We start from the raw sequence: 52878 nt of genomic DNA, 5'->3' as shown, positions 1-52878 counted from the left end.
CCGCCACCCCGGCCCGGACCTGATCCCAAAATCTCACCCGCACCGACCGCGGCAACCACCGATGAACCCGCACCACCACAACCCCGCCCTCCATCACACGGTGTTGCAACAACCCCATGACCCCGAGCCTCCTTGAGGGACTTCCGGGCGCGCGCCCCCACGTCAGGTGATGATCGTGACGACCGGCTCCTCGGCTTTCGCGGCCGCCGCGAAGAAGGTCACCAGCTCGTCGTAGTAGCCGCGCACGTAGTCCAGCGCGTCGGGCTCGTCCCAGATCGACGGGTAGATCCCCTCGGCCTCGAGGTCCGAGAGCTCGACGCCCTGCGAGAGCTGATCGAACCCGGTCCGCGCCATCTCCGCCGAGATCGTCCGCACCTCGTCCGTGGTGAACCGCCGCGGCGGCCCGTCACTGTCGGCTTCCCCCAGCAGTGTCCCGCCCAGCACGAAGTCGACCTCGAACCCGGCACGCCCCACCAGGAACCACAGCGCGTGCCACGCTTTGTCGATGTCCACCGCCCGTTCGGTGCCGACGGCCTTCTCGGCGTACTCCCAGTACCGCTCGGGTTTCTCGCTCAGTTCACGCAATTCCCCGGGCGTGACCCGCAGATACGCGCCGCACATGCCCATCGGTCAGAGACCGGCCATGAGGTCGGTCTCCGTGATGCCAGGACCCTGCCCGGCGCGGATGAACCACTCGACGCCGAACGCCCCCGCGAAAGCCTCGTCCGGCATCGCGAGGAAGAAGGAGTCCTCACTGATCTGACTGGCGTGCGCGCGCATCGCCGCCCGCTTGTAGGGCAGGTACGCGGTGACGTCGACCCTCGCGGTCAGGATCGCTTCCGGCTTGCCGAACTCGGAACCGTCTTCGAAATCGGGCAGGTCCTCGGCCTTCAGCTGCCCTGTCCGCACCGCCTCCTCCATGCCGCGGCGCATCTCGTCACTGTTGCTCGTCGCCTCGTAGACCCGCGGCGTGCCCGCCAGCTCGGCCGCGCGCATGCCGACGCGATGCACCTGGATGTGGTCCGGATGCCCGTAGCCGCCGTTGTCGTCATAGATGGTCAGGACGTCGGCCTGCTCTTCGCGCAGGATCTCGGCCAGCCGCTGCGCGGCCTCCTCGACGTCGGCCTGCCAGAACGTGCCGGGCACGTCGTTGCGCGGCTCGCCCATCATGCCGGAATCGGTGTACCCCAGGAACTCCACCCGCTTGGCCCCCAGGACCTCGGCGGAAGCGTGCGTCTCCTGCACGCGGCGCTGCCACAACTCCTCTCCGTCGTCGAGGAACCCGTCCGGCACCTCGCCGACCTCCCCCCTGGTCGCGACGACGAGCACGACACGGTGACCTTCCTCGAAGGCCTTGCGCATGACGCCCCCCGCGACGATGCACTCGTCGTCGGGGTGGGCGTGAAAACTCACCAATGTGGCCATGGTGGGGAAACTACCGGGAGGCACCGACATATTCCGTCGTGAGTGGCGATTCGGGTTCTAACCCGAATCGCCACTCACGACCCCCACCGCTCACTCACGCCGGAAAGACCCGCCCGAGGAACTCCAGCGTCAGCGCCCAAGCCGCCGCGGCGGGCTCCGGCTGGTGGAACATCGGCGCCACATGGTTGTGGAACGCGTGTCCCGCGCCTTCGTGGATGTGGATCTCCGCGCCGTCATGGGAAGCCACCGCGTCGGCGAGCTTCCCCACGCCTTCGATGGGGATGTACGGATCCGCGCCGCCGAACTGGAACTGGATCGGGCAGGTGATCTTGTCCAGCAACGGAAGCTGCTCGGGCACCCGGGAGCCGTAGTACGAGACCGCGACGTCCGGGTCGCCTTCGGCGGCGGCCGCGTAGGCCATCGAGCCGCCGAGGCAGAAGCCGAAGACGCCGGCGCGGCCGTCGGTTTCGGGCAGCGCGCGCAGGGTCGCCAGGGTCGCGAGGACGTCGGTGACGGCGCGTGCCGGGTCGAGTTTGCCGGAGACCTCCATCGACGCCGAGACCCCGGCTTCGTCGTGCGTGGCCGACCAGCCGGGGGCGATCCGCCAGAACAGTTCGGGCACGGCGACGACGTAGCCGAGGGTGGCCAGGTCGGCGGCGACCGATTTGAGGTAGTCGTCGAGGCCGAAGATCTCCTGGATCAGCACCAAGCCCGGGCCGGAGCCGGATTCGGGCAGCCAGAGCGGGGCGTCGAACGAGCCGTCGGCGACGGTCACCTCGGTCATCGGGTTCCTTCCAGCGCGCGCACGAGACAGTCCGCCACGAGGGCGGCCTGCGTGCCGTCGGGGTCGAGGTCGGGATCGAAGATGGTCAGCTCCAGTCCGGCGGCGCCGGGGATCGCGAGCAGCCCCCGCAGCAGCTCGACGAGCTTGTCCGGGTTGAGCCCGCCGGGATCGGGACTGTCCACAGCGGACACGAATTCCGGGTCGAGGGTGTCGATGTCGATGTGGATCCAGAAACCGTCCAGCGGCGCGAAGATCTCGCGGGCGGCGGCGAGCGCGCCGTCGGTGCCGGACGCCATGATCTCCTGGCTGGTCACGACGCGAAGCCCGGCCTCCCGCGCCTCGGCGGACGCCTCCGCGCGAACACCGAGCACGAGGACGTCTTCGTCGCGGACGTATGGGCGCAGACCGTCCACATCGGCCAGTTCCGGCTGACCGCGACCGGTCACGACGGCGAGCGTTTCGCCGCCGACGTTGGCGACGTGATCGGAGTTGCCCAGGTGCCGGAAGTCGTCATGTCCGTCGAAGTAGACGATGCCGAAGCGTCCTTCGCGACGCAGGGTCAGCATCGCGGCGAGCGCGATCGAGCAGTCGCCGCCGAGCACGACCGGAAAGCCGCCGTCGGCGCGGATCTTCGCGAGCCGTCCGGCGAGTGTCTCCGTGTAAGCCGCGATCCCGGCCGCGTTGCGCACGCCGCCATCGGGCGACCGGGCGGGCAGATACCGCGGCGGGGTGACGACACCGCCGTCCCTGGCATCCAGACGGGTGAGCAGGCCGTGGTCACGCAGCGCGCCCGGTGCCTTGTAGCAACCCGGGACCACACCTTCGGCGGGCGGGCGCAGCCCGAGATTGGACGGCGCGTCGAGTAGTACGAAATTCCCCATGCCCACACCGTAGTAGTGACGCCTGGTGTCACGCCGTCCGTCCCTTTAGGTTGAAGGGACGGACAGAGGAGGCTCAATGGCGGAGCGGACGAAATACATCCTCGACGAACAGGACATGCCGACGAGGTGGTACAACGTCATCCCGGATCTGCCGGAGCCGCCACCTCCGCCACTGCATCCTGGCACCCGCGAGCCGATCGGCCCCGACGACCTCGCGCCGCTGTTCCCGCAGGCGCTCATCGCCCAAGAGGTCACCACGGAACGGTACGTCGACATCCCGGAAGAGGTCCTGGACGTCTACCGGCTCTGGCGGCCGTCGCCGCTGTTCCGCGCGAGGCGGCTGGAGAAGGCGCTCGGCACTCCCGCCCGCATCTACTACAAGTACGAGGGCGTCAGCCCGGTCGGCTCGCACAAGCCCAACACCGCCGTGCCGCAGGCTTTCTACAACGCCGCGGAGGGTGTCAGCAGGCTGACCACGGAAACCGGCGCCGGACAGTGGGGAAGCGCGCTCGCGTTCGCCTGCGCCACCTTCGGGCTCGAATGCGAGGTGTGGCAGGTCCGCGCCTCCTACGACCAGAAGCCGTATCGCAAGCTGATGATGGAGACCTTCGGCGCCACGGTGCACCCGAGCCCGTCCGAGCTGACCGAATCCGGCCGCGCGATCCTGGCCGCCGACCCGAACTCGACCGGGAGCCTCGGCATCGCGATCAGCGAGGCGGTCGAGCAGGCGGCGCAGGCGGAGAACACCCGTTACGCGCTCGGCAGCGTGCTCAACCATGTGCTGCTGCACCAGACGATCATCGGTGAAGAGGCGCTCAAGCAGTTCGAACTGGCCGGGGACACCCCGGACGTGCTCGTCGGCTGCACCGGCGGCGGCTCCAACTTCGGCGGGCTCGCCTTCCCGTTCCTGCGCGAGAAACTCGCCGGGCGGATGGACCCGGTGATCCGCGCGGTCGAACCGGCCGCCTGCCCGACCCTCACCCGCGGGAAGTACGCGTACGACTTCGGGGACACCGCCGGGTTGACGCCGTTGCTGAAGATGCACACGCTCGGTCACGACTTCATCCCCGACCCGATCCACGCCGGCGGCCTGCGCTACCACGGGATGTCGCCGCTGATCTCGCATATCTACGAACTCGGGCTGATCGACGCGATCGCCGTCGGGCAGGAGGACTGCTTCGCCGCGGGCGTGCGATTCGCCCGAACGGAGGGCATCATCCCGGCACCCGAGCCGACCCACGCGCTCGCCGCGTGCATCGAGGAAGCGTTGCGGTGCAAGGAAACCGGGGAGGAGAAGGTGATACTGACCGCGCTGTGCGGGCACGCGCACCTCGACCTTCCCGCGTACGGCGCGTACCTGGCGGGCGACATCTCCGACCACGCGCTGTCCGACGAGGTCCTCGCGAAGTCCCTCGCCGGCCTTCCCTGATCGCATTTCGTCACCTACTTGCGGTCACTACCGCAAGTAGGTGACGAATTGCGGGGGTCACTGACCGCAAGTAGGTGACGAATTGCGGGGGTCAGCCGGTCACCTGGTAGCCCGAAGTCCGGTTCCGCCCGGTGTTCTTGGCCTCGTACAGCGCCCGGTCCGCGGCGGCGAGCACGGCGTCCAGGTCGGCGACGCCCGGCCGGTCGGCGAGCCCGATCGACACGGTGACGTGCTCGGGCAGGTCACCGGCGCGGGAGGCCACGCTCGACCGGATCCGTTCCGCGATCGCGTGGGCGTACACGGCGGACGTACCGGGCAGCAGGACGACGAACTCCTCCCCGCCGAACCGCCCGACCAGATCCGTGCCGCGCACCTCGGTGCGCAGGGTTTCCGCGATCGCCGCCAGGTACTGGTCGCCGACCAGGTGCCCGTGGCGGTCGTTGATCAGTTTGAACCGGTCGACGTCGACCATCAGCAGGCTGGTGTGCCGCCCCGCGCGCCGCGCGCGGTCGAGTTCGTCGGCCGCGGCCTCGCGCCACGCCTTGGCGTTGAGCAGCCCGGTCTTGGCGTCACTGCGTGCCTGCCGTTTCAGCTGCCGCAGCAGCACGCCGCGGTGCAGCACCAGGGTGATCCCGACGACGAGCAGCAGCACCACCGGCCAGTCCCGCAGCGCCCACGCCACGATGATCCCGAGTGCGATCGTCGCCGCTTCGAGCGCGTACTCGAACGGCTGCGCCAGCGCGTCGCGCAGCCGCTCGTGCGGGGTGCCGTAGTGCACCGCGACCGTCATCAACGCGGTGTTGACCAGCAGGAACACCCCGCCCGCCGCGACCACCGACCCGAAGGAGGACTCGTCGCGGGGGAGGACGTCGAACGGGGCCGCGTACCGGGAGAGGAACGCGGCGGCCGCGAAGCCCGCGAGCACGGTCGCCGAGGCGGAGAACGTGCGCCGGAACAACGGGTTCGGCTGCCCGCGGAACCAGCGGTAGAAGAACGACACGGCGATGACCAGCGCGGCGAGTGCCGGGTGCACCAGCAGTACGGCGGCGAAGGTCCAGACGCTGTCGAGCGAGATGTGCGGCGTGCCCGCGAACCGTTCCCGCACCCGCTCCACCGGACGTGACAACTCCGTGTACAACACGGCGCTGGTGATCAGGATCGCGAAGGGGATCGCGTCGCCATGGGTGAACGGGACGCGGACAAGAGACCAGGCGGATCCGGCGATCGCCGCGACGTCCACCAGGAGGACGAAGCCGATCAAACCGCGGTGGGGTAGCCGCCACAGCGCCCAATTCGTTAGCGCCACGGAGTCGAACGTAATCGGTTGGATACTAGGTGTCACTACGCTGTATGGGTAGGCGTGGGTGCACCACGCGTGACCGGCATCGGGGAAGTGGAGGGGGTGAGCTCCATGCGCGGGCAGAACTGGTGAACACCCGGTTCCGGTCAAAGGGGGTGAAGCGGGGCCACGTGGCGCCAAGCCCGGGTGGCCGGAACAGCCACTACGACACCGGCGAGTGCGATGACCGAGACCGTCGTCGCGGGTGAACCGAGTACGCCGACGAGCAGGCCGCCGGCGATCAGCCCGATTCCCTGCACGGCGATGAGTCCCGACCCGGCGAGGCCGAAAGCCTGGCCTCGTTCGGTGTCGGGCACCAACCGCATGAACGTGGTGCTCGCGGTGACCTGGTAGGCCGCGCACATCCCGGACAGCACGAGCAGTCCGGCGGCGTAGGGGAGCGAGGGCCGGAACCAGAACGCCGCGAGCGGCACGATCGCGCCGAGCGCCAGCCGTCCGACCATGCGCAAGCGGACTTCGGGCCGCACCAGGCGGCCCAGTACGAACACCCCGAGCACGATCCCCGCGGGATGCGCCGCGAGCAGCAGTCCCGCCGTCACCGCCCCGCCGCCGATCTCCGCGGCGTACGGCACGGCCAGCCCTTCCGGCACGATCACGAATCCGGCCAGCCACGCGAGACCGACCAGCGCGCGCAACCGGCGGTCGTGCCAGATCGTGCGGGCGCCCGCACGAAGCCGCCGCAGGGTCGACGTCGCGGGGCCGCGCGCACCCGTCGCGGGGCGGGTGCGGACACCGAGGCGCAGGACGATCGCCGAAACCCCGAACGTGACCGCGTCGAGGGCGAGGCCCTTTCCGGTCCCGACCGTGGCGATCACCGCGCCGCCGAGGGCGAACCCGGCGAGCTGGCCGATCTGGTTGGTGATCTTCAGCAGCGACTGGCCGAGGACGTACTGATCCCCGCTGAGCACCGACGGCAGCACCGCGGCCTGTGCGGCGGTGAACGGCGCGTTGGCCAGTTGCACCACCACCAGCACGACGGCGAGCACGGGCAACGGGATCCCGGGGATCGCGAGCACCGCGACCAGGAGGGCCCGGACGACGTCGGAACAGACCATCACCGCGCGGCGCGGGAACCGGTCGGCCAGTCCGCCGAGCAATGGCCCGCCGGCCAGGTCGGGCAGGTACGTGAGTGCGTAGGTCAGCGCGGGCCACGTCGCCGAACCGGTCCGCTCGAACACCAGCACCGACAGGGCGACCCTGGCCACCTGGTCCCCGAGGATCGACTGGAGTTCCGCGAACCAGATCGCCCGCAATTCACCGACCGCGAGGATCTGCCGGAAGGTCGCCTGGGAACTCACGAGGTGACCACCCCCACTCGGTCGGGTGAGTCACTCAGCGTACCGCCCTGGACGCACGTGGTGAAGCATCGCAGTACATGAAGGGGGTCTTCAAAGTCGCATAACCGCAGGTCGGCGGCGCTCATGCGTGATGTGAACCGGGCCATCGTCGACTGTCCGCAGGGGGCGTGAGTGGTTAGAAGGGTTCTGGCCAGGTACCTGCTGGGGGTGGGCCGGGTAGCGGCCAGTCCGTGAAGGACTCCTTGAGGGACCCAGGGTCCCTCAAGGAGTCCTTCACGGACCCCGGAAGGCCATCACGGGCCTCAGCGGCATCGCCAGCCACAAACGGCGGCGCGAAGGACCCCTTACCTCGGCTCAGCCGAGGTAACCCGACCTTCACACCTTCCCCAGTACATGAAGGCCCCCATCCTTGCGCCAGGCGCAAGGATGGGGGCCTTCATGTACCTCACGCGAGCAAAGCCGCAAGCCACGCGCAGGTACCTAAGAGACGGTTCGCTCCAACCCTCCGAAACACTCACGACCCCTCCGCGAAACGCCCGAACCGGACACTGCCGCCCCGAAGCCGTCCCCTGTGGACAGTCGAGAAGGTGGCCGGCCACTGTGACGAGCCGCCTCCACCCCCGCCGCCCACTTGACCAGCGGTTATGCGACTTTGCCGGGTCCCTGCGCTAAGACGCGATGCAGGGACCTTCACGCGCTAGGGACTACTGCTCCGTGCCGCAGGTGATCTTCGGCTGCGGGTTGTAGTGCACGTTCCGGGTGTGGCGCCGCACCTCGCGGCCGCTCGCGGCGTCCTTGATGACCCGGGTGTCCGACGTGGTGAAGCCGGGCGCGCCGTTGCTGGGCTTGCAGTTCTCGGCGGGGCCGGGCTTCGTCGGCGGCTCGGACGGGTTGGTGCGGCCGCCGGGGATCGACTCGACGGTGTACTTCTTGGTGCCCCACAGCCGGATCGTGATGTCCGACGGCGACCAGATGGTCTGGATCGCGACGCCGGTGTCACCGTCGTTGGTGAACTTGAGGTCGATCACGCTGCCGCCGTTGTGGTTCTGGAACACGGTCGCCTCACGCGCGGCGGGGTAACGGCTGATGTAGTAGCTGTGTTCCTTGTGTTCGGTGTCCTTCATGCCGGCGAAGTACGAGGCGTTGTACAGCGTGGTCGCGAACTGCGAGATCCCGCCGCCGACCTCGCGGCCGGGCGCGCCGTCCTTGATGACGCCGGCCTCGACGTAACCCTGCGCCGCGCCGCGCGGCCCGGTGAACCCGTTGAGGCTGAACGTCTCGCCCGGCTTCACGATGGCGCCGTTGACCTTCTGCGCCACGACCCGGATGTTCGTCCCCGAGTCCGGCGCGAACCCGCCGGTCTTGAACTCGCTGACGACCTCCGTGATGCCGAGCTGGTTCGCCTGCTCGGTGGTCACCTTGGCCGGGGTCTTCTTGTAGGTCACCGGTAGCTCACGGGGCGCCGCACGCTTGAGCACGTCGAGTACCGGCTTGAGGCTGGGCTCCCAGTCGACGACGTTGGCGTCCTCGGAGGGCTGGACGGTCGGCTTGCCGCCTTCGAAGACGATCTGCGCGTCCTTGCCCTCCTTCTCGGTGGACTTCAGCTGCGGCCCCGCGGCCTCGATGATCTTGTTGTTGTCTACCTTCGGGTTCAGCACGCCGCCGTCGGCGGGTTCGAAGGTCAGCGCGCCCGCGATGTCCGCGGGTTTGACGACCGCGTCCTTGCCCTCGCCCTTGATGACCATCGGCGACGCCACGGCGGGCTTGGCGATCTGTTCGAGGGCGGCGTGGACGGCTTCCGGCGACACCTTGACCGGGGTCTGGGTGACCGCGAGCGTCAGCGGCTCACCGCCTGCCCAGCGGTCGAGGATCGTCCGCTTGGCGGCCTCGACGTCGAGTTTCTGCCCGGTCTTGGGCTCGACGGCGACCGGCTTGGCGTCCTCGAAGCGGACGGTGCCCTCGATGGGGTCACGGTCGACGTTGCCGCGCAGGTTCTCCAGCGCGGCGGTGAGCTTGGCGTCGTCGGTCTGCGTGACGACGCCGACCTCGGTGGTCGAGAAGAACGACGCGATCCGCGTGAACGGGTTCAGCGACTGATCGCCCGCCTGGTCCAGGGTGGCGGGCCAGTCGAGGCGCAGGCCCGCGTTGTTCGGCGCCAGCGACTCCTCGGCGTCGCCCGCGACGATCTTCACCGGCCGGGTCAGCCGGGGCTCGATGCCACCCCGGAGCTCCTTCTCGGCCGCCGCGCGGTCCATCCCGCCGACGTCGACCCCGGCGACGGTGACGCCGCGGGGGACGCTGCCCTGGGAGACCAGTACGTCGAGGGCGTACGCGACGACCAGCAGGCCGAACACACCGCCGCCGATGAAGGCGGCCTTGCGGTAGCTCCGACGGCGTTTCGGTGGCGCGGGCTCCTCCGGCGTGGCAGACTCCGCGAACCCGGGCGCGACGACCGGGAGAATGTCCGTCTGCTCGGCATGGGACTCGGGCCAGCGCGGTTCCTGCGGCAACTCTCCACCCTCCACGGTCCGGCGAGGCCGGGCGTCGTGATCGAACATCCGGGCTTTCCCTACGTTCCGGACGTAGGTTCAAGATACGGGGCACGTTTTGTGGTCGTGCAACTCGCCCGGTTGGGTGAGCGGGTCACTCCGTCGGGTGGTCACTGGGCGTCAGGTTCCGGATTTTCGCCCACTCTGGCGAGAAAGTCGAAGTCACAGCCCTCGTCGGCTTGCGTGATGTGTTCGGAGTACAACGCGCCGTAACCCCGTTCGAAGCGTGGGGGCGGCGGGGACCACCGTTCCCGGCGGTGTTGCAATTCCGCATCATCGACGTCGATGCTCAGTCGTCGCGACGGGACGTCCAAGGTGATCGGATCCCCGTCGCGGACCAGCGCGAGCGGTCCGCCCACATGGGACTCCGGCGCGACGTGCAGCACGCACGCGCCGTAACTGGTGCCGCTCATCCGGGCGTCGGATACGCGGACCATGTCCCGGACCCCCTTGGCCAGCAGGTGATCGGGCAGCGGCAGCATCCCGTACTCGGGCATGCCGGGCCCGCCGAGCGGACCGGATCCGCGCAGCACCAGAACCGACTCCTCGGTGATGCCGAGAGCGGGATCGTTGATGCGGTTCTTCAAGTCCCGGTAGTCGTCGAAGACCACCGCGGGTCCAGTGTGGACGAGCAGCCGGGGATCGGCGGCGAGGTGCTTGATCACCGCGCCCGACGGCGCGAGATTGCCGCGCAGCACCGCGACTCCGCCTTCGGTGGCGACCGGGTTTTCGCGGGTGCGGATGACGTCGTCGTCGTGCACCTGCGCCGTTTCCAGGTTCTCGCCGAGGGTCCGGCCGGTGACGGTGACGCGATCGGTGTGCAGCAGATCGGTCAGCCGCGAGAGCAGGCCGGGAAGCCCGCCCGCGTAGTAGAAGTCCTCCATCAGCCAGTCGCCGCCAGGGCGGATGTTCGCCAGCACGGGGACCCGGCGCGCGATCGCGTCGAAATCGTCGACGGACAACGGGATCCGCCCGCGACCGGCCATCGCGATCAGGTGGATGACGGCGTTGGTGGAGCCGCCCAGCGCCAGCACGGTGGTGATCGCGTCGGCGTACGCGCGTTCGTCGAGGATCTTCGTGATGGTGAGGTCCTCCCACACCATGTCCACCACGCGCGCGCCGCTCGCCGCGGCCATCCGGTGGTGCGCCGAGTCGACGGCGGGGATCGACGCCGCGCCGGGCAAGGTCAGCCCGAGCACTTCGGCGACCGACATCATCGTGGACGCGGTCCCCATCGTCATACAGGTTCCGGGGGAACGCGCGAGCCCACGCTCCAATTCGGACAGTTCCTCGTCGCCGATCAGCCCGGCCCGCTTGTCGTCCCAGTACTTCCACATGTCGGTGCCGCTGCCGAGTACCTCGTTCCGCCAGTGCCCGCGCAACATCGGCCCCGCGGGGACGAAGATGGCAGGCAGGCCCGCGCTCGCCGCACCCATCAGCAACGCCGGTGTCGTCTTGTCGCAGCCGCCCATGAGGACCGCGCCGTCGATGGGGTAGGACCGCAGGATTTCCTCGGTCTCCAGCGAAAGCAGGTTGCGGTAGAGCATCGGTGTCGGCTTCTGGAAGGTCTCCGACAGGGTCGCGACCGGGAACTCCAGTGGGAAACCGCCCGCCTGCCACACCCCGCGTTTGACCTGTTCCGCGCGTTCGCGCAGATGCAGGTGGCAGGGATTGATGTCGCTCCAGGTGTTGAGGATCGCGATGACGGGTTTCCCGAGGTGCTCCTCCGGGTTGTAGCCCAGTTGCCTGCTCCGGGCCCGGTGGCTGAAGCCGCGTAGTTCGTCGCCGCCGAACCAGCGGTGGCTGCGGAGTTCCTCGGGGTTCCTCATGACACCGAGTATGACATCTCATATATGATCTGCTCATGCCATCGACCTTCAGCCTGCCCGCCTCCCGCACCGAAGTGGTGCTCGAGGAGATCCGCCGCGGCATCCTCACCCGGGAGTTGAAGCCCGGCCAGCCGTTGGTCGAAGCCGAACTCGCGGCCCGGCTCGGCGTGTCGAAGACGCCGGTCCGCGAGGCGCTCAAGGTGCTGTCGAACACGGGACTCGTGATGTTCAGCCCGTACAAGGGTGCTTCGGTGTGCGTGGTGGACGCGGAGCTGGCGAAGTCCGTTTACGACGTCCGCATGGTGCTGGAGCCCGAAGCCGTGCGGCGGTCGGTGGAACGCCGCTCGCCGGACTTGCTCGAAGACGCGGCGGAAGCTTTGAAGGAGGCGTCGGCGGCGATCTCGGACAAGGATCAGGCCGCGCTCAGCCTGCTCAACCGCCGGTTCCACCGCGCGCTCTACAGTGGCTGCGGCAATCCGCTGATGGTCTCGATGCTGGACGACCTCAGGGATCGCGCCGCGCTGATCTCCGTGGTCGGCTGGGAGACGAATCCCAGCTGGCGCAAGGAATGGAACGAGCACAAAGCGGTACTGGCGGCGGCGAAGAAGGGTGATGCCGAGGGCGCGGCGGGGCTGCTGCGCGCGCACATCGGAGACTTCCTGGACCGGATACTCGGGGCGATCGGAGAAGAATGACGCGCCTGCTGCTCATCGCCGACACACATCTGCCATTGCGTGCGAAGGCGCTGCCGGATCAGGTCTGGCGCGAGGCCGAAGCGGCGGACGTCGTCGTCCACGCCGGAGACTGGGTCGAGGTCGCCCTGCTGGACGAACTCGAGGCCCGGAGCAAGCGGCTCATCGGGGTCTACGGCAACAACGACGGCGCGGATCTGCGGGCGCGGCTTCCTGAGATCGCGCGGGCGGACCTCGGCGGCGTCCGTCTCGCGGTCATCCACGAAACCGGCGGCAAACAGGGGCGCGAGCGTCGCTGCGACGAACAGTTCCCCGGCACCGACGTCCTCGTGTTCGGGCACAGCCACATCCCCTGGGACACGGTCACGCCGAACGGGCTGCGGCTGCTGAACCCCGGTTCGCCGACCGACCGGCGGCGGCAGCCGTTCTGCACGTATCAGACCGCCGAGATCCGCGACGGCGAGTTGCGCGACGTCGTTCTGCATGAGCTGCCTCTTCGCCGCTGACGGGGTAGACAGGTAGCCATGGAACCGGCGCAGGCGTTGAGGGAGATCGCGTTCCGGCTGGAGCGCGCGGGCGAGCCGACCTACCGGGTGCGTGCCTTCCGGCAGGCGGCCTCGGTGATCGCCAAGGTCAAGCCGGATGACCTGCGCAAACGTGCCGAGGCAGGCACGCTGACCGCGTTGCCGAACATCGGCAAGGCGACTGCGGCCGTCGTCGAAGACGTCCTCGCCGGACGCCGGCCCGCGTACTTCGAGAAGATCGGTGAGCCGAAGCTGCCCGACGGCGGTCCGATGCGGGCGGCGTTGCGCGGCGACTGCCACACCCATTCGGATTGGTCCGACGGCGGGAGCCCGATCGAGGAGATGGCCGAGGCCGCCCGCGCGCTCGGCCACGAATGGATGGTGCTGACCGACCACTCACCGCGTCTCACCGTCGCCAACGGCCTCTCGCCCGAGCGGCTGCGGCGGCAGATGGACGTCGTCGCGGAACTGAACGAGACGATGGCGCCGTTCCGGATCCTGCACGGCATCGAGGTCGACATCCACCTCGACGGCACGCTCGACCAGGAGGAAGACCTGCTGGAGCAGCTGGACTTCGTCGTCGCGAGCGTGCATTCGAAACTGCGGATGCCCGCGCGGGAGATGACGCCGCGGATGATCGCCGCCGTCCAGCATCCGCGGGTCCGGGTGCTGGGGCACTGCACCGGGCGGCTGGTGATGGGCGGCCGCGGGAAGCGGCCCGAATCGGAGTTCGACGCGGAGGCGGTGTTCACCGCTTGCCGGGACAACGGGGTCGCCGTCGAGATCAACTCGCGTCCCGAACGCCGGGACCCGCCGACGCGATTGCTGAACCTGGCCGTGGACCTGGGCTGCGACTTCGCCATCGACAGCGACGCGCACGCGCCGGGCCAGCTGGACTGGCTCGTCTACGGCTGCGCGAGGGCCAACGAACTGGGGATCGAGCCGGACCGGGTGATCAACACGCGGACCGCCGAGGACCTGCTGGCGTCGTGAGTGGCGATTCGGGTTCTGGCCAAGGGCGTTTCAGGACCTACTGGAGGTGAGCCGGGTAGTGGCCGGTCCGTGAAGGACTCCTTGCTCGGCTCAGCCGAAGAAACTCGACCTTCACACCTTCCCCAGTACATGAAGGCCCCCTTGCTTGCGCCTGGCGCAAGGATGGGGCCCTCATGTACTTCACGCGAGCAAAGCCGCAGGCCACGGGTCGTGAGTGGCGATTCGGGTTCTAACCCGAATCGCCACTCACGACCCCCGGCCGGGCAGCGACGCGCTAGTTGATCTCGTACGGGTCCCCGTACACCGCCCACTTCAGCGGGGTGTGCAGGTCGAGGTTGCCGTCGTTGAGCCACACGAGCTGCGCCGTGTCGATCCGCGACGTGTCCGCGTGCGCCTCCTCCTGCTTCATGACGATGCGCCGCGCGTCGAGGAACGCCTTGAGGTACGCCGTCTCGTCACCGTCCTGTGCGGGCGGCTTCGCCTGCTGGAGTGCGGCCGAGCGGATGCCGCCGAAGCTCGCCTGGCTGGTGCCCGGGCCGTGCATCACGATGGCGTCGTAATAGATGAATTGTCCCAGTGCGCCCAGACCGTCCGATTTCGCCTGGTTCACCGCCGGGTCGAAATAGACGCGGTCGCGTTCGCTGTTCTGTGCCGCTTTGAAGTCCTCGCGACCGGCGGCCTCCCGCCACGCGTTTTCGAAACCGCTGCCGAGGCCTTCGTGGGAATCGCTTCCGTCGACCTTGCGCAGCGCCGGGAGGTATTCCGCGAGCGGGTTGTCCGGGGCCGAGTTCGTATAGCGTTCGACGAGTTCGAGCATGTCCCCGGTGCCCGAGCAGAACCCGATGATGCCGGCGGTGTACCCGCGTCCGTCGCCGATGTCCTCGATGTACGAGTACTGTGCTTTCCAGTCCAGGGAAGAGTTTTCCGCGCTGGAGACGATCTGCATCGCGATCTCCTTCTTCTCCGGCGAGGCGAGGTCGCCACCGGAGGCGAAGATCGACGCCGACGCCGGGGCGGGCTCGGCGGACGCCAGTGAAGAGAGCGCGAGAGGACCGGAAACGGCGAGGGCGAGAACGGAGACCGCGCCGAGAGCACGGCGCATCGCGGGCCGCAGGGTGTCACTCATGAAAGGTGTCCCTTTCCACAGAGAATTGTCATCTTCTGTCAGGTGTAACTGCGGCGTGCGAACACGATAACCACGGGTGACAGTTTCCGGCAAGGGGGCAGGACGGTTAAAGATTTTTGCGCAGCAAGGCCGACCCCAGCGGCGTGAGGTGATGGCGCACGGTGTTGCCCTCACGCACGCTGAGCACGAGACCCGCTTCACGCAGCACTGTGGCGTGCTGGCTCGCCGAGGACATGGAGATCCCGGCGCGCCGCGCGACATCGCAGGTCCGCCCGCCGTCTTCGATCGTCTCCAGTACGGCGGCACGGGTGTGCCCCAGCAGTGCGGACAGGGCGGAGCCGTGGTCGTGGGGCACGACGTCGGGGAGATGCTCTTCGATGGGGTAGACGAGCACCGGCACGCGGTCGTTCTCGACCAGGGGCACCCCGGTTCGCCAGCAGAAGAACGACAGGATGAGCAGTAGCCCTCGCCCGTCGAGACGCAGGTCGTGGTGCACCGGGTAGTCGACTTCGAGCACCGGTGCCTTCCACCGCATCGCGGAGGAGAGGCCGCACAACAGTCCTTCGACGCCGTCCGCGAGCAGGACCCGCGCCTGTCTCACGCGCTGACGGTCGAAGCACGCGAGGATGTCGTTCCAGACCGGCTCGATCGCCGCCTGGTGATACGACCGGACCGCTCGTGTCAGCGCGCCGAGCGCCGCCGGGTTCGCGTCACCCAGATCCCGTGCCCACGGCGTCGGCCGGCGGGATCGGGCCAAGATCGCCAGATCCCGGCGCAGGGCGCAGCGCTTGGTGCCGCTCACCAGTTCCAGTTGCTCGTCGAGATCTTCGCCGGACGGCGTGAGGAAATCGGGGAAGTACCCGCTGGGCGGGACCAGCGTCAGCAACGGCCCGGCGGCCTTCGGGAGACGGCTGCGGACAGCGCCGCGCCACTTCCGTACCGGCAGGCCGCCGTCCCCACGCTGCAGCCGGTGCAGGCTCAGCGTCGTCTCCCACAACGGATCCGGCCTCGTCGCGACCCTGACCCGACCAAGATCCTCTCCGGAAAAATGCACGCGCAGCACAGCTTCCCCCTCCCCAGGTCCCCGGAGGAATTAACGCACGAAACGCGCGGCTTGGCGATGTTTCAGCCAGAACTAAAACTGCGCCGGACGACTCGGGGCGCCTGAGACGGTTCGTGGAGCAGGGTCCACTACTGAGGGGATGAACATGAACATCAGGAAATTCGGTCTCGCCGCCACGGGTGCGTTGATGGCGTTCGGGTCGCTGTTCGCGGCCACTCCCGCCACCGCGGCGGCCGGCGGGGAGGTTTCCGCGGCGGCGACCAAGAGCTGGCAGCTGAAGTGCCGGGACTTCCAGTTCAACGAGGCCATTCCCGGCGGGTGGACCGAGTTCTGGGTGAGCTGCAGCGGGAACACCGTCACGATCAAGGGCAAGGTCTACGACAGTGCGTCCGACAACCGCTGCATCGTGCTCAAGGTGTACTGGCCGAGCGAGAACCGCTGGGACAGCAGCCGGAAGGCCTGCCCCAAGGGCACGAATCAGAAGTTCACCTTCACCGGCCTCAAGGCCGCGAACCCGTGGGCGCACCTGTCTTCGGTCGCGGCGGGCTAGTCCTCAGCCGGCGTGGTGGGGCAGTGTCGCGAACCGCAGGCCCGCTTCACTCAGCCTGTCGATCAGAGCCTGCCCCATCGCGGTCGCCGTGGTGACCTGCCCGGCCGTCGCGGGCAGGTCGTCCAGCGCCAGGCACAGGGCGGACTCGCCGAGCATCTTCGCCGTCTCGCCGTAACCTGGGTCACCGCCGGACACCTCGGTCACGACGCGTTCACCGCCGCTTTCGGCGTGGAACCGCACGGAGAACCACGACCGCGCGCGCCGCTGCTCGTCCGGGCCGCCGCCGGGCTTCACCAGTTTCGACAGTGCCCGCCGCGCGGGCGGGATCTGGGCGGCGGCGAAGACGAGACCCATCCCGGCGGCACCGGCGGCCACCACCGGAAGCCGTTTGACCGCCGCGAAATGCCGGTACGTGAAGTCGGGGCCGTACGCGGGGAGTGCCGCGGCGGACCGCTCGACGATCATCGGGTCGATGGTCGGCAGCGGCACCGCCCAGAAACCGTCGGGGTTGCGGTGCGGGGTGCCGAGCGTGGCTCGCCCCCGGCGGCCGTCGGGTCGTGGTTCGGCCGCCGCGCGGTCCCGCGCGGCACGGAAACTCGACGGCAGCCGCGAAAACGCCGTCAGCGCCGAAAGGAAGGTGCCACCCGACGGCATCGCGCCGGCGCGCACGTAACCGTCGATCCGGATCGGTTTCCCTTGCGGCAATTGAGAAACGGTGAAGAGGGCGCCGAGGTCGTGCGGGATCGAATCGAATCCGCACGCGTGCACCAGCCGGGCGCCGGTTTCGACGGCGCGGGCATGGTGGGCGACATACATCTTGTCGACGAACTCGGGCTCGCCGCACAGATCGGCGTAGTCGGTCCCGGCTTCGGCGCACGCGGCGACCAGCGGCTCTCCGTAGTGGACGTACGGGCCGACAGTGGTAGCGACGACCTTCGCGGACTCCGCGACCTTCCGCAGCGAGTCCGCGTCGGAGACATCGGCTCGCAACAACGACAACCCGGAGAGCCCCGGGTTGATCGAGAAAAGCCTTTCCCGCAACGCTTCCAGCTTGACCGGATCACGTCCGGCCACCGCGAGGCGCAGACCGGGCGGGGCGGCGCGGGCGAGATATTCCGCCGTCAGGCCACCGGTGAACCCGGTGGCGCCGAACAGGACGACGTCGTGGTCACGGTCGGTGGGCATGGCGTGAGGCTACCGCCGATCAACGCCTGTCGCCGGTGTAGACGACGGCGGCGCTCACCGCGTCCACCCCCGTGATCAGCTCGGCGAGCGCCCTCGGGAGGTCCCGGTGCGTGGACTCGGCCCAGGTCCGCAGGCCGGCGCGGTCGAGTTCCGGTTCGCAGAAGTCGTCGAGACCGATGGTCCAGGCCAGCAGGGCCAGGCAGACCGAATGCGGATCCGGCTGTTCGGTGCCGAGGACGGCCGCCCTCGACTTGCTGCGCGCGGCCGTCGACATCAGCAGATCCCGCGGCGGGTACCGGTGATTCTTCCGCATGAGCATCCGGTCGGTCTCACGGTCGATCACGCCCGCGGCGAGCAGATTCTCCGCGACCGTTTCACCCAGTTCGTGACGCAGGTGGGTGACCCATTCCCGGACGGTCTGCGGCTCGCGTTCGCGGAGGATTTCCGAAAACACCCGATCCAGCGGTGGATGCGCGAGACCGCGCCGGGTCAGCGGGCGGATTCGCTTGCGTTCCACGGTGATCCGCTCGGCGAGGAGGAGATCGCAGAGCGCGGAACCGGCCATTCCGATGCCGAGCCCCGTGCGGCGCAGCGCGGGTTTTCCGGTGAACTCGTCGTGGGCGAGGAAGAACAGGGAATCGACCAAGGTCAGCCGACGCATGAATGGCACGCCCTCCGGCGTTGTGGTGCGGGACGGCCAAGGTAGCGGTACCGGGTGTACCACTGCGAGCCGAGGTCCGTTTTTAGCCTGAACGGACGTACCTCGCCGGGGTGCCCGGCCCTAGGGTGGGATGGCTCTCGCAAGATCAAGAGCCTTCAGCGCCAAACCGACGTCCGGGGGGACGGTTCATGGGTACGCAAAGACCGCGGCGCGGTCTCGGCCATCGACGGCTCGGAGCCGCGCAGATCGTCTTCTTCGTGGTGGCCGCGGTGGGTCCGCTCTTCGCCATCGCGGGCGGGGTCCCGACGAACTACGCGGTCACCGGCAGTGTCGGGGTGCCGCTGTCGTTCCTCCTGCTCGCCCCGATCCTGGGGTTGTTCGCGGTCGGCTACTCCACGATGAGCCGCTACATCACCAACGCGGGCGCGTTCTATCCCTACGTCGCCAACGGCGTCGGCAAATCCACCGGCGCCGGGATCGCGTTCGTCACGCTGTTCTCCTACAACGCCATCCAGATCAGCATCTACGGCCTGTTCGGCTGGTCGGTGTCGACGTGGCTGGGCACCCTCACCGGATCCCCGCCGCCGTGGTGGCTGTGCGCGCTGGTGATGGTGCTGATCGTCGGCGCGCTCGGTGTCCTCCGGATCGACCTGAACGCCAAGGTGCTCGGGGTGGCGCTGTGCCTCGAGGTCGCCGTCGTCGCGATCGTCGACATCGCGTTGTTCGCGAATCCGGCGGGCGGCAGTGTCTCCTGGGTCCCGCTGGAACCGTCGAGCCTGTTCACGACCGGTGTGGGCGCGGTGTTCGCGTTCTCCGCCGCCGCGTTCATCGGCTTCGAGGGCGCGGCGACCTACGGCGAGGAGACGCGGGAACCCAGCCGCACGGTCGGCCGGGCGACGTTCGCGGCGATCGGTCTCACCGCGGTGCTCTACGTCGTCTCGTCGCTCGCGCTCGCCGTGGGCACCGGGCCGGACGTCATCGTCACCGCCGCGGCCGCCCAGGGCCCGGACCTGCTGTTCAACCTGGCGGGCGAGCATCTCGGTGGCACGTTCTCCGACGTCGCGTACACACTGTTCGTGACCGGGCAGTGCGCGGCGCTGCTGAGCTTCCACAACGCGGTCGCCCGGTACTTCTTCGCGCTGGGCAGGGAAGGGCTGCTGCCGCGCTCGCTGGCCAAGACCAGCAAACGCACCGGCGCGCCGGTGGCCGGTTCGCTCACGCAGACCGCGCTCGCGCTGGCGGTCGTGTCGCTGTTCGCGATCGCGGACCGCGACCCGGTGACCGAACTGTTCACCTGGCTCGGCACGACGGCGTCCACCGGCGTCGTGGTGATCATGATCGCCGTCTCGCTTTCGGTGATCGGCTTTTTCAAACGGCGCCGTCACGCCGAAAACGCCTGGCGCCGGTGGATCGCGCCGGGGCTGGCGATCCTCGCGTTGTCGGCCGTCCTCGCGCTGATCCTGGTCAACTTCGACCTGCTGCTCGGGCCTGCCGGGACGTTCCTGTTGCGCTGGGGCCTGCCCGGTCTCGTGCTCGTCGCGGCACTGGTCGGTTTCCTGCGCGCGGAAGTGTTGCGGACCAAGGATCCCGGCACGTACGCCGCCATCGGCGGTCCACCCGAAGACGAGGACGCCGAACCCGTCCGGCTCAGGGCGGTCCGATGATCGTCCGCGCCGCCGAACCGTCCGAAATGGACACCGTGGTCGACGTGCTGTCCGAGGCCTTCCACGACGACCCCGTGAGCGCCTGGGTCTTTCCCGGTGACGAGCGCCGCGCGGTGGCGCTGCCGATCTTCCACCGGGCGGTCCTGCTCGGGACACTGGACGCGGGCGGCCACGTCGACGTCGCCGGAGACCTGTCCGCCGCCGTCCTCTGGTCGCCCGGCGGTGAGGAGGACATGGACGGTGACGCGTTCGCCGGGCTCACCGAGGAAGAACTCGGCAGGCTCGCGGCGTTGTTCGAGTTGATGACCGAGCGCGCCCCCGGCGGCGAATACCACCACGCGCAGTTCGTCGGCGTCCGCAAGAGCGCGCAGCGGCAGGGGATCGGCGCGCGGCTGCTGAAGCACGGGCTCGACAGGTATGGCACGGTGCCCGCGTACCTGGAGGCCAGTAGTTCGGAGAGCGCGAAACTGTACCGGCGGCTGGGTTTCCGCGATCACGGCCCGGCGTTCGCGGCCGAGGGCGGGCCGCCGATGCTGCCCATGTGGCGGGAGCCGTGACGGATCCCTCGTCGATTTGTCTATAAAGGACTGGTAAAGTAGCGGCCAGATGACGACGAACCGTGCCCCCACACCACGGCACCGTTCCGTCTTCTTTCTTCTGATCTTGCTCGTCTTCGCCTTCGTCACGCCGACCGTTCCCCACGGGCACGGCCGGGCGGCGACGGAAGATCCGGTCGCCGTCTTCGCGACCCATCCGCTGCCCGCCTTCCACGGCGGGCAAGCCGTTCCCCTCGCCGACGTACCCGCCGAAACGGCGACCGTCGACCTCCCCGACGCCGGCGACGCCCCTGAGCAGGGCGAACCCGTCGTCGTCACCCGTGCGGTGCCCCAGGCGCCCGCACGGGCACCTCCGCGCTGATCGGTTCCCACATCGCCGCATCAGCCATCCATCGGAGGTCTCCATGAGTTCCGGTCATGCCCTGCTGGCCGTCGGCGGGGCGTTCCTCGCCGCCGGTGTCATCGCCAGAGCGGGCGCCCGCATCGGGCTGCCGACCATCCCCCTGTTCATGCTGGCCGGTTTCGTCTTCGGCCCCAACACCCCCGGACTGTCCCTTGTGGACGATCCGGCTGAGCTCGGTGTGCTCGCCGGGCTGGGTCTCGTCTTCCTCCTGTTCTACCTCGGCCTCGAATTCTCCCTCGACGACCTGGCCAAGGGCGGGCGCAAACTAGTCTGGTCCGGGCTGATCTACCTGATCCTCAACATCGGCGGCGGGCTCGGCTTCGGCTTCCTGCTGGGCTGGGGGACCAGGGAAGCGCTGGTCATCGCCGGGGCCATCGGTATCTCGTCGTCGGCGATCGTCACGAAACTCCTGCTCGAATCCCGCCGGATGAACAATCCCGAATCCCGGCTGATCATGGGCATCATCGTGATCGAGGACCTGTTCCTCGCGCTGTACCTGGCGTTGCTGCAGCCGGTGTTGTCCGGCGCCGGGAGCTTCGGTTCGGCGATGGCCGACTTCGGCAAGGCCTTCGGGTTCCTGCTCGTGATGGCCGCGCTCGCCCGCTGGGGCGGCCGCGTGGTGTCGAAGCTGTTCGGTTCGGCCGACGACGAACTGCTGACGGTCTGCTTCGTCGGTGTCGCGGTCATGGGCGCCGCCGTCGCCGAAGAGGTCGGGGTGTCCGACGCCATCGGCGCGTTCATGGTCGGCATGATGCTCGGCGGGTCGAAGGTCGCGCCGCGGATCCACAAACTGGTACTCCCGCTGCGGGACGCGTTCGGCGCGCTGTTCTTCTTCATCTTCGGACTCAGCATCGACCCGAACGCGGTCGGTTCGGTGGTCGTGCCGGTACTGATCGCGGTGGCGCTGACGATCGTGCTGAACCTTGGCGCGGGCGCGCTCGCCGCGCGGCTGAACGGGTTCGATCGCCAGTCCGGGGTGAACATCGGACTGACCGTGCTCACCCGCGGCGAGTTCTCGCTGGTGCTCGCCGCGATGGCGACCGCCGCCGGGCTGGACTCGCGGGTCGCGCCGTTCGTCGCGGGTTACGTCCTGCTGCTGGCCGTGATCGGCCCGATCGCGGTCATCCGCTCGGAGAAACTCACCTGGTTGCTACCGGCGGGTATCGTCCGAGACTCGACCCGCCGCGAAGAGCCGGCCAGGGCGACGTGACGAGGAGGCCTGGGTGACGGAACGGTTCGGCGGCTACCAGAACGAGATCTACCTGCAGGGGCTCGGCGGGACCCTCCCGCCCTGCTCCACCGACGCCACGAAGCTGGAGGAGTCGGCGCGGGAGATCCTCGAGCCGGGGCCGTTCTGGTACGTCGCGGGCTCGGCCGGTTCCGGCGCAACGGCCCGCGCCAACCGGGAGGCGTTCGACCGCTGGCGCCTGGTGCCCCGGATGCTCACCGGCGCCACCGAACGCGATCTGTCGACGACGGTGCTGGGGACGCCGGTGCCGGCGCCGGTGCTGATGGCGCCGGTCGGTGTCCAGTCGATCGTGCACGAGGGCGCCGAACCGGCGGCCGCTCGCGCGGCGGCGTCGGTCGGCCTGCCGTACGTCATGTCGACGGCGTCGTCCACGAGCATCGAGGACGTCGCCGAGGCCAGTGGCGAGGGGCCGCGCTGGTTCCAGCTGTACTGGCCGACGGACAACGAGGTCTGCGCGAGCATCCTGGCGCGAGCGAAGGCCGCGGGCTTCACCACGCTCGTGGTCACGCTCGACACCTGGACGCTCGCGTGGCGCCCGAACGACCTCGACCACGCGTACCTGCCGTTCATCAAGGGCATCGGGCTCGGCGTCCCGCTGAGCGACCCGGTGTTCCGCGGTCTGCTGGAGAAGACGCCCGAAGAAGATCCGCCCACCGCGATCCTGCGCTGGATCTCGATGATCACCGGCACGGACAGCACCTGGGACCGGCTGCCGTTCCTGCGTGAGCACTGGGACGGGCCGATCGTGCTCAAGGGCATCCAGCACCCTGACGACGCGCGCCGCGCCGTCGAGGCCGGGATGGACGGGATCGTCGTGTCCAACCACGGCGGCCGCCAGGTCGACGGCGCGATCGCCTCGCTCGACGCGCTCCCGGAGATCGTGGCCGCGGTCGGCGACCGGCTCGAGATCCTGTTCGACTCCGGCATCCGCACCGGCGCCGACATCGCCAAGGCGCTCGCGCTCGGGGCGAAGGCCGTGCTGGTGGGGCGGCCGTGGGTGTACGGCCTGGCGCACGCGGGGGAGGACGGCGTCCGGCATGTGCTGCGGAGCCTGCTCGCCGACCTCGACCTGACCATGGGCCTGTCCGGGCACCGGACCCTGGCCGACCTCACCCCCGGCTCCCTCACGCGCTCCTGACCTCCCCGCAATTCGTCACCTGCTTGCGGTAGTTCGCAGGGCGAACCACCGCAAGCAGGTGACGAATTGCGGCGGTAGTGGTGACGTGCGGGATATTCGGAGGCCGGGATCGTGACGCACGGCTATCCTGGTGCCGGTCATGGCTTCTCAACCTTCCCCGCTCGGCGCCCTGCGCGCTCGACTGCCCGAACTCATGTCGCGCGACGAGCATCGCCTCCGGCGCAGGCTCGACGGTGCCCGGAAAGCGCGTAACGCCGAGTCGCTCGCCGCGCAGATCGAGGCCGACATCGAGGCCGCCGAACTGCGGGTCACCCGCCGGCGCGACAACGTCCCGAAGATCTCGTTCCCCGAAGAGCTGCCCGTCAGCCAGCGCAAGGACGAGATCGCCGACGCCATCCGCGACCACCAGGTGGTGATCGTCGCGGGGGAGACAGGCTCCGGGAAGACGACCCAGCTGCCGAAGATCTGCCTCGAACTCGGCCGCGGCGTCCGCGGCCAGATCGGGCACACGCAGCCGAGGCGGCTGGCCGCGCGCACGGTCGCCGACCGCATCGCCTCCGAGCTGAACACCGAACTCGGCGAGGCCGTCGGCTACAAGGTCCGGTTCACCGACCACTCCGGCCAGGACACGCTGGTCAAGCTGATGACGGACGGCATCCTGCTCGCCGAGATCCAGACCGACCGGATGCTGCGCCAGTACGACACGCTGATCATCGACGAGGCGCACGAGCGCAGCCTCAACATCGACTTCATCCTCGGCTACGTCAAACAGCTCCTGCCGCGCCGCCCCGACCTCAAGGTGATCATCACCTCGGCGACGATCGATCCGGAGCGCTTCTCCAAGCATTTCGATGACGCGCCGATCGTGGAGGTCTCCGGCCGGACGTATCCGGTCGAGGTCCGCTACCGGCCGATCATCGACCCCGACGACCCGGACGCCGACTCCGATCGCGACCAGACGCAGGCCATCTGCGACGCCGTCGACGAACTCCAGCACGAGGGACCGGGCGACATCCTGGTGTTCCTCTCCGGCGAGCGGGAGATCCGCGACGCCGCGGACGCCCTGTCCAAACAGGACCTCAGGAACACCGAGATCCTGCCGCTGTACGCCCGGCTTTCGTCGTCGGACCAGCATCGGGTGTTCCAGCGGCACACCGGGCGCCGCGTCGTACTCGCCACGAACGTCGCCGAGACGTCGCTGACCGTGCCGGGTATCAAGTACGTCGTCGACCCCGGCACCGCGCGCATCTCGCGCTACAGCCACCGCACCAAGGTGCAGCGGCTGCCGATCGAGCCGGTGTCGCAGGCGTCGGCGAACCAGCGCAAGGGCCGCTGCGGCCGGACGTCCGACGGTATCTGTATCCGGCTGTACTCCGAAGACGACTTCGACGCCCGGCCCGAGTTCACCGATCCGGAGATCCTGCGGACGAACCTCGCGTCGGTCATCCTGCAGATGACCTCGCTCGGCCTCGGCGACATCGCGGCGTTCCCCTTCGTGGAGCCGCCGGATCGCCGTCAGGTCGCCGACGGTGTCCAGTTGCTGCAGGAGCTCGGCGCGTTCGAGATGTCCGACGGCAAGAAGCTCACCGAGACCGGCCGCAAGCTCGCGCTGCTCCCGGTCGACCCGCGGATGGCGCGGATGGTGCTGGAAGCCTCCCGCAACGGCTGCGTCCGCGAAGTGATGATCATCGCCGCCGCACTGTCCATTCAGGACCCGCGTGAGCGGCCGGCGGAGAAGCAGCAGGCGGCGGACGAGCAGCACGCGCGGTTCGTGGACAAGACGTCGGACTTCCTGGCGTACCTGAACCTGTGGGAGTACGTCACCGAACAGCAGAAGGCGTTGTCCACCAGCCAGTTCCGCCGGATGTGCCGCAACGAGTACCTGAACTACCTGCGCATCCGCGAGTGGCAGGACATCTTCAGCCAGCTGCGTCAGCTGGCCAAACCGCTCGGCATCACCCTCAGCACGGACGGCCCGGCCGATCCGCAACGGGTGCACACCTCGCTGATCGCCGGGCTGCTGTCGCACGTCGGCCTCAAGGATCCGGCCAAGGGCGATTATCTCGGCGCGCGTGGGGCGCGCTTCTCGGTGTTCCCGGGTTCGGCGCTGTTCAAGAAGCAGCCGCGGTTCGTGATGTCGGCCGAACTGGTCGAAACCTCACGCCTGTGGGGCCGGGTCAACGCGCGGATCGAGCCGGAATGGGTCGAGCCGCTCGCCGGCCACGTGGTGAAGCGGAACTACTCCGAGCCGCACTGGGAACGCAAACAGGGCGCGGTGATGGCGCTCGAGAAGGTGACCCTGTACGGCGTTCCGCTCGTCGCCGACCGCCGCGTCAACTACGGCCGCATCGATCCCGAGGTGAGCCGCGAGCTGTTCATCCGGCACGCGCTCGTCGAAGGCGACTGGGAGACCAGGCACCACTTCTTCCGCGAGAACCGCGCGCTGCTCGACGAGGTCGAAGACCTGGAGAACAGGGCTCGCCGCCGTGACATCCTGGTCGACGACGAGACGCTGTTCGAGTTCTACGACCAGCGTGTCCCGGCCGACGTCGTCTCCGCACGGCATTTCGACAGCTGGTGGAAGAAGGCGCGGCACACCGAGCCCGACCTGCTGAGCTTCGAGAAGACGATGCTCATCAACGAGACCGCGGGCAGCATCCGCGAGGCCGACTACCCCGACTTCTGGACACAGGGCAGCCAGACCTTCAAGCTCACGTACCAGTTCGAGCCGGGCGCGGACGCGGACGGTGTCACCGTGCACATCCCGCTGCCGGTGCTGAACCAGGTCACCCCGGAGGGCTTCGACTGGCAGGTCCCGGGCCTGCGCGAAGAGCTGGTGACGCAGCTGATCAAGTCGCTGCCCAAGGCGATCCGGCGTAACTTCGTGCCGGCGCCCGACCACGCGAAACTGGTGCTGTCGCGGGTCGGCCCGGGCGACGGTCCGCTGCTGCACGCGGTGGCCGACGAACTGGAGGCGTTGCGTGGGGTGGTGATCCCCGACGACGCCTGGCAGCTCTCCGCCGTCCCCGAACATCTGAAGACGACCTTCCGCGTGGTCGACGTCCGCGGCAAGAAGGTGTCCGAGGGCAAGGACGTCGAGGCACTCAAACGGGACTTGAGCGGCCAGGTACGCGCGACGATCTCGAAGGCCGCCGACAGCATCGAGCGCCAAGGTCTGACGACACCCGCGTTCGGCGAGCTGCCGAAGGTGTTCGCGAGCAAGCAGCGCGGGCACGACGTCAAGGCGTATCCGGCGCTGGTGGACGAAGGCGGCACCGTCGCGGTGCGGCTGCTGGACACGCCGGGGCAGCAGGAACTGTCGATGTGGGCGGGTACGCGGCGGATGCTGCGGCTGAATCTGCCGTCACCGATGAAGTTCATCACCCGCAACCTCGGCAACTCGTCGAAACTCGTGCTGAACCGGAACCCGCACGGCTCCGTGGCGGCGCTGCTCGAAGACTGCGTCGACTGCGCCGTCGACAAGCTCGTGACCGACAACGGCGGCCCTCGCTGGGACGAGGCCGGCTTCGCCGTCCTGCTGGAAAAGGTGCGCGCCGGGCTGAACCCCGGAGTGCTCGACGTGCTGGCCAACGTCGAGAAGATCCTGCGCGCGGCCAACGACGTCGAAACGCGGCTGGCCGACACCCGCGGCCCGGCGGATTCGCTCGCCGACATCCGCACGCAGCTGGACGGCTTGGTGCACAAGGGTTTCGTCACCGAAACCGGGCAGGACAGGCTGAAGCACGTCGTCCGGTACCTGCGGGGGATCGAACGGCGGCTGGAGAAACTCCCGACCGAGCCCACTCGCGACATCCAGCGCACCGGCGACATCGCCTGGCTCCGCAACGAGTACCAGTCGGCGCTCGACACCCTGCCGCCCGGCACCTCCTCACCCGCATTGCGGGAGATCCGGTGGATGATCGAGGAACTGCGGGTCAGCTTCTTCGCCCAGACACTCGGTACCGCCCACCCCGTCTCCCTGAAACGGGTCATCAAGGCCCTCGACGACGCCGCCGCCCCCCGCAATTAGTCACCTACTTGCGGTGCTCACGCGAGTCCCGCGCCCCATCACGCGAGTTACGCCTTCAATCACGCGAGTCGCGCGCTCAATCACGCGAGTTACGCCTTCAATCACGCGAGTCGCGCGCTCAATCACGCGAGTTACGCCTTCAATCACGCGAGTCGCGCGCTCAATCACGCGAGTTACGCCTTCAATCCCGCGAGTCGCGCGCTCAATCACGCGAGTTACGCCTTCAATCACGCGAGTCGCGCGCTCAATCACGCGAGTTACGCCTTCAATCACGCGAGTCGCGCGCTCAATCACGCGTGTTGTTGCCCCTCCGTCCTGTGGCCACCGTGACGGAGGCCGGAACTCACGTGACTGGGCGGCGATCACGCGTGATCGAAGGCGTAACTCACGTGATTGAAGGCGTAACTCGCGCCATCGGCCGGACGACACCACCCTCCCGCAATTAGTCACCTACTTGCGGCTCGAATCAGGCGCGCGAGGGCTCGACCGGCGCAAGTAGGTGACTAATTGCGGGAGGGGGTCACTTCGCGTCGGCGTAGGTGTCCACGGCGGCGATGTGCAGCGGGAACCGGACCGGGCAAGCGGGGCCGAACATCATCCGCGCCGCCTCGGTCATGCTGTCCACAATGGACTGCGAGACCTCGTCGGCGAACTCGGCCGGGGTGTGCACCAGTACCTCGTCGTGCTGGAAGAACACCAGGTGCGCGGGGGAGGGGAGCTTGCTCCGCAGGGTCGCCAGCAGGATCGCGGTCATGTCCGCGGCGCTCGCCTGAACGACGAAGTTGCGGGTGAAGCGGCCCCAGTTGCGGGACGCCTGCCGGGCCTTGAGCTCACCGGCCTCGTCCTCCGCGACGCCGCCGGTCAGCGCGCGCCAGGCTTCCGACGGCGCGGGTGACGTGCGGCCCAGCCGCGAGCGGACGCGCTCCCCGCGTTCCCCCGCCTGCGCGGCACGCTCCACATAGGACACCGCGTCGGGGAACCTGGTCCGCAGCAACGCCAGCAGTGGCCCCGCCTCGCCGGACGTACCGCCGTACATCGCCGACAGCATCGCGATCTTCGCGCGGTCCCGGTCGTCCCTGTCGTCCCAGGCCGGCACCGGCACGCGGCGCACTCCGGAGAACATCGCCTCGGCGAGGCTCGCGTACAGATCCGTGGCCGCGGCGACTTCGGCCAGTTTGCGGTCTCCGGACAACGCCGTCAGCACCCGCGGCTCCAGCTGGGCGGCGTCGGCGACCACCAGTTTCCAGCCCGGATCGGCCCGGACGCAGGTCCGCAGGATCTTCGGTATCTGCAGCGCGCCCCCGCCCCGGCTCGCCCAGCGACCCGAAACGACCCCGCCGACCACGTAATGCGGGCGGAACCGGCCGTCGTGCACCCACTCGTCGAGCCACGTCCAGCCGTTGGCCGAATGCAGCCGAGCGAGTTCCTTGTATTCCAGCAGCGGCGGGACGGCGGGGTGGTCGATGTCGCGCAGCAGGTACTTCCTTGCCGACGTGACCTCGATGCCCTCCCGTCCGAGCGCCCGGACGACGCTGGCCGGGGCGTCCGGGTTGACCGGCCGCCCGCCGAACGCGTCGCTGATCTTCGCCGCCAGCTCGACCAGCCGCTTCGGCCGGTGCCCGGCCGGGACGCGGGGCCCGAGCTGGTCGGCGAGCAACGCCGAATGCAGGTCGGCCCGCCACGGCAGCCCGTCGGCCGACATCTCCGCCGCCGCCAGGGCGCTCGCCGACTCCGCCGCGAAGAGCAGGCGTAACCGCTCCGGATGATCGGTGACGGCGACCCGCTTCTCCTGCTCGGCCAGCACCCGGCGCGCCGCGTCGAGCACCGTGACGCCGGAGGGCAGCCGCGGGCCGCGTGTCTCGAACAGCGTCGGCTGATCGTCCTCGGCCCAGAGCGGCGGCTCGTCGGCGGGCGCCTCCTGTCCGTTCGCCCTGGCCAGCGCGGCACGCAGGCTCCGCGACTCCTGCGGGCGGCCTTCGTGGGCAAGGAGCAATCCCTCGGTCAGCGCCAGGTCATGACAGCGCCGCACCCGGACGCCGGCCTTGATCAACGCCGGGTACGTCCCTTCGACCGACGGGAACACCCAACGGGGTGAGTGCTCCGCCTCCAGGCTCCGTACCTCGTCGACGAACTCCGGGAGCTTCATGCCCCGCCGCGGCGGCTGCCCGGAAAGAGCGATCGTGAAGTCGCCATCCTCCTCTTGACCTGCGATCGCCTGCACACTCACATTGTGGTGGTTCCCCCCGACATTTCTGTCACCAGACGGCTAGTGCGCCTGCGCTATCGGTCGGCTACTGTCGAGTAGCAACCCCATACCGCCGGTACGCGAACCGCCGGCGGCATGGTGTCTCGCCGCAGCAGCAACGGAGGTGCCCGGATGAGAAACCCCACCGGCCTCGCCACCCTGGTGGCGGGCAAGGTGACCGAGACCGTGCGCAGCATCGACGTGATGCGCCAAGCGGGCCTGCTCCCCATCCCGCGGGTCGACGAGGGCCTGCGTTCGCTGGTCATGGTGCGGAAGTGGGGTCCGTTCGCCGGCGCGAACATGATCGCCGCCCGCCGGGACCCGACCGCGACCGGCATCATCGACGAACTCGGCCCGCTGACCTTCAAGCAGCTCGACACGCAGTCGAACGCGCTGGCCAGGGCATGGTCCGAACGCGGCCTCGGCCCGGGCTCGGTGATCGCCGCGCTCTGCCGCGACCACCGCGGTCTCGTGCTGACGATGCTCGCCTCGGGCAAGCTCGGCGCGAAGCTGCTGCTGATGAACACCGGGTTCGCCAAACCGCAGCTCGCGGACGTCGCGAAACGCGAAGGCGTCACGGCGCTCGTGTACGACCAGGAGTTCACCGACCTGCTGGACGCGGTCGAGGGCGACGTCGACCATTACCTCGCGTGGGTCGATTCGGACGCCGAGCTCTCCGGGCACGAGATCCCGATCGTCACCGAACTGGTCGCCAGCACCGACGACCGTCCGTGGCCCGCGCCCGCTAAACCGGGCGGGTTCATCTTGCTGACCAGCGGCACCACCGGGACGCCGAAGGGCGCTCCGCGGCCGCACACTTCCGCGCTGGCCTCCGCGCAGTTCCTCGACCGCATCCCGCTGCGGACCGGCGAGGCGACGTACATGGGCGCGCCGCTGTTCCACGGCACCGGGTTGTCACAGTTCATCCTGTCCTTCGCGCTCGGTTCGAAGGTCGTCATGCGGCGCAAGTTCGTGCCGGAGGAGACGCTGCGCGGCGTCGCGGAGAACCGCTGCACCACGCTGGTCCTCGTGCCGACGATGCTCCAGCGGATCGTCGATCTGCCGAAGGAGGTCCGCGCCAAGTACGACACCTCGTGCCTGCGGATCATCTTCGTCGCCGGCTCCGCGCTGTCCCCGGACCTCGGGAACCGCGCGACCGCCGCGTTCGGCGACGTCGTGCACAACCTTTACGGCTCGACCGAGGTCGCGGTCGCGACGGTCGCGACCCCCGAGGACTGGCGCAAGGCGCCGGGCACGGTCGGCCGCGCGCCGGTGGGCTGCAAGGTCGCGCTGTACGACGAAAAGGGCGGCAAGATCACCGAGCCGCAGGTCACCGGCCGGGTGTTCGTCGGCAGCGGGCTGAGCTTCCAGGGCTACACCGACGGACGTAACAAGGAGATCATCGACGGGCTGCTCTCCAGCGGCGACGTCGGGCACTTCGACGAGGACGGCCTGCTGTTCATCGACGGCCGTGACGACGAAATGATCGTCTCCGGCGGCGAGAACGTCTTCCCGATCGAGGTGGAGAACCTCCTGGTCGAACGCGAGGACGTGCTCGAAGCGGCGGTCGTCGGCGTCGAGGACCCCGAGTTCGGGCAGCGGCTGAAGGCGTTCGTGGTGCGGGCCGAGAAGTCGGATCTGGACGTCGAGGGGGTGCGGGACTACGTGAGGGCCAACCTCGCCCGGTACAAGGTGCCGCGCGATGTGGAGTTCCTCGACGAGCTACCGCGCAACGCGACCGGGAAGGTGCTGCGGAACAAGCTGCACTAGTACTCCCAGTCGATGCCGAAGACGCCGGGGCCGAAGTCGAGCGCGACGGCGTGGACACCGTTGCCCTGGTCCGGTTTCAGTTCCTTCCGGTCCAGCGGCGACGTCCCCTGCCTGGAGTACTGCCAGCACTTCGCCGGGACGGTGCCCGGGTCGAACCGGACCTCCAGCAGGTATTCGCGGACGGGACGCCGGAACTCGCGGTAATGCGTGTTCCGGCATTCCGGATACGGCGGCCCGGGATTGGTGAGGGAGTACTCGATCAGATGCGTCTCGCCGCGGTCGATGGGCCGGTCGAAGAGCAGTTCGGCCACCGTGAGCCCGTGTTCGTCGTCGACTTCGGCGCGGCCGACGTGACAGTTGCGCAGCGTGTTCAGCGCCGGCGGCCCGGCCTCCGGATCACCCTGGGCGTAGACCAGCAGCCAGCGGTCCTGTCCGTCCGCGCCCGCCTGGAACACCGCCCGTGCGGTCACCGCGCGTTGCCCGCCGTCCTCCGCGATCTCGCACAGGTCGTGCAGCCCGACCAGCTTCAGCTGATGGTGTTGTTCGAGCGCGTTGGGCGCGCCGACCTTCTCCAGCAACGCCTGGAGCGCTTCGAGCGGAAAGGTCAGCGGCTGCTCGGTGGTCGCCCGGCTGCGGCGTGACGACGCTCCACGCGGCCGCGGCGGCGGCAGCAGGCCGAGCAGCGACCCGGCGGGGATCGCCAAGACCTCTTCGAGGACCCGGACCGCGGACAGCGAACTCTGCCGTTCCGGCTGACGTTTGCCCGATTGCCAGTAACTCAGCGCGGTCACGCTCACCGACGCGCCGCGCGCGAGCAGCCGGGCTTGGATACGGTCGAGGCTCAGGCCGCTGGTGGCGATGGCCGATCTCAACGCGGTGGCGAACGCGGTACGCGGCTGATCTTCATCGTCCGTGGTCACTCGGTCCGCCGCGCTCCCCGCCACCATATGCTGCCCGACCGCCCCCGTCTGCCGTTCCCTGACACCGCCCGGTTGATAACAACACGAATAACTTTAACAGTCTGAGGTAACGCTTCAGGGACACCTTCTGCCAGGAGAAAACGACTTTCCGGACGAGCGCCGTTACTCCGGATGGCCTAGTACTGGTAACTGTGAATCATTGCCCGGCCACCAGCGCACCGGCTTGCATGGCTCTCAGCAACGATCATCCTCCCGGGTGATCCGCACGGCGCGGCAGGAAGGGAACCAGTGAGCAAGTCCCGGAAGAACCTGAAGTCCCGAAAGACCCGTAGTGGCCTGGTGGCGGGAGTCGCCCTCGCCGGTGTGACCGCGGCGGTCGCCACGTTCGGCGCGGGCGCCGCCAACGCCGACCAGCAGGGCGAGATCCGCGGCGCGGGTGCGGCCAACGCCGTCGGCGGCAGCTACATCGTCGTCCTCAAGCCCACCGCGGTCGGCCAGGGCGTGGCCGCGGCGAGCGAGATCACCGCGAACGTCGCCTCGAAGGCGCAGGGCCTCACCGGTCAGTACGGCACCACGCTGTCCCGCACGTTCGGCTCGGCGCTGAACGGCTTCTCGATCAAGGCCGACGAGGCCGCCGCGAAGCGTCTCGCCGCTGACCCGCAGGTCGCGTACGTCGTCCAGAACAAGAAGTTCAAGATCAGCGAGACCCAGGACAACCCGCCGTCGTGGGGCCTCGACCGCGTCGACCAGGCCGACCTGCCGCTCGACACCAAGTACACCTACCCGACGAAGGCCGACAACGTCACCGCCTACGTCATCGACACCGGTGTCCGCGGCTCGCACAAGGACTTCGGCGACCGCGCGACCGGCGGCAAGGACTTCGTCGACAACGACGACACCCCCAACGACGAGCACGGTCACGGCACGCACGTCGCCGGCACCATCGGCGGCACGGACCACGGCCTTGCCAAGGGCGTGAAGATCGTCGGCGTCCGCGTGCTGGACGCCAACGGCAGCGGCACCACCGAGGGTGTCGTCGCCGGTGTCGACTGGGTCGCGGCGAACGCCAAGGGCCCGTCGGTCGCCAACATGAGCCTGGGCGGCGGCGCGGACGACGCCCTGGACGCGGCGGTCAAGGGAGCCATCGACAAGGGCGTGACCTTCGCGCTCGCGGCGGGCAACGAGTCCTCCGACGCCGGCACCACTTCGCCCGCCAGGGTGAAGGAGGCCATCACGGTGGCCGCCAGCGACAAGACCGACAAGCAGGCCAGCTTCTCGAACTACGGTTCGGTCGTGGACCTGTACGCGCCGGGTGTCGACATCACCTCGTCGTGGGCGACCGGTGACGACGCCACCAACACCATCAGCGGTACCTCGATGGCCGCGCCGCACGTCGCCGGTGCCGCCGCGCTGTACCTCTCGGCGAACCCTGAGGCCACCCCGGCCCAGGTCGCCGAAGGCCTGGTCGGCGCCGCCGCGGACGGCAAGATCAGCAACCCGACCGGTGGAACGGCGAACAAGCTGCTCCAGGTCAAGTAAGACCCTTTCGGACAGGCTGCCCCCGGCGTACTCCAGGCGCCGGGGGCAGCCCCTGTCCGAGGGGTACCAGACTTGTTACCAACCGGTAAGCTCCAGCCCATGGTCCTGCGGAAGAACATCCTGATCACCGGGGCGAGCTCCGGACTCGGCGAGGGAATGGCGAGGCAGTACGCCGCCAGAGGCCGCGATCTGGCGCTGGCCGCCCGCCGTGTCGAACGGCTGGAAACCCTCGCCGCGGAACTCAAGAAGGCCTATCCCGGCATCAGGGTGGTCACCCGGAAGCTGGACGTGAACGACCACGACCAGGTCTTCGCCGTCTTCGAGGAGTTCCGCGAGGAACTCGGCTCCCTCGACCGCGTGATCGTGAACGCGGGGCTCGGCAAGGGGCAGCGGGTCGGCACCGGCCGGTTCGACGCCAACCGCCAGACGCTCCAGACGAACTTCCTCGCCGCGGCCGCCCAGATCGAGGCCGCCGTCGGCATCTTCCGCAAGCAGAAGAACGGCCACCTCGTGGTCGTTTCCTCCTTCCTCGCGCTTCGCGGTGTCCCCGGCAACACCACCGCGTACGCCGCCTCGAAGGCGGGTATCTCGGCGTTCGCCGAGGGCACCCGGATCGAGCTGATGAAGACGCCGATCAAGGTCACCACCCTGCATCCCGGGTTCATCGAATCGGAGATGAACGAAGACATCTCGAAGCTCCCGGGCGCGGTCAGGGCGGAGCCCGGCGCGCAGGCGCTGGTGAAGGCGATCGAATCCGAGACGGCGAAGGCGTTCGTGCCGACGTGGCCGTGGAGCGTGCTCTCGAAGCTCTTCCCGTTCGTCCCGGCGTCGTTGCTGAAGAAGTTCGGATGACGGTGGCCCCGGACAAGACCGTCGAGGTACGCGGCGAGGACTCGTTCGACCCGGCCGCGGTGCACACCTGGCTGGCCGGACGGGTTCCCGGACTCGGCGACTCGCCGCCCGAGGTCCGGCAATTCCCCGGCGGTGCCTCGAATCTCACGTACCTGCTGACCTATCCGGATCGCGAGCTGATCCTGCGGCGCCCGCCGCTCGGGCACAAGGCCGCGTCCGCGCACGACATGCGCCGCGAGTTCCGGGTTCAGCAAGGATTGCGGCCGGTCTTTCCTTACGTGCCCGAAATGCTCGCCTTCTGCGACGACGAAACCGTGCTCGGCGGCGACTTCTACGTGATGGAACGCCTCGAAGGACTGATCCTGCGCGGAGATCTGCCCGCCGGCCTCGACCTGCCGCCGGAGGGCGCGCGGGAGCTGTGCGGCAAGGTCGTCGACAGGCTGGTCGAGCTGCACGCCGTCGACGTCGAGGCCGCCGGGCTGGCCGATCTCGGCAAGGGCGCCGGCTACGTCGAGCGTCAGGTGCGCGGCTGGTCGGAGCGATTCCTCAAAGCGCGCACGGAGAACGTCCCGGACTGCGCCGACGTGATGGCGTGGCTGAAGGAGAACCATCCGTCCGAGGTCAAGATCTGCTTGATCCACAACGACTATCGGCTCGACAACCTGGTGCTCGACGGCGGCCTCGACATCGTCGGCGTGCTCGACTGGGAGATGGCCACCCTCGGCGATCCGCTGATGGAACTGGGCAGCACCCTGGCGTACTGGGTACAGGACGACGATGACGACGTCATGAAGCTCAGCCGCCGTCAGCCGACGCACGTACCCGGGATGTACACGCGCGAGGAGTTCGTGCGGCGGTACGCGGAGCGATCCGGGCTCGAAATCGGCGACTGGACCTTCTACGAGGTGTACGGCCTGTTCCGGCTCGCGGTGGTGATCCAGCAGATCTACTACCGGTTCCACAGTGGACAGACGACCAATCCGGCGTTCAAGGATCTGTGGCAGTTCGTCGGCTACCTCGACGGGCGCTGCCGCCGGATCATCGGAGGAGGACACGCGTAGTGGGCGCGATCTATCTGGTCCGGCACGGGCAGGCGTCGTTCGGCGCGGAGAACTACGACCAGCTCTCGCCGCGCGGCTTCGAACAGTCCACTGTGGTCGGTGAAGAACTGCTGCGGCGGGGTGTCGAATTCACCAAGGCGCGAGCGGGTTCCCTTGCCCGCCAACGGGACACGGCCGCGACGGCGTTGAAGGCGCTCGGCTCCGGGATCACCGTCGTCGAGGACGAGCGCTGGAACGAGTACGACCACGTCGACATCGCGAAGTACCACGCGGCCGGCGTCCAGCAGACCGATTCGCGGGCGTATCAGGCCGCTTTGGACGGTGCGCTGAACGCCTGGGTCTCCGCCGGTGAGGACAGCCCGTGCGCGGAAACCTGGCCTCGGTTCCTGGAGCGGGTCCAAGGGGCGCTGGCCGACGTCGTGGCGTCGCTGGGCAAGGGTGAGCACGCGGTCGTCTTCAGCTCCGGCGGAGTGATCGCGACGGTCTGCGGCGCGCTCATGGGTACGCCCGAGGCGGGGCTGCTGAAGCTGAACCGGGTCACCGTGAACGCGGGCATCACGAAACTGGTGTCCGGCCGTGGCGGCGTGACCCTGTTGTCGTTCAACGAACATCCGCATTTCGAGGCGGAAGCCGCGGAACTACTCACCTACCGCTAGTGTCCCGCACCGGAATGCGACCCATGATTCGGCGGCCCAGCTTCCCGCTGGCGGCGTTGCCGGTCCGCCCGAGTACAACCCGGTACGAGGACGAACCGGCAACACCGCCAGCGGAAACCTGGATCCACCGACTCACGCACCGCATTCCGGTGCGCGACACTAGGAGAAACCCGATGGCGTTCGGCGAGGTCACGGTCATCCCGGTCAACGGGCACGGTCCCGAGGACGTCGTGGTCGACGACCAGGGGCGGATCTACACCGGCGTCGACGACGGGCGGATCCTGCGCGTCACGCCGGACGGCAAGCGGATCGACGTCCTCGGCGACACCGGCGGCCGTCCGCTGGGGCTGGAGTTCTACGGCGAAGACCTCCTGATCTGCGACGCCAAGGCCGGTCTGCTCACCATGCCGCTCGCGGGCGGTCCCGTGACCACGCTGGCGACTTCGGCCGTGGGACTCGATTTCGTGTTCTGCAACAACGCCGCCGTCGCCACCGACGGCACGGTGTACTTCACCGACTCGTCGCGCCGCTTCGGCATCGAGAACTGGCGCGACGACCTGATCGAGCAGACCGGCGGCGGCAGGCTTCTGCGGCGCACGCCGGACGGGAAGATCGAGCAGCTCGCCGACGGTTTCCAGTTCGCCAACGGCGTCGCGCTGCCGCCCGACGAGTCCTATGTGGCCGTGGCCGAGACCGGCGCCTACCGAGTCGCGCGGGTGTGGCTCACGGGGGACAAGGCGGGCACGCGGGACTACCTCGTCGACGACCTGTGGGGCTATCCCGACAATATCTCGACCGGCAGCGACGGGCTGATCTGGATCACCGTGGCGAGTCCGAAGGTGCCCGCGCTTTCCTTGGTGCAGAAGCTCCCCGCGCCGTTGCGGGCCGGTGTCCGGGCGTTGCCGACGGCCCTGCAGCCCGCACCCGCGCGGGAATGCGGGGTGCGCGGCGTGACCCCGGATGGGAAGCAGGTCCACGAACTACGCGGGGAGATCGACGGGTTCCACCTGCTCGTCGGCGTCCGCGAGCGGGCCGGGACCCTCTACTTCGGCTCCCTGGAGGACAACGCGATCGCCGTCACCTCAGTCTAAGCAGAATTCGTTGCCCTCCGGGTCGTTCATCACGATGAAGCCGAGGCTCAACGGCTCCTCGGGCTCGAAGCGCTGAATCCGCTTCGCCCCCAGCGCGACGAGCCTGTCGCACTCGGCTTCGAGCGCCGCCATGCGCTCGTCTCCCACCAGCCCGGGAGCGGCGCGGATGTCGAGGTGGACGCGGTTCTTGGCGATCTTGTCCTCCGGGACCTGCTGGAAGAAGATCTTCGGCCCTTCGCCGTCCGGGTCTTCGAGGGCCGAGCGGCTGTTGCGCTGATCCTCGGGCACGCCGACCCGCTCGAGGAACTCGGCCCACGCGTCCAGCGGATCGGTGCCCTCGGGCACCTCGACCCCGGGAGGACCGGGGTGGACGTAGCCCAGGGCGTCACGCCAGAAGATCGAGAGGGTTTTCGGGTCGAGGGCGTCGAAGCTGACCTGGAATTCGCGGCTCTTGCGGTTCATGGGACCACTCTGACATGCCTAGCGGACAGGATCGGTCCGCTATCTCTGGCACAGTGGGTGACATGGAGGACGAGCGCGGGACGACCGAGCGGGTGCTCACCCTGCTCGGGCTGCTCCAGCAGCGCGCCGTGTGGACCGGCCCGGAGCTGGGGGAACGGCTCGGCGTCACCCCGCGCACGATCCGGCGGGACGTCGAACGGCTGCGGGCGCTCGGCTATCCGGTGCAGGCCAGCAACGGTGTCGGCGGCGGGTACCAGCTCGGCCCCGGCCACGACATGCCACCGCTGCTGTTGGACGACGAGGAGGCGATCGCCACCGCGGTCTCGCTGCTCGCCGGCGCGGGCAGCGGTGAAGCCACACTCCGCGCGCTGACGAAGCTCGACCGGGTGCTGCCGACCAGACTGCGGCACGAGGTGAGCGCGCTGTCCGGCTCGGTGGTCGCCTTCGACGGAATCCGCGCGCCGATCGACCCCGACGTCCTCATGACACTGGCCCGCGCCTGCCGCGACGAGGTCGAGGCGGGCTTCGGGTATCCGTCGCCTTCGGGATTTACGCCGCGACGGGTCGAGCCGTACCGGCTGGTGGCCTCCGGCCGGCGCTGGTACCTGCTCGCCTTCGACCTCGGCCGCGACGACTGGCGCACCTTCCGCGTCGACCGGATGACCGAGGTTTCCGCGCGGTCATGGCGTTTCCGCCCGCGCCCGGCGCCCGACGCGGCGGCCTACGTGCAGGAGAACATCGCCAGCCGGGTCTACCGGCATCAGGCACGGTTCCTGGTGCACGCGCCCGCTCCGGTCGTGCGGGCGCAGGTCCCGGCTTCGGCGGCCGTGGTGCGGGAACGGGGGCCTTCGCGATGCGAGGTGTTGAGCGGGGCCGGGGATCTCGACTTCCTGCTGATGCATGTGGTGGTGCTGGGGCACGCGTTCGAGGTGATCGAACCGGCGGAGCTGGGGGAGCGGTGCCGGGTTCTGGCCGAACGGCTACTCCGGGCCGCAGGACCTGCGCAAGTAGGTGACTAGGCGCTGTCCTGTAAGCCATGTTCGCGGTCTTCGCGCCCAGGCGGTTCCTGACGGCACGGGCGGATGCGGCCGAGTACGACCCGGTACGAGGCCGATCCGCCCGCACCGCCAGGAACCACCTGGATCACGAAGCCCATCGAACAGACTCACAGGACAGCGCCTAGTTGCGGGGGACTCTAAGGCCGGTCGGGTGGGGAGAGGGGCGTGCGGCCCGGCGTTGGGTGCGGGCCGGGCCCGGTCTGCCAGGTGTTGCGAAAGCCACTTTCGCAACCTTCAATGTTGCGAAAGTGGCTTTCGCAACGTCGGGGGCACGCCTGATCGCCGACACCAGCCGACCGGCACGCAAGTAGGTGACTAATTGCGGCGGTAAGAGCTCACCGTCCGGTCCACTGAGGCGAACGCCCGGCCGTCCAGGCCGCATAGAACTCCCCGTGGTCCTTCGCCGTCATCAGCAGAGCCTGCGTGATCGCCTCGAGCTCGATGGAACTCCCCAGGTCCATGTCGAGCTCCCGCGTCAACAGCACCTTCGTCGTGCTGTAGGCCAACGCGGGTCCGTCGGCGAGCCGCCGGGCCAAAGCGGAAGTCTCGGAAGCGAGCTCAGCGTCGGGCACCACCTTCGAAGCCAGGCCGATCGCCTCCGCGCGGGCCGCGTCGATCTTGTCTCCCAGCATCAGGAGTTCCGTCGCGCGGCCCAGGCCGACGAGCCGCGGCAGCAGGTACGCCGAGCCCATGTCCGCGCCGGCCAGGCCGACTTTCGTGAACAGGAAAGCGAATTTCGCCGACGACGCCATGAGCCGGAAGTCGCTCGCCAGCGCGATCACCGAACCCGCGCCCGCCGCGATGCCGTTCACCGCGGCGATCACCGGGATGGGGCACTCTCGTAGCGCTTTCACCACCGCGCCGGTCATGCGGGTGAAGTCCAGCAGTTCCGCGGACTCCATTTTCTGCAGTTCGCCGATGATCTCCTCGACGTCGCCGCCGGAGCAGAAACCGCGCCCGCGGCCGGTGATGACCAGCACCCGGACGTCGCCGCGGTGCGGCAGCTCGGCCAGCAGGTCGCGCAGGTCCGCGTAGGCGTCGAAGGTGAGCGCGTTCAGTTTTTCGGGGCGGTCCAAGGTGACCGTGGCGACGCCGTCGTCCACGGTGAACTCGAAGTGCTCCCAGTCCGTCGTGATCGGCGGCGTGGCGCGGAACGGGCTCATGACTGGATCCCACCTCCATCGAGGACGAGTGTCTGTCCGTTGATCGCGGCGGCTTCGGGCGCCGCGAAGAAGGTCACCGCGTGGGCGACCTCGTCGGGTTCGAGCAGGCGGCCGAGCGGGGACGCGGCGGCGAGGGCGGCTTCCGCGCCGGCTTCGTCGCGGCCGGTCCGTTCCTGGATCCGGGCGACCGAGGCGGCCGTCATGTCCGTGCGCACGAAGGCCGGACAGACGGCGTTCGCGGTGACGCCGGTGCCCGCCAGTTCCGCGGCGGTGGCGCGCATCAGGCCGACGGCCGCGTGCTTCGACGCGGTGTACCCGGCCGTGTAGCGGTAGCCGATATGCGACGCGGTCGAGGCGACGGTGACGATCCGGCCGGTGTCACGCGACCGCATACCGGGCAAAACCGCCCGTGTGCACAGAAAAGCACCGGTCGCGTTGACCTCGAACTGGCTCCGCCACTGCTCCAGCGACGTCTTCGCCAGCGGGGCGCTCGCCGAGATCCCGGCGTTGTTCACCAGCACGTCCACCGGGCCGAGGTCGTCGAAGTACCGGGCGACGGCGTCTTCGTCGGTGACGTCGCAGTCGGCCCGGCCGGGCGCGTGCACCTTGTCCCCGGCGGCCTGGAACCGGGCGGCGATGGCGGCGCCGATCCCGCGTGTCCCGCCGGTTACGACGACGATCCTGCTCACTCTGCCTCCACCCGGCGCAACGCGCGCCGATCGAGTTTTCCGTTGGCCGTGCGGGGAAGTTCGGTCACGAACACCACCTCGCGTGGATACTTGTGCTTCGCCAGCTGAGCCCGCGCGTGGTCCTTCAGTTCGTCGGCGGTCACGGAAGCGCCCTCCGCCAGGACGACGCACGCCCGCGGGACGATCAGGCCGTCGACGGTCACCCCCAGCACCGCGCAGTCGACGACGGCGGGATGACCGATGAGACAGTCTTCGATCTCGCTCGGCGCGACGAACACGCCGGACACCTTCAGCAGGTCGTCGGCGCGGCCGTGGTGGTGGAAGTACCCGTCGGTGTCGCGACTGAAGAGGTCACCGGTGCGCAGGGTGTCGCCGTGGAACGTCCGCGCGGTCTTCTCCGCGTCGCCGTAGTACTCCCGCGCGATGGTCGGGCCGGTCACCTCCAGGGTGCCGATCTCCCCGTCCGGTAGGGGATCGCCGCTCTCGTCGAGAACGCGAGCGGTGTAACCGGGGACCTCGCGGCCGAGGCTGCCGACCCGCTGCGCGCCGGGCACATTGGACAGGTAGATGTGGTATGCCTCCGACGAGCCGATCCCGTCGATCACCGGGACGCCGAACGTGTTGTCCCACTTGCGATGCAGCTCCGAGGGCAATGCCTCGCCCGCCGACGTGGCGAGCCGCAGCGAACTCATGTCCACAGTAGACGCTGCCGGATGGGCGATCATCGCGCTCATCATGGTCGGCACGTTGACCAGGATCGTGGGGCGGTAGCGCTCGATCAGCGAGAACAGCAGTTCGGCGGTGCTGCGTTGCGGGAACACGATCCCGGACGCACCGACGCCGAACGGGAACAACGCGGTCAGATCCCGCGCGTAGCCGAAGAACAACTTCGGCACGGCCAGAACGCGGTCGCCCTCGCGGAGGCCGAGCACGCCGAGCGCGTACCGGTCGAAGCTCTCCAGCGCGCTGCGCGCCGGATGCACGCAGGCCTTGGGCGAGCCGGTGCTCCCGGTGGTGAACTTCCAGATCGCGACATCGTCCAAAGTGGTCGGAGCGGCTTCCAGGTCGGGAGAAGCCGACGCGACCAGTGCGTCGAACGAGTGCTCGCCGGGCTCCACCTCGACATCGCCGATGACCAGCAGGTTCCGTGCCCCGGCTTCGCGCAGCGCGGGCAACGTCGAGCCGTCCGCGATGACGACGACGGCCTCGGTGTAGGCCAGGTAGTACGCGTAATCCTTGGGCTGGAGGAAGGAATAGACCTCGGCGGTGACGGCGCCGATCTTCTGCGCCGCGTACCAGACGGCCACGAACTCGACACTGTCGTTCAGCGCCAGCAGGACCCGCTGTCCACTTCGGACACCGAGGTCGCGCAGCACGTTCCCGGCGCGGTTCACCAGTGCCGCCAGTTCCGCGTACGTGACCTCCTCGTCGCCGCACAGCAACGCCGTCCGCTCGCCGGGGAGGCGGTCCACGAAATGGGTCGCCAGGTTGAAGGTCATACCAGCTCCCGGATCGCTTCGACCAGGATGTCGGTGAGCACCGAGAAGGTCTTCTCGCCTTCTTCGGCGCTCGCTTGGGCAGGAGTGCCGCAGTAGGCCTCGGTCATCCCGGCCGAGGCGAAGTCCGTGACCCCGCCGCGCGCCAGGTCGACGTGGACCGCGGGCAGCGTGCGCTGGACGGCGGCGTCGACGAGGTCCGGCCGGTCGGCGAGCACCAGCGACGTCTCGTACTGCCCGGCGTGGCACTCGCCCGAGCGGAACTCGTCGGTGAGCCGGGTGGCGTACCGGCGGCGGACGAGGTCGACGAAGCCGACGCCGCCGATCTCCGCCACGCGCCGCAGCACGGCCAGATGTGCCGGTTCGAAATGGTTGTTGACCAGCAGGATCCGGGAGAAACCCTGCTCGGCGAGCGCCCCGCAGATCTCGGTCAGCAGCGCGTGCAGGGTCGCTTCGCCGATCGAGATGCCGCCCGCGAAGCCGGCCGCGAACCGGGTCACGCCGTAGGGCACCTCGGGGAGGATCAGCACGCGGACGCCGGGGTCACCCGCCAGCCGGGCGGCGGCACGCTCGCACATCCCCCGTGAGATCAGGGGATCGGTGCCCAGCGGCGCGTGCGGCCCGTGTGGTTCGACCGCGCCCACCGGCAGCAGCAGCACGGGGACGCGCGCATCGGACGCGAGCGCGGCCACCTGACGCGAGCTCAACTCCGCGAAGTACGTCACCCGAATCAAGCTACACCGCAGCGGCCTGAGGTGTATAGAGTTGCGCGCATGCCCGAATCGGCCACACCGCACGGCGACCCAGGTCCCCAGGAACTGGTGATGACGCTGCTCGGCACCTACGTGTCGCCGCGCGAGAGCCGCCGTGTCTGGTCCGGCGGCCTGGTCGCCGTGCTCGCCGGGCTCGGCTTCTCCGACGGCGCCGCGCGGATCGCGCTGGCCAGGCTCGCCCGCCGCGACCTGCTCGCGAGACACAAGGCCGGCAGGCTCACCCACTACTCGCTGACCCGCCGCACGATCGCGCTCCTGGAGGACGGCGACCGCCGGATCTTCTCCCTCGGCAGGCGCGAACGCGAGGTCGGGGAGTGGACCGTGCTGTGGCAGAGCATTCCCGAAAGCCGCCGCCAAGCCCGGGAACGGCTGGTGCGCCGTCTGCGCTTCCTCGGTTTCGGGCCGGTGCAGGACGGCACCTGGATCGCTCCGCACGACCGCGAGGCCGAGGTGCTCGCCCTGCTGGCCGAACTGGACGTCTCCGAGTACGCCGGGCTGATGCTCGGGAAACCGTCGGCGGGCCTCGACGTCCGGCGGTTCGCCGGCCGGGCCTGGAACCTCGACGGCCTCGCCGCGCGATACGACGCGTTCGTCCGGGATTTCGGCGGGTACCCGGGTGACCTGCCCGACCCGGAGGCGTTCGCCGTCCGGACCTGGCTGACGCACACCTTCCGCGCCTTCCCGTCGCTCGATCCGGAACTCCCGGTCGAGCTGGTACCGGCTCCGCCGAGCCGGGCGGCCGCGGTCGAACTGTTCCACGATCTTTACCAGGCACTGGCCCCGGCCGCGCAACGCCATTTCGATGAGGTGACAGAAAAATGACAGGCGACACTCAGGCCGCATTGAGTTACACGTCCTACCTTTCGCTGGACGAATTGCTGGACGCGCAGCATCCCCGCTCCGACGAACACGACGAGTTGCTCTTCATTGTTATCCACCAAGTGTATGAACTTTGGTTCAAACAAGTTCTCCACGAGGCGCTTTACCTGCAGGCGCAGCTCGAGGCGGGTAACACCGCTCACTCCGTCCGTACTCTGCGGCGAATCCTGACTATCTTCAAGGTGGTGGTCGCGCAGATAGATGTGCTCGAGACGATGACTCCGAGCCAGTTCACCAGTTTCCGTGCGCGACTCGACGCTTCGAGCGGGTTCCAGTCGGCTCAATTCCGCGTTCTGGAGGCCGTTCTCGGCCGCCGGGACGAGCGGGTGTTCGCGCATTACCCCGAAGGCGGTGAACAGCGCGCCCAGATCTCCGACGCGATGTCACGGCCGTCGCTCTTCGATTCCTTCGTCACCTACCTCGCGGTGAAGGAGTACGACGTCCCGACCGGGCGCGATGTCACCAAGCCACTCGAACCCTCTCCGGCGCTCCAAGAGGTTCTGTTGCGGGTCTACCGCGATGACACCGGGCCGTCCGTCGTGGCGGAGCACCTGGTCGATCTGGACGAAGGGATGCAGGAGTGGCGGTATCGGCACGTGAAGATGGTCGAGCGCACCATCGGAGACAAGACCGGGACGGGGGGTTCGTCGGGCGCGCACTATCTTCGTTCGACGCTTTTCTCCCCGATGTTCCCGGACCTCTGGGCGGTGCGGAGCAGGCTTTGACGAACCTCGACGAACTCCGCCGCGACCCCAACGCGCTCGCGGCGCACTACACGGGATTCGGTGTGGCGGACCGGATCCTGTTGACCGGGCACTCGCATCAGGCCTGGCCCGACGTCGCGCGGGAGGGTCTTCTCGATGCCTTCGCCGACGCGGCCGAAGAGGTCGACACGAAGTGGGACCGGGCCTTCGCGAAGGCCGACGAGATGCGGGCCGGGTTCCGGGCGCTGCTCGGTGACCCGCACGGCGCCATCGCGCTCGGCGCCAGCACCCACGATCTGGTGATCCGGTTCCTCTCGGCGATGGATCTCCCGCGCCGTCCGCGGCTGGTCACCACCGACGGGGAGTTCCACACGCTGCGCCGTCAGCTGGCACGGCTGGCCGAGGAAGGCGTCGAGGTGGTCCGCGTCCCCGCGACGCCGGTCAACACCCTGGCCGAACGCGTCGCGGCCGAGGTCACCGAAGACACCGCCGCCGTGCTCGTCTCGGCCGTGCTGTTCGAGACCTCCCGGCTCGTGCCGGGCCTCGCGCATCTCGCCGACGTCTGCCTTTCGAAGTCGGTGAACCTCGTCGTCGACGCCTACCACGCGCTCGGCGTCGTCCCGTTCTCGCTGCACGACCTCGGGCTCACCAACGCCTGGGTCCTCGGCGGCGGCTACAAGTACCTCCAGCTCGGTGAGGGCAACTGTTTCCTGCGGATGCCCGCGCACGCGCAGGAACTGCGCCCGGTCGTCACCGGTTGGTACGCCGAGTTCGGCGCGCTCGCGGACGAGCGCCGACCCGGCCAGGTCGCCTACGCCTACGGATCGGACAGGTTCGCCGGAGCGACCTACGACCCGACGAGCCACTACCGGGGTGCTCGCGTCTTCCGGTTCTTCGCCGAGCAGGGGCTCACGCCCGAGTTCCTGCGGGAGGTCTCGCGGCACCAGGTCGGTTTCCTCGCCGAGGGCTTCGACAAGCTCGGGTTGCCCGAAAAGGTCATCACGCGTGACCGCGAGACACCGCTGGACCGGATCGGCGGTTTCCTGTCACTGAAGTGCGCCGACGCCGGCGCGCTTCAGGCCGCCCTCGCCGGACGCGGCGTCCGTACCGACAGCCGCGGCCCGTACCTGAGGTTCGGGCCGGCACCGTACCTGTCCGATCGTCAGCTCGACTCCGCGCTCCACGTCCTCCAAGAGGTCGTCGACGGCTGAGACGGCTCTGCCCCGGTTTGGCGAACGGACCGGGGCGATCTAGGTTTGCGATGTGGCACCGTCGCCGCCGGACGACCTTCGTCGGGGACTGTGCCTTGTTGCAGGAACTTCGCACGTGAGCCACAAGCAGCGTGCACTCCAGGACAAGGAGTCACCACAGTGACCGAAGTGTTCGGCCAGGGTACCGGCCATGAACAGGTCGTCTTCTGCCAAGACCAGGCCACCGGCCTGAAGGCCATCATCGGGATCTACTCGACGGCGCTGGGTCCGTCGCTCGGCGGAACCCGGTTCTACCCTTACGAGTCCGAGGAAGCCGCGCTCGCGGACGTCCTCGCGCTGTCGAAGGGGATGGCCTACAAGAACGCGCTCGCCGGGCTCGACCTCGGCGGCGGCAAGGCCGTCATCATCGGCGATCCCCAGAAGCACAAGACCGAAGCGCTGCTTCGCGCCTTCGGCCGGTTCGTCCAGTCGCTCGGCGGCCGCTACATCACCGCCTGCGACGTCGGCACCTACGTGCAGGACATGGACATCGTCGCCCGCGAATCGGAGTTCGTCACGGGCCGCTCGCCGGAGAACGGCGGCGCCGGCGACTCCTCGGTGCTCACCGCCTTCGGCACCTACCAGGGCATGCGCGCCTCCGCGGACGCCGTCTGGGGCGTCCCGGACCTCGCGGGCCGCAAGGTCGGCGTCGCCGGGGTCGGCAAGGTCGGGCACATCCTCGTCGGGCATCTGATCGAGGCGGGCGCGCAGGTGGTCATCACCGACGTGTCGCCCGCGGCGATCGAACGCACCCGCGCGGCGTACCCCGGGGTCGAGGTCGTCGAAGACCTCGACACGCTGATCCGCACCGAACTCGACGTCTTCGCGCCGTGCGCGCTGGGCGGCGTGCTCAACGACGAGACGGTCGGGCTGCTGCGCGGCAAGATCGTCTGCGGCGCGGCCAACAACCAGCTCGCGCACCCGGGCATCGGCAAGCAACTCGACGACCGCGGCATCCTCTTCGCGCCGGACTACCTGGTCAACGCCGGTGGCGTGATCCAGGTCGACGACGAGCGGCACGGCTTCGACTTCGCGCGCGCCAAGCGCAAGACGACGGCCATCTTCGACACCACCAAGGCGGTGTTCGCACTGGCCAAGGCCGACGGGGTCCCGCCGTCGACGGCTGCCGACCGGCTGGCGGAGCGCCGGATGGCCGAGGTCGGCGGACTGCGGTCGATCCTGACGGTGTAGCTCTCCCCGCAAGTGCAATGAAGGGGCCTTTCATAGCAAAATTTGCTATGAAAGGCCCCTTCATTGCACTGGGGACTTGGCCGCAGAGGTGCCCGGAGGTGGCCGGTGTGCCGCGGTGCGGTGGCGATCCGAGAGGTTGCGAAAGCCACTTTCGCAACGCCGGCTTCGCCCCTTCACAGGCACCGAGCCGATACAGGGCTCGGAAGCGGCGAAAGCCACTCTCGGGACACCAGGTGCTCCGAAAGTGGCTTTCGCGTCATGTGTATCCAGAGGCGCGGGGACTCAGCCGCTCTTGCGACGGAAGGTGCGCTTGTTCGCGGCCGGGCCGTGGGCGTGCAGGTTCTTGCCGCCGGCGTTCTCGTGTGCCGAGCCCGAACGGGCCTGGGCCTGCTTGCGCTCCAGGGCCTCGCGGAACTTGCGCTTGGTGTCGTCCTCTTCGCCATCCGCTGGGGACGGTGCCGGTTCAGTCATTACTACCTCCGAGGTGACGACATGTGACGTTCTCACCCTGTCAGGAACCATCCGGATTGGCGAGTCGATTTACGTCACCTGGGCGGCGTGGGCAGCCGGACCGGGCCGCCGAACCGGACCCGGTCGCGCAGCAGCGGCCGCCAGCAGTGGTCGCACAGCAGGATCGGCTTCAGCCGGTTGCCGCAGTCCACGTGCTCCAGCGTGATGTCCGGGTCCTGTCCCGGCACCTCGAAGCCCCGCGACCATTCGGCGATGAACGCCAGCGCGGGGAAGAACGCGAGCCCTTTCGCCGTCAGCCGGTAGTCGTGCGCGTCGGTGCGGGTCTTCGCGGTCCCGGTCCGCAGCACGCCGACGTCCACGAGTTTCGACAGCCGCCCCGAAAGCACGCTCGGGCCGATGCCGAGTTCGCGTTCGAACTCCGAGAAGTGCCGTGCCCCGAGCAGCGCGCTCACCACGAGCCCGGTCGACCACCGGTCGCCGAGGAGTTCCATGGTGTCGGGGAAGAACATCAGCGGGTCACCGGCGAGGGATTCGGCGTCCTTGCGGCGGAAGCGTTTCGTCGCCGTCGCTTCGACGACGCCGGTGTCGTCGAGCCGCCGCGCGCGGACGTCGCGGGCGTCGACCCGGCGTTCGCACGAGGCGCAGCCGAGCGGCGCCGAAGTGGGCAGCTCGCAGTCGAGGTGGATCAGCGTCGGCAGCACGGCACGCCGTCCCTCGACCCATTCCCGTTCCCACGCCCAGATCGAGATCAGCAGCGGCCACAACGCGAGACCGCGTTCGGTGAGCCGGTACTCGTGCCGGGTGCGGCGCGCGTCGCGGTACGGCGTGCGGACGAGCATGCCGCCGTCGACCATTTCGCGGAGCCGCCCGGACAACGCGGTGGGGGAGATGCCGAGCCGCAGCCGGAGTTCCTCGTACCGGCGGAAACGCAGGAACAGGCTCTGCAGGATCAGCAAGGTCCACTGGTCGCCGAGCAGTTCGAGCGCCCGGCGCAACGGATCGCCCGCCGGCCGGACGCGGTGCGCCGTCGCCTCTGTCACGTACGTGCCTCTCCGGTGATGTCGCTGTCAGCGTACTACTGACTACAGCAGCAGAAGTCTATTGACAGCTGACTACAGAAATCATAGTGTCTCGGCAATCGGTCAACGCGAACCAGCCGGGGAGAACCGATGACCAGTACCTCCGAGCAGCCGGTCCTGGTGGCAGCCGCCGCCGGAGAACCCGAGGTCAACCCGTACCTGCTGGGTGTCTACGCCCCGGTCGGCGAAGAGATCGACGCGAGTGATCTCGAGGTCATCGGCAAGATCCCCGCGGACCTGAACGGTGTGTACCTGCGCAACGGCCCCAATCCGCGATTCGAGCCGGAGGGCCGCTACCACTGGTTCGACGGCGACGGCATGATCCACGCCGTCCACCTGGAGAACGGCAAGGCCCGCTACCGCAACCGCTGGATCCGCACCAAGGCGTTCGAGGCCGAATCCGAAGCGGGCAAGGCGCTCTGGAAGGGCGTCATGGAGTCACCCAAGGGCAACCCGTTCGGCAACTCGCACGGCCTGAACGTCAAGGACAGCGCCAATACCGACCTGATCTTCCATCGAGGCAAGGTGCTCTCCACCTGGTACATGTGCGGCGAGCCGTACGGGGTCGACCCGCTGTCGCTGGAGACGCTGGGCGCCGAGGACTTCCTCGGCACGCTGGTCGGCGACATGATGGCCCATCCGAAGGTCGACGAGCGCACCGGCGAGATGTTCTGGTTCGACTACGGGCCACGGCCGCCGTACCTGCGCTACGGCGTGATCAGCGCCGACGGCAAGGTCGCGAGCACGACCGAGATCGAACTCCCCGGTCCGCGACTGCCGCACGACATGGCGATCACCGAGAACTACGCGATCCTGATGGACTTACCGCTGGTCCAGGACATGGAGGCGGCGCGCAACGGCCGTCACAAGCTGGTGTTCGACCGGTCGCTGCCGAGCCGGTTCGGGGTGTTGCCTCGCTACGGTAACGGTAGCCAGATCCGGTGGTTCGAGGCCAGCCCGTGCTACATCTACCACGTCGTCAACGCCTGGGAGCAGGGCGAGGAAATCGTCCTCGACGTCTGCCGCGTCCAGCGGCCGAGCCCGCGGGCCGACGCACGCACCCCGCTCGCCAAGATGCTGTCGTACCTGCGGCTGGACGCCTCACCGCACCGCTACCGGTTCAACCTGCGGACCGGGCAGTGCCTGGAGGACCAGCTCGACGACGACAACACCGAGTTTCCGTCCGTCGACTCGAGGGTGGTCGGCGGCCGGAATCGCTTTTCCTACGCGGTGCACATCTCGCCGGATTCGACGCTCAAGTTCGACGGCCTGGTGTGCTACGACAATCGTGCCGGCGCCAAGACCGAATATCGCTTCGGTCCGGGCCGGTGGGGCAGTGAGGCGCCGTTCGCACCCCGCGACGGCGCGGCCGCCGATTCCGCTGACGGCTATCTGGTGACCTTCGTCCAGGACGAGCGCGAGGGGCGCTCGGAACTGGACGTCTTCGACGCCGCCGATCTCGCTGCCGGACCCGTGGCCAGGGTCCTTTTGCCCCAGCGTGTCCCGCTCGGTTTTCACGCGACCTGGGTCCGGGCGGACCAGCTGGAACCTTCCGGTAGCCGATGATCCCCTTCGCATCCGCCCACCGGAGGGGAGTGGGCAGGTGCGCGCACGCCGGGAAGCCGTGTCCGAGTCGCCCCTTCCAGGGGGTGGGGCGACTCGGACACGGCCTTTCGCACGGAACGCCGTACCGCTCCGGCGAGCGCGCCGATCGTGGTCGCGGTGGCGAACACGACCGCGGCGATACCGGTCTCGGTGGTGAACTGAAGCTCGCCCGCCGTGCCGACGGTGAATCCCGAATGGACACTCCAGGCGATCAACGCCGTCCCGGTCGCCGCGGCCAGGCGTGTCACGGCGCCGGTGGCGAGCACGACGAAACCCAAGACCACCAAGGAAAAGCTGTGATGTCGGGCGGAACCGAGGAGCCCGGCCACCGACGCCGCGACGACGACGGAGACACAACCGAACGGGAAGCCGAAGCACTCGGGTTTCCTCATCCGCCCAGTCAACTCCACGTCACCGAGCATGCCGTCGGCGTCGACGGGTTCCCTACGCCTCCGCCGGAATTCTTGACGGAACATTGACCCCTTATCGAGGAGAAGGTCAAAGGTGTCGTGAGGCTGGTGGTCTGGCGTGAGGTGGTCGTGAGTGGCGTTTCGGGTTAGAACCCGAATCGCCACTCACGACCCCCGGCACCGACCACGCCACCTTTGCCTTGCCCCTCAAGCCTTCCGCGCGTGCACGATGATCGCGTCGGCGATCGCGGGCCACAACTGCCGCGGCAGTTCGTGCCCCATTCCGGGGAACAGCAGCAGTTCGGCGTCCGGGATCGCTTCCGCGGTCGCCTTCCCACCGCTGACGTTGATCAGCGGGTCGCTCTCGCCGTGGATGACGAGCGTCGGGACGCGGACCTCGCGTAGCTTCGCCGTGCGGTCACCCGAGGCGACGACGGCGGCCGCCTGCCGCAACGCGCCCGCGGGGTGATTCGCCCGGTCATAGTTGCGGGCGGCCTTCATCCGCAGGAATTCGTCCTCGGACGGGTGCCCAGGCGAGCCCACGAGCTTGAACCACTCGACGCCGTCTTCGATCGCCTGTTCACGGGTGGCGGCGGGCGGACGCGTCAGCCCGGCGAGCGCGGCGGGCTCCGGATGCCCGACCGAGGGATCCCCGGTCGTCGACATGATCGAGGTGAGGCTCAGCAGCCGCTTCGGCGCGTCGATCGCGAGCTGCTGCACGATCATCCCGCCCATCGAGGCGCCGACGACGTGCGCCCGCTCGAAGCCGAGCGCGTCGAACAGCCCGGTGACGTCGGCGGCGAGATCGGAAAGCAGGTACGGCGCGGAGGTCAGGTCGCCCGCGGCGAGCGCGGCCAGATCCGGCGCGGGGAGATCGTCCAGATAGGACGAGAGGCCGATGTCGCGGTTGTCGAACCGGACGACGTGGAACCCGCCCGCGGCGAGCAGTTCGCAGAAGCCGACTTCCCACGTCACCATCTGGGCGCCGAGACCCATCACCAGGACGAGCGGCGGATCCGCGGGGGAGCCGAAGGTGTCGTACTCGAGTTCGAGACCGTTCACGCGTGCGCGGGGCATGCCACGATCCTGCCGGAACCGCCACCATCGGACCAGGCGAAGGCGGATACGGTAGCCCGCATGCCGACTTTCTCCGAAGACGCGGGTTCCCGGCCGAGGTCGCGCGCGGCTTCCGGACGGCAGGCGGTCACCAGGGACCGCATCGTCGACGCGGCGCTGGAGCTTTCGGCCGAGTCCGGGCTGGAGAACTGGACGCTGCGGCAGCTGGCCGCCGCCGTCGACGCCTACCCCGCGGTGGTCTACCACCACGTGGGCGACCGCGACACCGTCGTCGTCGCGGTCCTGGACCGGGTGGTCGGCGAGCTGACCTTGCCCGACGAGACCCTGCCGTGGCGGGACTGGTTCGACGAGTTCCTGCCGACCGTGCGGACGGTGTTGCGCCGCTATCCCGGCTCGGCGCGGCGGCTGGCCCTGTTCGGGCCGTCGGTCGCCGCCGCCGTGCCGACCATGAACACCGGCATCGGCCGTCTGCTCGCGGCGGGCTTCGGCACCGAGGCGCCGTTCGCCTACAACCTGCTGCTCGCCACCGCCTGCCAGTTCGTCGCGATGGAGGACGACCGCGAGAGCGCGATGGCGCTCCAGCTCGACCGGTCCGAGGGCTACGCGGCGTACCGCACCCGCGAGGATCTGCCGGGGATGGCGGCGCTGGGCGAATCGATTTCGGCGCTGGTCGCGGATCCCGATCTCGCGGCGGGTTACTACGAGCGGCTCTACGGTTACGCCGTGCAGCGCTGTCTCGACGGGCTCCAGCATCGGCTCACCCAGTTGAACGCTCTCGGAAGTTTGACAGAGCCGTGACAGCGAATCGGCGTAGTGTGGAGGAATACCGGTGCTCGTCACCGGTCCCGAAGCCCCTGGCACCAACCTCCCCCTCGAGGTGCCGGGGGCTTCTTTTAGGCGCTGTCCTGCAAGTCATCGAACAGACTTGTTGAGGGGTAAGGCAAAAGTGTCGTGCCGGGGGTGGTGGGGGGCTTTCGGGTTAAAACCCCAAACCCCCCCCAACGCCCCCCGGCACCGAACCCGCCAAGTTCGCCTTCCCCCTCGACT

The 52878-nt window shown here is 68.9% G+C and carries 47 protein-coding genes; 24 read left to right on the top strand and 23 right to left on the bottom strand.

Annotated elements, in window-relative coordinates:
• Positions 1 to 162: 162 nt before the first annotated feature.
• From DL991_RS42305 to DL991_RS42290, 4 genes are all read right to left on the bottom strand, one after another.
• Positions 163 to 627, bottom strand: a complete 465-nt coding sequence (locus DL991_RS42305) for a YfbM family protein (protein WP_125789976.1) — start codon at positions 625 to 627, stop codon at positions 163 to 165.
• Between the two features lie 3 nt (positions 628 to 630).
• Positions 631 to 1425 (bottom strand): PIG-L family deacetylase, encoded by a 795-nt coding sequence (locus tag DL991_RS42300; RefSeq protein WP_125789975.1) that lies wholly within the window; start codon positions 1423 to 1425, stop codon positions 631 to 633.
• Between the two features lie 94 nt (positions 1426 to 1519).
• On the bottom strand, positions 1520 to 2209 hold the full coding sequence (locus DL991_RS42295; protein ID WP_125789974.1) for a dienelactone hydrolase family protein: 690 nt from the start codon (positions 2207 to 2209) through the stop codon (positions 1520 to 1522).
• Positions 2206 to 3090 (bottom strand): arginase family protein, encoded by an 885-nt coding sequence (locus DL991_RS42290; RefSeq protein WP_125789973.1) that lies wholly within the window; start codon positions 3088 to 3090, stop codon positions 2206 to 2208. The genes DL991_RS42295 and DL991_RS42290 overlap by 4 nt, the downstream gene beginning before the upstream one ends.
• A gap of 76 nt (positions 3091 to 3166) precedes the next feature.
• On the opposite strand from DL991_RS42290, the gene DL991_RS42285 reads away from it, so the two are divergent.
• Positions 3167 to 4519 (top strand): TrpB-like pyridoxal phosphate-dependent enzyme, encoded by a 1353-nt coding sequence (locus tag DL991_RS42285; protein WP_125789972.1) that lies wholly within the window; start codon positions 3167 to 3169, stop codon positions 4517 to 4519.
• A 91-nt stretch (positions 4520 to 4610) separates the two neighbouring features.
• On the opposite strand, the gene DL991_RS42280 is transcribed toward DL991_RS42285, so the two are convergent.
• From DL991_RS42280 to araD, 4 genes are all read right to left on the bottom strand, one after another.
• Positions 4611 to 5825, bottom strand: a complete 1215-nt coding sequence (locus DL991_RS42280) for a GGDEF domain-containing protein (RefSeq protein WP_233599327.1) — start codon at positions 5823 to 5825, stop codon at positions 4611 to 4613.
• Positions 5826 to 5965: 140 nt separating this feature from the next.
• Positions 5966 to 7177, bottom strand: coding sequence for an MFS transporter (locus tag DL991_RS42275; protein ID WP_125789971.1), 1212 nt, complete (start codon positions 7175 to 7177; stop codon positions 5966 to 5968).
• A gap of 704 nt (positions 7178 to 7881) precedes the next feature.
• On the bottom strand, positions 7882 to 9735 hold the full coding sequence (locus DL991_RS42270; RefSeq protein ID WP_125789970.1) for a VanW family protein: 1854 nt from the start codon (positions 9733 to 9735) through the stop codon (positions 7882 to 7884).
• A gap of 101 nt (positions 9736 to 9836) precedes the next feature.
• The gene (araD, locus tag DL991_RS42265) at positions 9837 to 11555 is read right to left on the bottom strand and encodes an L-arabinonate dehydratase (protein ID WP_125789969.1); all 1719 of its coding nucleotides are present in this window, start codon (positions 11553 to 11555) and stop codon (positions 9837 to 9839) included.
• Positions 11556 to 11590: 35 nt separating this feature from the next.
• Here araD and DL991_RS42260 point away from each other — a divergent pair, with 35 nt between their 5' ends.
• Genes DL991_RS42260 through DL991_RS42250 form a run of 3 tightly spaced genes read left to right on the top strand, consistent with a single transcriptional unit; the run spans position 11591 to position 13764 of the window.
• Positions 11591 to 12250, top strand: a complete 660-nt coding sequence (locus DL991_RS42260; RefSeq protein ID WP_125789968.1) for a GntR family transcriptional regulator — start codon at positions 11591 to 11593, stop codon at positions 12248 to 12250.
• Entirely contained in the window at positions 12247 to 12753 is a 507-nt protein-coding gene (locus DL991_RS42255; protein ID WP_125789967.1) for a metallophosphoesterase, read from the top strand. The genes DL991_RS42260 and DL991_RS42255 overlap by 4 nt, the downstream gene beginning before the upstream one ends.
• Positions 12754 to 12771: 18 nt before the next feature.
• A complete protein-coding gene (locus DL991_RS42250; RefSeq protein WP_125789966.1) occupies positions 12772 to 13764 on the top strand; it encodes a PHP domain-containing protein in 993 nt (330 codons plus the stop codon).
• A 274-nt stretch (positions 13765 to 14038) separates the two neighbouring features.
• Here the strand turns inward: DL991_RS42250 and DL991_RS42245 are convergent, their stop codons facing one another.
• Entirely contained in the window at positions 14039 to 14890 is an 852-nt protein-coding gene (locus tag DL991_RS42245) for a chitosanase (protein ID WP_125789965.1), read from the bottom strand.
• A 106-nt stretch (positions 14891 to 14996) separates the two neighbouring features.
• Positions 14997 to 15944 carry a helix-turn-helix transcriptional regulator gene (locus DL991_RS42240; protein ID WP_233599325.1) on the bottom strand — a complete coding sequence of 316 codons (948 nt, stop codon included), beginning with the start codon at positions 15942 to 15944 and terminating at the stop codon, positions 14997 to 14999.
• A gap of 154 nt (positions 15945 to 16098) precedes the next feature.
• Between DL991_RS42240 and DL991_RS42235 the strand changes: the two genes are divergently transcribed.
• A complete protein-coding gene (locus DL991_RS42235; RefSeq protein WP_233599324.1) occupies positions 16099 to 16503 on the top strand; it encodes a hypothetical protein in 405 nt (134 codons plus the stop codon).
• A 3-nt stretch (positions 16504 to 16506) separates the two neighbouring features.
• Here DL991_RS42235 and DL991_RS42230 read toward each other — a convergent pair whose 3' ends face one another.
• Both DL991_RS42230 and DL991_RS42225 read right to left on the bottom strand, forming a co-directional pair.
• Positions 16507 to 17688 carry a trans-acting enoyl reductase family protein gene (locus DL991_RS42230; RefSeq protein ID WP_125789962.1) on the bottom strand — a complete coding sequence of 394 codons (1182 nt, stop codon included), beginning with the start codon at positions 17686 to 17688 and terminating at the stop codon, positions 16507 to 16509.
• A 19-nt stretch (positions 17689 to 17707) separates the two neighbouring features.
• Positions 17708 to 18349, bottom strand: coding sequence for a GPP34 family phosphoprotein (locus DL991_RS42225; RefSeq protein ID WP_125789961.1), 642 nt, complete (start codon positions 18347 to 18349; stop codon positions 17708 to 17710).
• A gap of 188 nt (positions 18350 to 18537) precedes the next feature.
• Between DL991_RS42225 and DL991_RS42220 the strand changes: the two genes are divergently transcribed.
• The 6 genes from DL991_RS42220 to hrpA all read left to right on the top strand — a co-directional run bounded on the left by DL991_RS42220 (position 18538) and on the right by hrpA (position 27390).
• Entirely contained in the window at positions 18538 to 20013 is a 1476-nt protein-coding gene (locus DL991_RS42220) for an APC family permease (protein ID WP_125789960.1), read from the top strand.
• Positions 20010 to 20570: a GNAT family N-acetyltransferase gene (locus DL991_RS42215; RefSeq protein ID WP_125789959.1), complete on the top strand. Its 561-nt coding sequence runs from the start codon at positions 20010 to 20012 to the stop codon at positions 20568 to 20570. The genes DL991_RS42220 and DL991_RS42215 overlap by 4 nt, the downstream gene beginning before the upstream one ends.
• A 49-nt stretch (positions 20571 to 20619) precedes the next feature.
• Complete coding sequence (locus tag DL991_RS42210) at positions 20620 to 20931, top strand: hypothetical protein (RefSeq protein WP_125789958.1); 312 nt, start codon at positions 20620 to 20622, stop codon at positions 20929 to 20931.
• 43 nt (positions 20932 to 20974) lie between these two features.
• Positions 20975 to 22183, top strand: a complete 1209-nt coding sequence (locus DL991_RS42205) for a cation:proton antiporter (RefSeq protein ID WP_125789957.1) — start codon at positions 20975 to 20977, stop codon at positions 22181 to 22183.
• 13 nt (positions 22184 to 22196) lie between these two features.
• Positions 22197 to 23360, top strand: a complete 1164-nt coding sequence (locus tag DL991_RS42200) for a lactate 2-monooxygenase (protein WP_125789956.1) — start codon at positions 22197 to 22199, stop codon at positions 23358 to 23360.
• 193 nt (positions 23361 to 23553) lie between these two features.
• Positions 23554 to 27390 (top strand): ATP-dependent RNA helicase HrpA, encoded by a 3837-nt coding sequence (gene hrpA / locus DL991_RS42195; RefSeq protein ID WP_233599328.1) that lies wholly within the window; start codon positions 23554 to 23556, stop codon positions 27388 to 27390.
• A 520-nt stretch (positions 27391 to 27910) separates the two neighbouring features.
• Here the strand turns inward: hrpA and DL991_RS42190 are convergent.
• Complete coding sequence (locus tag DL991_RS42190; protein WP_199754317.1) at positions 27911 to 29617, bottom strand: bifunctional 3'-5' exonuclease/DNA polymerase; 1707 nt, start codon at positions 29615 to 29617, stop codon at positions 27911 to 27913.
• 150 nt (positions 29618 to 29767) lie between these two features.
• Between DL991_RS42190 and DL991_RS42185 the strand changes: the two genes are divergently transcribed.
• On the top strand, positions 29768 to 31405 hold the full coding sequence (locus DL991_RS42185; protein ID WP_125789953.1) for an acyl-CoA synthetase: 1638 nt from the start codon (positions 29768 to 29770) through the stop codon (positions 31403 to 31405).
• Here DL991_RS42185 and DL991_RS42180 read toward each other — a convergent pair.
• The gene (locus tag DL991_RS42180) at positions 31402 to 32352 is read right to left on the bottom strand and encodes a hypothetical protein (RefSeq protein ID WP_199746631.1); all 951 of its coding nucleotides are present in this window, start codon (positions 32350 to 32352) and stop codon (positions 31402 to 31404) included. The two genes, DL991_RS42185 and DL991_RS42180, sit on opposite strands and share 4 nt — an antisense overlap.
• 261 nt (positions 32353 to 32613) lie before the next feature.
• Here DL991_RS42180 and DL991_RS42175 point away from each other — a divergent pair, with 261 nt between their 5' ends.
• The 5 genes from DL991_RS42175 to DL991_RS42155 all read left to right on the top strand — a co-directional run bounded on the left by DL991_RS42175 (position 32614) and on the right by DL991_RS42155 (position 37524).
• The gene (locus DL991_RS42175; RefSeq protein WP_125789951.1) at positions 32614 to 33864 is read left to right on the top strand and encodes a S8 family peptidase; all 1251 of its coding nucleotides are present in this window, start codon (positions 32614 to 32616) and stop codon (positions 33862 to 33864) included.
• A gap of 99 nt (positions 33865 to 33963) precedes the next feature.
• Positions 33964 to 34716, top strand: coding sequence for an SDR family oxidoreductase (locus DL991_RS42170; RefSeq protein ID WP_125789950.1), 753 nt, complete (start codon positions 33964 to 33966; stop codon positions 34714 to 34716).
• The gene (locus DL991_RS42165; RefSeq protein WP_125789949.1) at positions 34713 to 35777 is read left to right on the top strand and encodes a phosphotransferase family protein; all 1065 of its coding nucleotides are present in this window, start codon (positions 34713 to 34715) and stop codon (positions 35775 to 35777) included. Before DL991_RS42170 ends, DL991_RS42165 begins: the two co-directional genes overlap by 4 nt.
• Positions 35777 to 36433 (top strand): histidine phosphatase family protein, encoded by a 657-nt coding sequence (locus DL991_RS42160; protein ID WP_125789948.1) that lies wholly within the window; start codon positions 35777 to 35779, stop codon positions 36431 to 36433. The genes DL991_RS42165 and DL991_RS42160 overlap by 1 nt, the downstream gene beginning before the upstream one ends.
• Positions 36434 to 36606: 173 nt before the next feature.
• Positions 36607 to 37524: an SMP-30/gluconolactonase/LRE family protein gene (locus DL991_RS42155; protein ID WP_125789947.1), complete on the top strand. Its 918-nt coding sequence runs from the start codon at positions 36607 to 36609 to the stop codon at positions 37522 to 37524.
• On the opposite strand, the gene DL991_RS42150 is transcribed toward DL991_RS42155, so the two are convergent.
• Positions 37516 to 37986, bottom strand: a complete 471-nt coding sequence (locus tag DL991_RS42150) for a VOC family protein (protein ID WP_125789946.1) — start codon at positions 37984 to 37986, stop codon at positions 37516 to 37518. The genes DL991_RS42155 and DL991_RS42150 overlap by 9 nt on opposite strands.
• 62 nt (positions 37987 to 38048) lie before the next feature.
• Between DL991_RS42150 and DL991_RS42145 the strand changes: the two genes are divergently transcribed.
• Positions 38049 to 39005, top strand: coding sequence for a YafY family protein (locus DL991_RS42145; protein WP_125789945.1), 957 nt, complete (start codon positions 38049 to 38051; stop codon positions 39003 to 39005).
• A 374-nt stretch (positions 39006 to 39379) separates the two neighbouring features.
• Here the strand turns inward: DL991_RS42145 and DL991_RS42140 are convergent, their stop codons facing one another.
• From DL991_RS42140 to DL991_RS42125, 4 genes are read right to left on the bottom strand one after another with little or no spacing between them, the layout of a single operon-like run.
• Positions 39380 to 40207, bottom strand: coding sequence for an enoyl-CoA hydratase family protein (locus DL991_RS42140; protein WP_125789944.1), 828 nt, complete (start codon positions 40205 to 40207; stop codon positions 39380 to 39382).
• The gene (locus DL991_RS42135) at positions 40204 to 40896 is read right to left on the bottom strand and encodes an SDR family NAD(P)-dependent oxidoreductase (protein ID WP_125789943.1); all 693 of its coding nucleotides are present in this window, start codon (positions 40894 to 40896) and stop codon (positions 40204 to 40206) included. Before DL991_RS42135 ends, DL991_RS42140 begins: the two co-directional genes overlap by 4 nt.
• Positions 40893 to 42395 (bottom strand): benzoate-CoA ligase family protein, encoded by a 1503-nt coding sequence (locus tag DL991_RS42130; protein WP_125789942.1) that lies wholly within the window; start codon positions 42393 to 42395, stop codon positions 40893 to 40895. The genes DL991_RS42135 and DL991_RS42130 overlap by 4 nt, the downstream gene beginning before the upstream one ends.
• Positions 42392 to 43117 (bottom strand): creatininase family protein, encoded by a 726-nt coding sequence (locus DL991_RS42125; RefSeq protein WP_125789941.1) that lies wholly within the window; start codon positions 43115 to 43117, stop codon positions 42392 to 42394. Before DL991_RS42125 ends, DL991_RS42130 begins: the two co-directional genes overlap by 4 nt.
• 48 nt (positions 43118 to 43165) lie before the next feature.
• On the opposite strand from DL991_RS42125, the gene DL991_RS42120 reads away from it, so the two are divergent.
• From DL991_RS42120 to DL991_RS42105, 4 genes are all read left to right on the top strand, one after another.
• Complete coding sequence (locus DL991_RS42120; RefSeq protein ID WP_125789940.1) at positions 43166 to 43987, top strand: PaaX family transcriptional regulator C-terminal domain-containing protein; 822 nt, start codon at positions 43166 to 43168, stop codon at positions 43985 to 43987.
• Positions 43984 to 44769 carry a tryptophan 2,3-dioxygenase gene (locus DL991_RS42115; protein WP_125789939.1) on the top strand — a complete coding sequence of 262 codons (786 nt, stop codon included), beginning with the start codon at positions 43984 to 43986 and terminating at the stop codon, positions 44767 to 44769. The genes DL991_RS42120 and DL991_RS42115 overlap by 4 nt, the downstream gene beginning before the upstream one ends.
• Positions 44766 to 45959, top strand: coding sequence for a DegT/DnrJ/EryC1/StrS family aminotransferase (locus tag DL991_RS42110; protein ID WP_125789938.1), 1194 nt, complete (start codon positions 44766 to 44768; stop codon positions 45957 to 45959). Before DL991_RS42115 ends, DL991_RS42110 begins: the two co-directional genes overlap by 4 nt.
• Positions 45960 to 46118: 159 nt before the next feature.
• Positions 46119 to 47189, top strand: a complete 1071-nt coding sequence (locus DL991_RS42105) for a Glu/Leu/Phe/Val dehydrogenase (protein WP_125789937.1) — start codon at positions 46119 to 46121, stop codon at positions 47187 to 47189.
• A 282-nt stretch (positions 47190 to 47471) separates the two neighbouring features.
• Here the strand turns inward: DL991_RS42105 and DL991_RS42100 are convergent, their stop codons facing one another.
• Both DL991_RS42100 and DL991_RS42095 read right to left on the bottom strand, forming a co-directional pair.
• Positions 47472 to 47660: a DUF5302 domain-containing protein gene (locus DL991_RS42100; protein WP_076164687.1), complete on the bottom strand. Its 189-nt coding sequence runs from the start codon at positions 47658 to 47660 to the stop codon at positions 47472 to 47474.
• 74 nt (positions 47661 to 47734) lie between these two features.
• Entirely contained in the window at positions 47735 to 48700 is a 966-nt protein-coding gene (locus DL991_RS42095) for a helix-turn-helix domain-containing protein (protein WP_125789936.1), read from the bottom strand.
• 129 nt (positions 48701 to 48829) lie between these two features.
• On the opposite strand from DL991_RS42095, the gene DL991_RS42090 reads away from it, so the two are divergent.
• Positions 48830 to 50305, top strand: coding sequence for a carotenoid oxygenase family protein (locus tag DL991_RS42090; RefSeq protein WP_125789935.1), 1476 nt, complete (start codon positions 48830 to 48832; stop codon positions 50303 to 50305).
• Here the strand turns inward: DL991_RS42090 and DL991_RS42085 are convergent.
• Positions 50254 to 50736 (bottom strand): hypothetical protein, encoded by a 483-nt coding sequence (locus DL991_RS42085; protein ID WP_125789934.1) that lies wholly within the window; start codon positions 50734 to 50736, stop codon positions 50254 to 50256. The genes DL991_RS42090 and DL991_RS42085 overlap by 52 nt on opposite strands.
• A gap of 225 nt (positions 50737 to 50961) precedes the next feature.
• Positions 50962 to 51831, bottom strand: coding sequence for an alpha/beta fold hydrolase (locus DL991_RS42080; RefSeq protein WP_125789933.1), 870 nt, complete (start codon positions 51829 to 51831; stop codon positions 50962 to 50964).
• A 60-nt stretch (positions 51832 to 51891) separates the two neighbouring features.
• On the opposite strand from DL991_RS42080, the gene DL991_RS42075 reads away from it, so the two are divergent.
• Positions 51892 to 52629 (top strand): TetR/AcrR family transcriptional regulator, encoded by a 738-nt coding sequence (locus DL991_RS42075; RefSeq protein WP_125789932.1) that lies wholly within the window; start codon positions 51892 to 51894, stop codon positions 52627 to 52629.
• Positions 52630 to 52878 lie beyond the last annotated feature (249 nt).

This window comes from Amycolatopsis sp. WAC 01375 (genome assembly GCF_003947325.1).
GTDB lineage: Bacteria > Actinomycetota > Actinomycetes > Mycobacteriales > Pseudonocardiaceae > Amycolatopsis.
Note: the sequence above shows the minus strand (reverse complement) of the source record. Positions and strands in the feature narration are given on the sequence as shown.

Bases quoted from the DNA above. Each gene is read 5' to 3' on its own strand.
- DL991_RS42155 (WP_125789947.1), top strand. From the start codon at position 36,607: ATGGCGTTCGGCGAGGTCACGGTCATCCCGGTCAACGGGCACGGTCCC.
- DL991_RS42230 (WP_125789962.1), bottom strand. From the start codon at position 17,688: ATGCCCACCGACCGTGACCACGACGTCGTCCTGTTCGGCGCCACCGGG.
- DL991_RS42300 (WP_125789975.1), bottom strand. From the start codon at position 1,425: ATGGCCACATTGGTGAGTTTTCACGCCCACCCCGACGACGAGTGCATC.
- DL991_RS42145 (WP_125789945.1), top strand. From the start codon at position 38,049: ATGGAGGACGAGCGCGGGACGACCGAGCGGGTGCTCACCCTGCTCGGG.
- DL991_RS42150 (WP_125789946.1), bottom strand. From the start codon at position 37,986: ATGAACCGCAAGAGCCGCGAATTCCAGGTCAGCTTCGACGCCCTCGAC.
- DL991_RS42295 (WP_125789974.1), bottom strand. From the start codon at position 2,209: ATGACCGAGGTGACCGTCGCCGACGGCTCGTTCGACGCCCCGCTCTGG.
- DL991_RS42270 (WP_125789970.1), bottom strand. From the start codon at position 9,735: ATGTTCGATCACGACGCCCGGCCTCGCCGGACCGTGGAGGGTGGAGAG.
- hrpA (WP_233599328.1), top strand. From the start codon at position 23,554: ATGTCGCGCGACGAGCATCGCCTCCGGCGCAGGCTCGACGGTGCCCGG.
- DL991_RS42235 (WP_233599324.1), top strand. From the start codon at position 16,099: ATGAACATCAGGAAATTCGGTCTCGCCGCCACGGGTGCGTTGATGGCG.
- DL991_RS42220 (WP_125789960.1), top strand. From the start codon at position 18,538: ATGGGTACGCAAAGACCGCGGCGCGGTCTCGGCCATCGACGGCTCGGA.
- DL991_RS42165 (WP_125789949.1), top strand. From the start codon at position 34,713: ATGACGGTGGCCCCGGACAAGACCGTCGAGGTACGCGGCGAGGACTCG.
- DL991_RS42305 (WP_125789976.1), bottom strand. From the start codon at position 627: ATGGGCATGTGCGGCGCGTATCTGCGGGTCACGCCCGGGGAATTGCGT.
- DL991_RS42255 (WP_125789967.1), top strand. From the start codon at position 12,247: ATGACGCGCCTGCTGCTCATCGCCGACACACATCTGCCATTGCGTGCG.
- DL991_RS42185 (WP_125789953.1), top strand. From the start codon at position 29,768: ATGAGAAACCCCACCGGCCTCGCCACCCTGGTGGCGGGCAAGGTGACC.
- DL991_RS42120 (WP_125789940.1), top strand. From the start codon at position 43,166: ATGCCCGAATCGGCCACACCGCACGGCGACCCAGGTCCCCAGGAACTG.
- DL991_RS42215 (WP_125789959.1), top strand. From the start codon at position 20,010: ATGATCGTCCGCGCCGCCGAACCGTCCGAAATGGACACCGTGGTCGAC.
- DL991_RS42245 (WP_125789965.1), bottom strand. From the start codon at position 14,890: ATGAGTGACACCCTGCGGCCCGCGATGCGCCGTGCTCTCGGCGCGGTC.
- DL991_RS42285 (WP_125789972.1), top strand. From the start codon at position 3,167: ATGGCGGAGCGGACGAAATACATCCTCGACGAACAGGACATGCCGACG.
- DL991_RS42080 (WP_125789933.1), bottom strand. From the start codon at position 51,831: ATGCCCCGCGCACGCGTGAACGGTCTCGAACTCGAGTACGACACCTTC.
- DL991_RS42180 (WP_199746631.1), bottom strand. From the start codon at position 32,352: ATGGTGGCGGGGAGCGCGGCGGACCGAGTGACCACGGACGATGAAGAT.
- DL991_RS42290 (WP_125789973.1), bottom strand. From the start codon at position 3,090: ATGGGGAATTTCGTACTACTCGACGCGCCGTCCAATCTCGGGCTGCGC.
- DL991_RS42115 (WP_125789939.1), top strand. From the start codon at position 43,984: ATGACAGGCGACACTCAGGCCGCATTGAGTTACACGTCCTACCTTTCG.
- araD (WP_125789969.1), bottom strand. From the start codon at position 11,555: ATGAGGAACCCCGAGGAACTCCGCAGCCACCGCTGGTTCGGCGGCGAC.
- DL991_RS42205 (WP_125789957.1), top strand. From the start codon at position 20,975: ATGAGTTCCGGTCATGCCCTGCTGGCCGTCGGCGGGGCGTTCCTCGCC.
- DL991_RS42100 (WP_076164687.1), bottom strand. From the start codon at position 47,660: ATGACTGAACCGGCACCGTCCCCAGCGGATGGCGAAGAGGACGACACC.
- DL991_RS42250 (WP_125789966.1), top strand. From the start codon at position 12,772: ATGGAACCGGCGCAGGCGTTGAGGGAGATCGCGTTCCGGCTGGAGCGC.
- DL991_RS42260 (WP_125789968.1), top strand. From the start codon at position 11,591: ATGCCATCGACCTTCAGCCTGCCCGCCTCCCGCACCGAAGTGGTGCTC.
- DL991_RS42225 (WP_125789961.1), bottom strand. From the start codon at position 18,349: ATGCGTCGGCTGACCTTGGTCGATTCCCTGTTCTTCCTCGCCCACGAC.
- DL991_RS42140 (WP_125789944.1), bottom strand. From the start codon at position 40,207: ATGAGCCCGTTCCGCGCCACGCCGCCGATCACGACGGACTGGGAGCAC.
- DL991_RS42090 (WP_125789935.1), top strand. From the start codon at position 48,830: ATGACCAGTACCTCCGAGCAGCCGGTCCTGGTGGCAGCCGCCGCCGGA.
- DL991_RS42170 (WP_125789950.1), top strand. From the start codon at position 33,964: ATGGTCCTGCGGAAGAACATCCTGATCACCGGGGCGAGCTCCGGACTC.
- DL991_RS42085 (WP_125789934.1), bottom strand. From the start codon at position 50,736: ATGAGGAAACCCGAGTGCTTCGGCTTCCCGTTCGGTTGTGTCTCCGTC.
- DL991_RS42075 (WP_125789932.1), top strand. From the start codon at position 51,892: ATGCCGACTTTCTCCGAAGACGCGGGTTCCCGGCCGAGGTCGCGCGCG.
- DL991_RS42210 (WP_125789958.1), top strand. From the start codon at position 20,620: ATGACGACGAACCGTGCCCCCACACCACGGCACCGTTCCGTCTTCTTT.
- DL991_RS42130 (WP_125789942.1), bottom strand. From the start codon at position 42,395: ATGACCTTCAACCTGGCGACCCATTTCGTGGACCGCCTCCCCGGCGAG.